Below are 44,769 nucleotides of genomic sequence, written 5' to 3'. Positions count from 1 at the left end.
CCGGTTGGCGATAGACGAGCCAACCTGAACTGGCAGCAAAACACGACGCTTGGTGCCCGTGCCCGGATTCTGTATCAGTTTTAGATAAGTAGAAAGTCGTCAGGCAGTAGATACGAACAATATCTACTGTCTGACGACTTTATATTTTCGGCTTACTTACTGGCTGCTACCCGCCAGATACGTCCGGCGGCATCGTCGGCCACCAGCATCGACCCGTCCGGTAAAACGGTTACCCCAACCGGGCGGCCATAAACGTCTTTGTTGTTACCAGCGATAAACCCTGTCAGGAAATCTTCAGGCTTACCGGGCTTTCCGTCCTGAAAAGGCACAAACAAAACTTTGTATCCCGCTTTTTGCTCGCGATTCCCAGAGCCGTGCTTGCCAACAAAATCGCCATTGTGGTATTTTTCCGGAAACGCTGTTTTATCGTAGAAAGCTAGTCCAAGCGAAGCCGTATGCGAGCCTAAAGGTACGTCGGGCACCACCGTCTTTTTGACCAGATCAGGTCGCTCTCCTTTACGTCGTGGGTCTTCGTTTGGACCAAAATATGCATAAGGCCAGCCATAAAAAGCACCAGCTTTCACGCTTGTCATATAGTCTGGAACAAGTTCATCTCCCAGTTCATCGCGTTCATTAACCGCCGTGTACAGCACTTTTGTGGTAGGTTGCCAGTCCATGCCTACGGGATTACGTAGTCCGCTGGCATAGATACGCTCGCCTGTTCCGTCCGGATTAATTTCCAGAATACCCGCTCTACGTTTCTCATTTTCGATACCATGCTCAGCAACATTACTACCCGATCCGACCGAAACGTAAATTTTCTTTCCGTCGGGACTTGCCAGCAAATTGCGCGTCCAGTGATTGTTGTAGCCTCCGGCGGGTAATTCCAGAATTTTCTTTCCAGGCGAGGTTATTTTCGTCTGGCCAGGCTTGTAATCATACATCATTATGCCGTCTGTATTAGCCACGTAGAAATGATCACCCAACACCAGCATCCCGAAAGGTTGGTTAAGCCCAGCCAGAAACGTTTCTTTCAAATCGGGTTTCCCATCCTTGTTGGTATCGCGTAACAGCGTCACCCGGTTCGCACTTGCTCCGGTACGTTCCGATTTATTTCGCCCTGTTACGGCATTGATGACCTTATCTTTAGGCTTATTACGTTCCGTATTGGATTCGGCAACCAGAATATCGCCACTAGGCGCTACGTATATCCAACGCGGACTTGCCATATCGCGGGCAAATTCGGTAACTGCAAAGCCAGCCGGTGCCTGAGGTGTTTTACCGGCAGGCCAGTTGAGCACGTTACTGAAATTCTTCGTCGATTTTGTCGCGTAGGGCGCGGGCAGATCAATTATTGTATCGGCCGTCGCTACTGTCTCTTCGCTCTGATTTGATTCTTTCTTCTGGCTGCAGGCCAGTAACGCTACCGACAACGTAACACTTGCCAGTAAAGAAGTGGTGGTTTTCATTGTTGAGTATGTTAGGTTTTCTCGTTTAGTACGCAGCAATCAGGCTATAATAATCCATTTACGCCTTCGTACAACACGTAACTACTCAACTCACTGTGCAATTATTTGGTTATGGTTTATCTTTCTTGGCCGATAGTTCTGTTCCCTGAATCGCCATTGTAAAACCCGTTACGGCTTTCGTCGCAGCATCCCGCACAAACGTAATAACGGAGCCATACGAACTGGTAGACTTGTAGGTATCCGCTTTATCCTGCCTGACCAGTTTATTTTTTCCTAAATCATCAGCCGAGCCGTATAATTCCCCTTTTTCAGTTGTAACGGTATATTTCTTGACGGGGCTATCACTATCAAAAGAATAGGAGCCCACATAGGCTTTCAACGCTGTCGAGTCAGTCGATGGTGCGGCCGTTTGCGCATTCGAGATGGTAGCCAGCATGAGCAGACTCATACCTAATAGTGATGTCAGGAACTGTTTCATGGATAAAAAAGAATTAGATAGATAGTCAGACACTTACAAGGTACGAGAAAATCTGGCATACGGAATAGGCCCTTTATAAAATATCTCACTGACAGCTTCCATCCCAAAACGTCGGTAGAAAGCAGCGGCATCCAATCGGGCATCGCACCAGAGCGACGTAGCCCCCAGGCGCCGGGCTTCGGCTATTACGTGATTCAGCAATTTTGTACCAATTCCCTGCCGCTGCAAATCAGGTCGAGCCGCAAACTTCCGGAATCGAGCCTCGACCGGACTGGCTTCTTTATCGTCAATAAATAAAGAGATCACGGCGACCAATTCTTCATCCCTAAAAGCGCCAAAATGGAATCCTTCATCATCGTTTTCAATCTTCACGTACTCGAAGGGTTTGTCGGGCCAAAGTACGCTGTGACGTAGCGGATACGTTTGCTCAGGCTTAATAGAACGTATTGAAACCATAACGATGGCAATTAAAACGGCAATTTTCCTAAATCTACGTTGCCACCTGTAACGATAATACCGATTTTTTGTCCGGCAAATTGATCTTTATTTTTCAGAATGGCCGCCAGTGGAACGGCTGAAGATGGCTCGATAATAAGTTTCATTCGCTCCCAGACCAGGCGCATAGCGGCCGTAATTTCCTCATCCGATACCGTCAGAATATCCGCTACGTGCTCACGAATAATCGCCAGTGTACGTTCACTCAGCGTAGTCATCAAACCGTCGGCAATGGTTTTGATGTACGGCGCTTTCTCAACGCAGCCACTGCGAAATGACAATATCGCATCGGCTGCCCCCTCCGGTTCAGCAGCAATAACGCGCGTTTCGGGCGATAGATAATGCGTCGTTAAAGACGTACCACTCAGCAGACCTCCCCCACCAACGGGGGCCATAATTGTATCGAATGGGCGGGGCGTTCCGGCATCTTCGATTAGTTCGATTGTGGCTGTCGCCTGTCCGGCGATAACGCGTTCATCGTCAAAGGGGTGCACCAGCACGGCACCCGTACGCGCTATTACATCCCGAACACCCTGCTCACGCGCTTCCAGCGTTGGTTCGCACTCGATTACTTCGGCGCCGTAACCCAAAACTGCCTCTTTTTTTACCTGTGGCGCTGTTCGCGGCATCACAATGTACGCTGGCAAACCTACCTGCCGGGCCGCAAACGCTACGGCCTGTGCGTGATTACCGGACGAGTGTGTCGTAATGGCTTTTCCTTCCTGATTAGCCGCGACCTGTAATATCGCATTCAGGCCACCCCGCGCTTTGAAAGCGCCAATTTTCTGGAAGTTTTCGCACTTAAAAAACAGCTCAGCGCCAGTGCGGTCATTGATGGTTTGGTTTGTCAGGACGGGCGTCCGATGAATGTAGGGCCGGATACGGTTATGGGCTTCCTGAATACTATCGAGAGAAATCATTGGCTACGTAATGGTCGAATGGTGGCAAATTACGAAGAAAAGCCCTTCTGCGTCGATCCCCGAATGACAAGATGAGTCGGCAGGACGACGGTTTTGGGGGCTATATCGACTTCGCGTTCGGCTGTAAGCTGTTCAACCAGTAGCCGAGCCGCTTGCTGCCCAATTTCATGTACTGGCTGCGCTACAGTAGTTAAGCCGGGTTCGATAAATGCAGACAGCGGATCATTGCTGAATCCGACAATCGCTACGTCGTCAGGAACCCGTAATCCACGCCCTTTAATAACCGTCAGGGCTTCTATGGCCGTGGGATCATTAATGGCGAACAGGGCGTCGGGTGGCTGCGGTAAGTTCAGCAGATGGTTTACGTAAATATTAGCCTTCTCCAGCGTCAGATCGTACGAAATGATTAAATCGGGTTCAACAGGCAGACCATGCTTCATCAACGCATCCCGATAGCCATTGAGTCGGTTTCGGCTGTTGGGCAACGTATTGGGACCTGCCAGATGAGCAATCCGCCGGCGACCGGTTTGGATCAGGTGTTCGACGGCTTCGAACGCGCCGGCATAATCATCGACAACCACTTTCGGTACGTCCATATCTTCGCATACGCGATTGAAAAAAACGACCGGAATCCCCTGCCGCTGAAACTGCCGGAAATGATCGAAGTTGCGCGTTTCCTTTGTGTGGGATACAATCAGTCCATCGACCCGGCTGGCGAGCAACGCCCGTGCATTCGTCACCTCTGTTTCGTACGACTCATTTGAGTGGCAGATCACTACATTATAACCCGCTTCGGCCAGCGCTTCCTGCACGCCAATAATCACTTTAGGAAAGAAATACGAAATAAACTCAGGCACCATAATGCCGATGGTATGCGTCTGATTGGTCAGCAGCGAAATCGCCACCTGGTTACGCTGATAGTTCAACTGCTCAGCTAATTCGAGGACTTTTCGCCGGGTATCCGCATTAACATGCGGGTGTCCTGTCAACGCCCTCGATACCGTCGCGTTCGACAAATTGAGCTGTTTGGCGATATCGATAATTGTTGTTTGGTGCGATCGCATAATTTGTATTTTTCCTATAATAATCCAGTAAGACTCAGAAAACAATTGTAAATGTTGCAGAAAATTGGAAACGTTTCCAATAAATCCGGGAAACGTTTACAATAAAATAAATAAAAAAAAACTTTGCCAAAGCGGATCGATAAGCTAGTTTAAGTCATACAATGTGATTTACCTTAATTTTCCAATGCAAACGAATCAATCTTGATACAAACGACTCTTTATCACGTACTCGAACAAGCAAAAGCCTAAAATTGAACTATTCCTTTAAATCCTTTTTATGAAAAAAATCTTACAACTGCTTATGTTCACACCGCTGCTCTTTTTGCTGGCGGGAGCAGACGTAGTGGCCCAAACGAACACTATTACTGGTCGGGTTACTGGCTCCGACGGTGTTCCGCTACCAGGGGTTAGCGTTGTCCTCAAAAACACGCAGCGCGGTACAACTACCAATGCAGAAGGGCGATACACGTTACCTAACATACCAAAGGACGGCATCCTGACGGTCTCGTATATTGGATACGTAACGCAGGAACTGCCAATCGGCAACCGAACTTCCTTTGACGTTATTCTGCAATCAGACGATCGGTCGCTAAATGAAGTCGTTGTCGTCGGTTACGGTACGCAGCGGAAGGTTGAAACGACGGGCGCTATTGCTTCCGTAAAATCGACGGAACTCGTTCAAACGCCTGTGGCTAACGTAGCACAGGGGTTACAGGCGCGCGTATCGGGTGTGCAGGTCAATCAGAATACAGGAGCGCCAGGCGGTAGAATCAGCGTACGCATTCGGGGAACCAATTCGATCAACGGTAACTCGGAGCCGCTGTACGTCGTCGATGGGATTCAGATTTCGAACGGAACCAACAACAGCAGTGAAATTAACAGCGTCAGTCCGCTGTCGACCATCAACCCGAATGATATAGAATCGGTGGAGATTCTGAAAGATGCGTCGGCTTCGGCCATTTACGGTTCACGGGCAGCCAATGGCGTGGTGCTGATTACGACCAAGCGAGGTAAAACGGGCGCTACCCGCGTTACCCTCGACAGTTATTACGGGGTGCAGAACGTGAATAAAAAACTGGATGTGCTCAATGCGGCTGAGTTTGCCCAGGTAGAAAACGAAACCTTTAAAAATAACTATTATGCCAATCCGGCGTCGCTCGGCGAAGGAACGAACTGGCAGAACATTATTTTCCGACAGGCACCGATTCAAAGCCATCAGCTGTCGATCAATGGAGGCTCCGAAAAAACACAGCTGTCGCTTTCGGGCAACTATTTCAATCAGGACGGAATTATCATCAATTCGAATTTCAAACGCTATTCGTTTCGTTTGAACGTTGATCACCGGATTAGTAATCGTGTGAAGGTCGGTACCAGTATTTTAGGCAGCTACGTTATCAATTCGGGCGTTACCACCGGCTCACAAACCATAGGCGATGCGGCTGTCGTGAACGCAACAGTTCTGGGAGCAGCCCTTGGCGCACCGCCTACTTTGCAACCTTACCGGGAAGACGGCACAATTTTTCCGTTTGGCGAGCAGGCCAATGGTCAATACCGGGAAGTAATCAATCCGCTGAACTATACGGCAATTCTGAATCAGACCGCTATCCGTCGAACACTGGCGAATGTGTATGGCGAAATTAACCTGCTGAAAGGACTAACATACCGGGCTTCGTTCAACGTGGATATGCAGGGAACGCTCCGCGATACATATTCGCCCCGTTCCATTGTCAACAAGTCGGATTTGAACGACAATTCGGGGTCTGGATCAAAAACCAACACCAACAATCTGGCGCTGCTACACGAAAGTATTCTGACCTATGGCACTACGTTCGCCAAAAATCACTCGCTGAAAGTAACGGGCGTATTTGCCACACAATCTGAGAATTACAACCAAAATCAACTCACTGCGACGGGCTTTCCGAACGATGCTACGCAGAACGAGGCTCTGCAATTGGCGCTGACCCGAAACGTTAGCAGCAACCGCACTTCACAACGACTCGATTCTTATCTCGGACGTATCAACTACGGTTTCAAGGACCGGTATTTTCTGGATCTGACGGCGCGTGTCGATGGCTCAAGTCGCTTCGGAGCCAACCATAAATACGGCGTATTTCCGGCTGTGTCAGCGGGCTGGCGGATTATCGAGGAGCCATTTGCGAAATCGCTCACCTGGCTTTCTGATCTGAAATTACGCGCCAGCTACGGGATTACGGGTAATGCGGGCGGTATCGATCCGTATCAATCCCTGGCGACGGTTTCGGCCCCAAATCCGGGGAGTGATTACAACATCAATCATACGTATGTGATCGGCATTAATCCATCGGGTATTGCCAATCCTGATCTGCGCTGGGAACGTTCGGCCCAAACCAACCTGGGACTCGACATTGGCTTCCTCAATAACCGGATCAGCTTTATTGTCGATGTGTACCAAAAAACGACCAAAGACCTACTCTACGTGAAAACGTTGCCGCTGAGTTCCGGCTACAGCACCATCACGGGCAATTTCGCGTCGCTCGAAAACAAAGGGCTTGAACTGGCCACCAACGCCAGGATTCTGGACGGCGCGCTGAAATGGAACGTGTCGGCCAACGCTACGTTCAACCGGAACAAATTGCTTGATCTGGACGGTGGCACCACGCGGGAACGCTTTGTAACCGCTTATTCCGTTCTACAGGTTGGAAGTCCGCTCGGTTTGTTTAAAACGTATGTTTTTGACGGTATCAACCAAACCGGCGAAACGATTTTGCCCGGCTATGGCGGTACGTTAGGTGGGCAGAAGGTGAAAGATCTTAACGGCGATGGCACTATTTCGGCGGCCGATCAAATCATCACCGGCAATCCCAATCCGAATTTCATTTACGGTTTCTCGACCAATCTATCGTTCAAAAACTTCGACTTCAGCGCGTTTTTGTCGGGCTCACAAGGCAACGATATTTACAACGCCAGCCGCCTTTCGTTTACCATGCCGTTGGGGCAACGTAACATGCTGAAAGGAGTCGTCAACCGCTGGACCCCCACGAATCCGAACAACGAATTTCCGGCTCCGGCGCAGGGCGGCCGTATGCCGGTGAGTAACTACGTAGTGGAAGATGGGTCGTACCTGCGCTGCAAGAACGTAACGCTGGGCTACACGCTGCCGCGCATCAAAGGCATTCAGAACATTCGGGTGTACATGAGCGCCAATAATCTGTTTACGCTGACCAGCTACAGCGGCTTCGACCCGGAAGTAAACACCTACGCCGGTTCGAACACGCAGATTGGCATCGATAACCTGGTTTACCCACAAGCGAAGTCATTTTTAGGTGGTTTACAGATCACGCTCTAAACTCATGAAAAAACTCTTTATTCCTATACTCGCAGCGCTCTGCCTGGCTGGCTGCAAACTGGACGAAACGATCTATTCGTCCATCTATACCGAAGCGTTTTACAAAACGGCGGCCGATGCCGAAAAAGGGCTGATTGCGGCTTACGATCCCCTGGCTGATATGTACAGCGGTCCGGCTATGACGTTAGTACCTGACTTTAGCGATGATCAGACGTATCCGCGTGGCGTTGTTGGCCGTAATACGCTGACACTCTTTTCGTACGACGTCAATTATACGGTTCAGAAAAGCAATTCCCGGACCAACGAATCGCCCCAGCAAATTTGGGCATCGAGTTATGAAGGCATCGAACGATCGAACTGGATCATTGCGAAAGTGCCCGCAGCCAACATGGACGAAACGCGCAAGAAGCAAATCCTTGGAGAAGCTTATTTTTTACGTGCCTTTTATGAATGGGCGTTGGCGAAAAACTTTGGCGATGTACCCATCAAAACCACGCCGAGTTATTCGGAAGCCGATGCCGTAGTTGGAAAAAGCACCAAAGCTGACGTTTATAAGCAGATTTACGCTGATTTAGATCAGGCCTTTGCGGCTGGGCTTCCGTCATATCCGGCTGTTGACAAAGGTCGTCCGTCGAAAGAGGTGGTGAATGCGCTGTATGCTAAAGCGGCTTTGTATAACGAAGACTGGGCCAAAGCGCTTGAAAAAGCGCAGGCGGTTATTTCGTCCGGCAAATACTCACTCATGCCCGATGTACGTAACGTCTATAAGTACGATCAGGAGGATGCCGCGCGAATTGAGAACATGTGGGCCTATGAAGTTGACCCAATCGCCCCTAGTCGTTCACATCAATTAGTTGGCTTGTGTGGCCCGGCTGGTAGTGCTGGTGCTGAATACGGAAGAACTACGTTCGGGTCGATGTTTGCCTATATGTCGTTTTTTAAGTCGTTCAATCCCGTCGATAAACGGCGTCAGTTGCTCGATACGACCTACGTTGATCGGAGCGGTAAGGTTGTCCCGCAACGGAGCATTACCCCTATTACGACCGAGGGCGTATTGATCAAAAAATACCAGGACCCGAACACAACGATTGGTATGATTTCCAACATTCCCATTTTTCGACTGGCTGATGTGTACCTGATTGCTGCCGAAGCCGAAGCCCGGCTAAACGGTGCTACGTCAACAGCCTACAGTTACATTAACGTAGTGCGTAAACGAGCCGGACTGCCTGATTTACAGACCGGCCTGAGCAAAGACGCTTTCATCGACGCCGTGATTCAGGAGCGTGCGTGGGAATTCTTTGCTGAAGGGGATCGCTGGTACGATCTCACCCGCACGGGTAAATTCCTGACTGTGATTCCGAAAGCCGTCAACAGCGTGTATCCAACACGTAGCGTAACGGCCAAAAACAAGTATTTTCCGATTCCGCAGGACGAACTGAATGCCAACCTGAAACTGGAGCAGAATCCAGACTGGAAATAACGCTGATGCACGATCTTAACTATTTCTTTTCAATGGCTTATTCCAAGACGGTTGCAGTTTTGTTGTCAGGTTGGTTGATGGTATTGACTGCGAAGGCACAATCGAACCAGACAATCTCACTCGCAAATGAACGTATTAAAGTCATCTGGAACAGTACGTCCAAAGGCTGGTCGATCAGTCAGGTATCCGTGCGCAAAGGCAATCAATGGGTGAACGTAGCGACACCTTCCGGCGAAAACACGTTGCTGTACAGTGCTGACAAACCTTCCACAAAACCCGATACTACGTTCAAATCGATTACAGGCGAGGAATTTCCCGGACCGAAGTATCACTATCAGGAGTCGCAGTGGGCCGAGAGTACGAACCCAGTTTCGTTGAATAAGGCGGGCCAGGCTATGTACTTTTTCCCAAAAGAAGGCAAGCTGACGGGTAAAAATAGTCTTGTCTTTCGGCAGGAAACGGACGTAGCAACGATCCAGACGGATTGGACGTTCGACCCAAAATTTACGTCCGACATCCTGGTCAAGCAGACTATTACGCCGAAGAAAGAAGGCTATTTCTCGTTAGCCAGTCCAACCTTAGCTACCCTGACCGAGAATAATCTGGCCTGGGCTACCATACCGGGTTATTTTCAGGGGAATCGATTTCAGAAAAATTTCGCACTGGCGTACGCCTATGGACACGGCATCCCGACACTGCCCGCCGTATATCGTGAACGTTGCGCCAGTACGTTGTGTCCGATGCTGACGGCTAAAAATGGCGTTACGTTCGCCGTCATTCCGGAACCGGGACTGGCCCGCGATCCGTGGGCAACCGACAAAATCACCCAGACGAACTGGAACATCGGGCTGTCGCACATGAACCGTAAAGCGCAGCTTTCGCCGACGCTGTATTATCCAATACTGGGCGAACCCAAATCGGCCCTGAAGGTTGGCGAAACGCTTAGCTACACGTTCCGATACAGTTTAATTGATGGCGACTGGTTTAAAGCGCTGAACCATGCCGTTTATGATGTGTACCGGTTTAAGGAAACACTGGCGCTACGTCAAAGCAAACAATCGCTGACCAACCGCATTGAGAAAATGCACCGGTACCTGACCGATCCGAAAACATCGATGTGGAACATTGAAGAGTTTGAGGGTAAAAAAATTGGAGCGCAGTCGTATCTGGGGGGCGTAGTGGGCTCGAACAAAGACGCAATGAAAAACTCCGATTACGGGGCAATGTGGATGCTGGCGAAGGCCACGAACGATCCGGCGCTTACCCAGAACGTACTGCCCTACGCCCTGAATTTCAAACTGGCGCAGCAGGAAACCGCCGACAACTTTTTCGAGGGCGCCGTTGAAGGGCAATACTATCTGGCCAAATCCAAGAAATTCGTGGAGGAGTGGGGCACAGTTGTCGAACCGATTGGACTAACGTATTACACGATGCTCGACATTGGCAACATGCTGTTGTTTGAGCCAGACAATGCCGAACTGAAAGAACGACTACGCCTGGGAGCTGATCGGCTACTAACCTGGCAGAAACCCGATGGCCGTTGGGCTGTAGCCTATGATCGTCAGTCTGAGCAGGAAGTTTTTAAAGACATTCAGGATGTTCGACCGACGTTCTATGGCCTGATCGTAGCGTACCGTCTGCTGAAAGACCCCAAATACTTAGCTGCGGCCCGGAAAGGTGCCGACTGGTTTCTGAAGAACGCTATTGAAACGGGAAGCTTTCTGGGCGTGTGTGGCGATGCTCGTTACGCCCCCGATTTTGCAACGGGACAATCGGCGCAGGCGCTGCTGGACTTGTACGATCTGACGCGTGATGTACGCTATCGAGAGGCCGCCATTACAGCCGCCAAAATCTACACGACGTCCATTTACACCCACCCAATTGCTAACCAGTCTGTGAAAACAGTTAATGGTGCTCAGCGTCAGGATTGGGAAATCAGTCAGACGGGTCTGAGCTTTGAGCATGGCGGTATTTTTGGTTCGGCTAACCGGGCGGGCCCAATTCAGTTGTGTAGTCACGCGGGTCTGTTCATTCGGATGTATGGCCTGACGAAAGAGCCGATTTTTGCGGATATGGCCCGCGCAGGCGCTATCGGGCGCGACGCCTTTGTCGATCCGAAAACGAGCGTAGCATCGTACTACTGGAACGCCATGAACCGGGGCGCTGGCCCGTATCCGCACCATGCCTGGTGGCAAATTGGCTGGCTAACTGATTATCTACTGGCCGAAGCCGAACTGCGATCAGGCGGAAAAGTGTCTTTTCCACGCGGGTTTGTTACGCCCAAAGTCGGGCCGCACCAAACGTACGGGTTTGCGCCGGGAACGGTCAATGGAGAGAAAGCGAATCTGGTTATCAATGAGAACATAGTACAACTCGACAATCCGTCTATCGACTACGTACTGGCAAAAGCAGTGCAGGGCGAAAAACTGTTCGTGATTTTGCTGAATAACCGTGATCAGAAAAGCGATTTTCAGATAACCATTAAAGGGCAAAAGACGCAGACAAAGCAATTGCCTGCTTTCGGAATGGAAGTGATTACGGTTGATGATGGGCTAGAAAAGTCAAAGATGGAACGCTGATTATTACGATCGGCGTAAATTATAAAAACTAGCATTCTATGTTCCTCATAACCCACAAAACCAAACAGAATTGAATACGACCATTGATACTGCCGTCATCGTCATTTTCTCCGCCTTTGTGCTGGGAATTGGTCTGCTCTTCGCCCGGACGGGACGGAACCTGAAATCATTTTTTGCGGGTGGCGAAGCTGTCCCCTGGTTTATCGGTGGTCTGTCGTTGTTCATGAGTTTTTTCTCAGCCGGTACGTTCGTAGCCTGGGGCAGTATCGCCTACAAACATGGCTGGGTAGCTATAACCATTCAGTGGACTATGTGCATTGGTGCCCTGGTTACTGGTCTTTTTCTGGCGCCACGCTGGAAACAAACGGGTGCGCTAACAGCTGCCGAATTTATTCGTGAACGATTGGGCGTTACGGTCCAGAAGGCCTTCATTTTCATTTTTACGCTGGTTTCGCTGTTCATTAAAGGCTCGGTGCTCTATCCGGTTGCCAAGCTAGTCAGTTCGTCGCTAAACCTGCCGCTAGTGCCGTGTACCATTGGCTTAGGAATCTTCATGATTGCGTATACGGCCGTGGGTGGACTTTGGGCCGTAATGGTCACCGATATTCTACAGTTTGTGGTGCTATCGGCAGCCGTGTTTATTCTACTGCCGCTGTCGTTGGATAAAGTGGGCGGATTCAGCAGTTTCACCCAACGCGTACCGGACGACTTTTTCAATCTGCTCAATGGTGAATACACCTTCGGATTCATCGCGGCATTTGTCATTTATCACATCTGTTACATCGGTGGCAATTGGACGTTCGTGCAGCGCTACACCAGTGTCGATAGCCCCAAATCGGCCCGTAACGTAGCGTTTTTGTTTGCCGGGTTATATCTCATCAGTCCGGTCATCTGGATGATGCCGCCAATGATTTACAAAGCCATTAACCCCAGCTTAACCGGGCTTGATACCGAAAACGCCTACCTCATGATTTGCAAACTCGTTTTGCCACCGGGTTTGCTGGGGCTAATGCTGACAGGTATGTATTTCTCTACCTCGGCCAGTGCCAACACGGCGTTGAACGTAGTGTCAGCGGTGTTCACGAATGACATCTACAAAGGACTAATCAATCCGACAGCGTCGGATAAGCAGTTGATTCGCGTAGCGCGGGGTTCGTCCTGGGTGTTCGGCTTAGGCATGATCGGTATTGCGTTGCTGGTTCCGGCCGCAGGTGGTATTGTTGAGGTTGTGCTGAGTATCTCGTCAATTTCCGGTGGACCGCTCTTAGCACCTGCGCTCTGGGCTTTATTTTCCAAACGACTGACCAGCCGCGCAACACTCTGGATAACGGGTATTAGCCTGACCGTTAATCTGTTTTTCAAGGTCTTATCGCCCCTATTGCTGGATTTTAAACTTACCCGTGGTGCCGAAACCATTATTGGTGTCGGCTTGCCCCTGCTGTTATTGCTGGGTTATGAACTGTGGTCTAGATCGAAAAAAATGGAGGCCAAAGAATATGACCAATACGTAGCGGCCCGTCAGAAAAAGCGGGAAGAAGCGCAGGCCGAATCCGCCGAAGAATTGCGGGAAGTGCGTAAGCAGAATCGGTTTGGCCTACAGGTCATTGCCGGATCGCTGGCTTTTACGGCCCTGATGCTCTTTGGGCTGGGCCTACTGGCCGACCTAGGCGGGGGAATTACCGCAGGCATTGGCGTAGTCATTTTACTGGCAGCGCTGATTCCCTGGCGAGCCGCTCAGCGGGTTGAGCTATCCCTGCCGAACCCAGTCGAGAAATTCGTCAATTCGAATAACTGATAATCGAGGAAAATCAATGTCACGAAGAGCAGAAAAATGGCGGTCTTCAGAAACCAGATGGTCGACATTTGCCACTAATGCGCAGTCTACGTACTTGTTATCATCCGGATCGCTGTGTATGAGAGCCCACTCAAAATATATAGGTTGTAGTGTACAATTTTCGAGCGATAAGAGAAGCTTGATAACGTTATCAGCAACCAAAGGAGACGTTTTTTCGGCCAATTTTTCGTGGTATTCTGCTAAAATAGCGTTACTCAGGATTAGCTCAAATTTACCTGTTTTTAGCGCGTCAAAGATCGGTCGGTATTTCGACGTAACAGGAAGCGAAATAAGCACTACATTAATATCCAGTACAACTCTCATTGTGCTGAATGACTGCGTAGATGCTCATTTTTCCAGCCCTCAATCGTCTGCTCATTCCAGCCCTTCTCCTGACTCAATTGATTCATTTCGATGTCAATTTTCCGGGCGAAGTAATCAGCCAGCAGAAGCCGAATCTCTTTTAACTCCTCTTCCGAGACCGTATACGGATACAACTTCAGCAGTTCCATCTGAAGGTTGCTCAGTTTTGTGGCGCTTGTTTGCGAAGTTGACATGGGGTCAGTCTTTTTTACAAATATAAAATAAAGTACACCGCTTTCACGAGCATCCTCTAACTCTATGACCCTCATCCGAAACCTTCTAACACTGTTTTTCATCGGCTGGCTAAGCTCGACAACCTTTGCCCAGTATACCATTCGCGATCCTAAAGCTATTCCGCTGCATGGGGAATGGGCATTTATGATGGACCCGATGGACGCGGGCGAAACCAACAAATGGTACCGGGAAGATATGCCGCTGAATCGCCTGGACAAAGTAATTGTTCCGCACTGTTTTTCGGTCGATCCGCGTTACCAGTTCTACACGGGTACGGTCTGGTACCTACGGACTTTCCCCTGGAAAACGAACGCTGGCAAACGGGTACTGCTTCATTTCGATGCGTCTTACTACGTAACGTCGGTCTGGCTGAATGGCCAGAAAGTGGGGACGCACGAAGGTGGTTATACTCCCTTTCATTTTGACGTAACACCTTACCTCAAGCCAGGACAGGCCGATAACACCCTTGCCGTTTCGGTTAATAACAATACGTGGAAAGTCAGAACTATTCCAGGCGCAAAAGACAACGGTCAGCCCAACGATCCCTTTCCGGGATGGATTAATTACGGCGGTTTGATACGTCCGGTTTATCTGACTGTTGAGCCGGAGGTTTATGTAGAGAACGTAAAAATTGACGCCCTACCCGACCGGAACGCCGGACCGATGGCCAAAGGCACTGCTACTTTAAAAATCAAAACCCGTCTACGTAACGCTAGTGGGCAGGCTCTGACGCCGAAATTAGCTTTTCGGATTATGCAGAGTGGCAGACCTGTTCCCTTAACCTGGAAGCAGACAGCACGTAGCGTTGGGGCCGGTCAAACGGACGTAGTAGAAGCAGAAGCGTTGATGAAAGCAGCTGACGTAAAACTCTGGAGCGTCGATCAGCCAGTGCTGTACGATGCTCAGGTGATTGCGGCTACGGATACCGTTCAAACGCATTTTGGCATTCGGAAAGTGGAGGTACGTAACGCGCAACTGCTGCTGAATGGCCAGCCCATTAAGGTAGCCGGGGGCAATCGGGTAGTCGATCATCCGGGTTTGGGATCGCTGGAGCCGGACTGGCTGGTGGAGAAAGACATGCGATTAATGAAGGAAGCGGGCATGGAATTTCACCGACTGACGCATTACACACCCTCCGAAACCATCTACGACTGGGCCGACCGTAACGGCATGCTCATTATTTCGGAAGCGGGAAACTGGCAGTTGACACCGAGAGAAATGGACAACGATACCATTCGCGCGAAGTTTCGGCAGCAATTCCGCGAAATGGCCGAACGCGACTGGAATCATCCCTGTATTATCGCTTACAGCGTCGGAAATGAATATTTATCTGAACAGCCCGCCGGGCAACGCTGGACCAAAGACATGATTGCCTACGCCCGCGAACTCGACCCCACGCGCCTGTACACCTTTGCATCGATGCGGTTGAATATTCTGCCCAAAAAGCCTGAAGACGAAGCCAGTCAATATTGCGATTTTGTTTCGACCAATACGTATGGCAACCATGCTAACGTACTGAAACACATCCACGCGCTCTATCCTGACAAACCGATTTTTATCAGTGAATACGGCACGCGGGCCGATGGCAAAGATGGCGAAGCGGGTCAGGTTAGTCACATCGAAAAATTCCTCGCCGATATTCGCCAGTTGCCGTACGTAGTGGGCGCGTCGTGGTGGTCGTTCAACGATTACCTGAGTCGTCACGTCGGCACAAATCCTGACGGTACGCGCCCCTGGGGACTAGTTCGTTCGGATCGTTCAAAACGACCGTTATACAAAACGCATCAGACCGGTATGGCTCCCCTCACGATCGAGAAAATCAGTTGGGAGCCGGGGCAGGAAGGTGTGCACTCGTTAAAACTCCGCATAACGGCCCGAAACGATTTTCCGGCTTACACGCTGAAAAACTACGTAGTAAAAACCGCTACGTCTACCGTCCCAATTCCTGAACTGCAACCGGGTCAGCAGGCGGAATTGGTAATTCCAGTACGTGGTTTCGATAAAACTTTATCGGTTGACATCATCAAACCCACGGGCTATTCAATTCTTTCACAAACTTTTGATTTAACCAATGATACGCGAACAAGCAGCCGATAAACGAACGCTTAAAACCATTCGCCACGATGCCGATCTGATTGTTGTCGGTGGGGGCTTGTCGGGTGTTTGCTGTGCCATTACAGCAGCTCGTGCGGGTATCCGCGTCATTCTGGTTCAGGATCGGCCGGTGCTGGGTGGCAATTCCTCTTCCGAAGTTCGGCTGTGGGTGCTGGGCGCTACGTCGCACATGGGCAACAACAACCGATGGGCGCGCGAAGGTGGGGTAATTGACGAATTACTGCTCGAAAACTTATACCGGAATCCGGAGGGGAATCCGCTGATTCTCGATACAATTCTGCTGGAAAAAGTAGTGCTTGAATCCAACATTACGTTGCTGCTGAACACCGCCGTTTACGAGGTTGAGAAATTAGGGTCCGATACGATCAGCGGGCTAAAAGCCTTTTGCAGCCAGAATAGTACGGTTTACGACTTAGTGGCTCCGTTGTTCTGCGACGCTTCGGGCGACGGCATTGTTGGCTTTCAATCGGGGGCCGCTTTTCGGATGGGTGCGGAGAGTCAGGAAGAGTTTAGCGAGAAATTCGCCCCAACCGCCGAATATGGTGAACTGCTGGGTCATTCGCTGTATTTCTATACAAAAGATACGGGTCGGCCCGTACGGTTTGTGCCGCCAGCTTATGCCCTGGATGACATCACCAAAATTCCGCGTTACCGGCGGTTCAACGCGCAGGAGTACGGTTGCCAGCTTTGGTGGATTGAATACGGCGGTCGGCTGGATACGGTTCACGATACGGAAGCCATCAAATGGGAACTCTGGAAGGTCGTCTACGGCGTCTGGAATTACATCAAAAACTCCGGCCAGTTCCCCGAAGCCGAAACCATGACGCTGGAGTGGGTCGGACAGATTCCGGGCAAGCGCGAGAGCCGCCGGTTTGAGGGAGACTATATGTTGCGGCAACAGGACATCGTTGAGCAGCGTACCCATCCCGATGCTGTAGCCTTCGGCGGCTGGAGCATTGATTTGCACCCTGCCGATGGTATTTTTTCGGAAAAACCGGGTTGCAACCAATGGCATAGTAAAGGCATTTATCAGATTCCGTATCGGTGCCTGTATAGCCACAACATCTCGAATCTGTTTCTGGCCGGACGTATCATCAGTGCTTCACACGTAGCGTTCGGGTCGTCTCGCGTAATGGCTACGGGCGCCCACGTAGCACAGGCAGTCGGCATGGCCGCTACGTTATGCACACAAGAAAATCTGCTACCACGCGATCTGACTGAGCCTGAGCGCATCCAACGGCTGCAACAGGAATTATTAAAAACCGGGCAGCACATTCCGGGCCTTCATTTAGCTGACAATCAGGATTTAGTTCAGAAAGCACAACTGACCGCTTCCAGCGAATTTATTCTGACAGAACTACCGCCCGATGGCCCTTTGCTTAAATTATCACAATCGGCCGCACAGATGCTTCCGCTATCGACTGGCTCTATTCCCCAGTTAACCGCTTTCGTCATGGCTGATCGCGATACAACCCTGACAGTTGAATTGCGACGTAGCAGCAAGCCGTTTAATCACACACCCGACGTAACGCTCGAAACAAAAGAAATACTTCTCAAAAAAGGCAAACAGGAAGTTACACTGGCATTTGAAAGCAGTCTGGAAGAGCCTCAGTACGTTTTTGTTACGTTCCTTAAAAATGAGCACATTCAGTTGCAGTATAGCCAATTACGGGTAACGGGCGTGTTATCCGTATTCAACAAGATCAATCCAGCGGTATCGAATTATGGTAAGCAGGAACCTACGGAAGATATCGGCGTAGATACGTTCGAATTCTGGTGTCCCGAGCGACGTCCTGCTGGTCAGAATATTGCGTTACGTATCGCGCCCGGCATCCAACTGTTTCAGGCCGAAAATATACGTAACGGTATTCAGCGGCCAATGTATCAGCCCAACGCCTGGGTTGCCGAGCGTAACGATTCCAATCCAACCCTGACATTAACCTGGCCAGACAAACAGCGGATCAGTCAGGTCATTTTGTCGTTCGATACGGACTTTGATCACCCCCTCGAATCGGTTATTATGATTCACCCGGAAACGGTTTCGCCCTTTTGTGCCTATGAATTTATTCTCTGTAACGATCAGCAGGAACGTATTGCACACCAAACCGACAATCATCAGACACGTAGCACGATTCGGTTTCCCGAACCCATCGAGACAAACAGTTTGACGATTCACGTAAAACCACAGCCCGGTCAGGCACCAGCCGCACTAATGGAAGTACGTTGTTATGGCGAATAGCCAGGACAAGTTGCCTGAACGCACTGCATGAGTATTTTCGACGGACAGGTCTGCTTTTGGGAAATGGAAAGCGGTGTTTTGCCGCGTAACCTTACCGTCAATCCTATTTCGTTATGACTTCTAACCGTCGTTCATTTTTAAAACAAGCTGCTGGGTCGCTGGCGGGCATGGCCACTCTTCCGGCTGCGTTTGCCGAAACAGCTCCTCAAAAAATGTGGTTTGATATTTCGCTGGCCGAGTGGTCGCTGCACAAAGCCCTGTTTGCCAAGAAAATTACTAATCTAGACTTCCCGAGCGTTGCTCGTAAAGAGTTCGATATCAGTATCGTAGAATACGTTAACCAGTTTTTCAAAGACAAAGCGCAGGACAAAACGTACCTCAACGATCTGCTGACGCGCTGCAAAGACAATGGCATTACCAATCACCTGATTATGATTGATGGCGAAGGAGATATGGCTTCGCCAGACGCCAGTAAGCGCGCTCAGGCCATTGAGAACCACCACAAATGGGTAGAGTGCGCGAAATACCTGGGCTGCAAAACGATACGTGTCAACGCGGCTGGACAAGGTACGGAGCAAGAAATGGCCAAGGCCGCTGTTGAAAGCCTGAGCAAGCTGGGTGAGTTCGCTAAAACCATGAATATCAACATCACAGTTGAGAATCACGGGGGTTATTCATCCAACGGTAAATGGCTGTCCGGAGTGATGAAGCAAGTCAACATGAAAAACGTTGGTACGTTGCCCGATTTTGGTAATTTCTGCATTAAACGTGGCGAAAATCACAGCTGCCTGGAAGAATATGACCGCTATCAGGGTGTTAAGGAATTGATGCCCTACGTGAAGGGTGGTGTCTCAACCAAATTTCACGATTTCGATGCGAATGGAAATTGTGTTGAGACTGATTACAATCGTATGCTAAAAATTGTGAAAGAAAGCGGTTTCAAGGGCATAGCCGGTATTGAATACGAAGGCAGTACGCTGGACGAGTACGACGGGATCCGCAAATCAAAAGCGCTGCTGGAACGCGTCGCCCCGACCATCTAAATTAAACCACTACGTTGCCTGTTTTATCAGCCTGACTACTCCTAGTCAGGCTATTTTATTGACCCCATACCGCCGTCTACACTTATTACCTGTCCTGTAATCCAGCTAGCCTGATCGGAGAGCAGATAAGCCGCCATGCTGGCTATATCGTCCGGCGCTCCTATACGGTTTAGCGGATGGCGTTTAGCCCCTGAATCGCGCTTTTCTTCACTACTGAGCAGATTTTGCGCCAGGGGTGTATCGGTCAGAGAAGGAGCAATGGCATTTACCCGAATGTTGATCGGCGCAAATTCGGCCGCCAGCGACCTGGTCAAACCTTCTACCGCTGACTTGGCTACCGACACTGACGAATGAAGGCCCATTCCTAATTTGGCGGCAACAGTGCTGAACAGAACAATGCTGCTTCCTTTCGCCATCTTCAAAGCCAGATAAGCCGCATGAATAGCTCCAACCGCCCCCAATACGTTGACGTCCAGATCAGCACGGTATTCATCAGTAGTTAGCCGGTGAAAAGGTTTCAGGTTGATAGTACCGGGACAGTATACCAGGCCATGTAATACGTCGGGGAGCTGAGTGAACGCATCGGCAGCCGGAGTTTTCACTACGTCCCAGTTCATGTGCGTAGATGAGATTCCTTCTGGTTCCCGTCGGCCTGCCGTAAAGAGATTAGCTCCCTGTGCATGAAGCTGTTTGGCGAGTGCGTAGCCGATACCCGAATTGCCGCCGATAATCAGAATGTTTTTGCCTTCCATACGTAGAGAAATAAAAAGTTGTAGGGTCACACCAGCGAGAAGGAATGGCTAATCAGCCGCCCTACTTCAGTGTGACCCTACAACTGCTTGTTCTCTTATATGGTTACGCTTGACTGAGTAACGTAGCGTAATAATTCCTGACGAGTGGCTTCTTCGTCAAATTTGCCACTGTATGATGAGGTAATGGTCGAACTATTCAGGTCACGGACACCTCTTGTTGATACACATAAGTGCTTGGCATCGACGATAACCGCTACGTCATCTGTTTCCAGAACGCGCTTTAATTCGTCAGCAATCTGTACGGTTAGCCGCTCCTGAACCTGTGGGCGCTTGCAGAAATATTCGACAATCCGGTTCAGCTTCGACAAACCAATTACTTTACCGCTCGAAATGTACGCTACGTGCGCTTTCCCAATGATGGGTACAAAATGGTGTTCGCAATACGTCTGAACGGTGATGTCTTTCTCAACCAACATTTCGTTGTAGCGAAACTTGTTCTCAAATAACGTTGGCTCAGGCTTATTGGCAGGATTCAGACCACTGAACACTTCCTTTACATACATCTTTGCTACGCGACGGGGCGACCCTTTCAGGCTATCGTCGGTCAGATCCAGCCCCAGAATGTTCATGATTTCCCGGAAATGCTCTTCGATCAGGTCAATCTTGAAATCATCGTCAAGCGCAAACGCATCGGGCCGCATCGGCGTATCGATTGAGGTTGCACCGTGCGCATCGCCCATTTCATCGATTAATTCGTCCGAACAATGACAATCTACCGAGTGACCGTTCTTATGGTCATTCGCATGCGTCTGCCCATTAAGCGGAACACTGTTAGACGGGGTATTCGACGAAGTTCCGTTCAGTTTCATACAATCTGATTTTAAGATCTAAGCCTTCGCTTAGCTGGTTACGCAAAATGTTGTAGATAACAATGGCAATATTTTCGGCCGACGGGTTCAGATCAGCAAATTCCTCCGTATCAAGATTAAGATTCTTATGATCAAATCGATCCGTTACGTGCTCCTTGATGATATCCCCCAGCAGCTTCATGTCTATAACATAACCCGTTTCGGGATCAATCGGCCCGGTAACCTGCACTATCAGGTCGTAATTATGACCGTGGAAATGCGGATTGTTGCATTTGCCGTACACGCGGGCGTTTTTTTCGTCCGACCAGTTGGGGTTATTCAGGCGATGAGCCGCATTGAAATGTTCCTTTCGAAACACAGCAACCCGTGGCGCATCGACTCGGGTACTATCCATAAATAGCAAATCGAAAATAGGGTTCGATCAACCTGTCGTTACAAAGTTTGTGTACAACACAGGCAGATGACGGAACGTGTAGCTACTACGCTCCTCAGCGTGAGTCATTCCCCCTTATAACTCGGATTAAGCCCGTTTCGTTCAACATTTTCTTGGCAAAGGGCGTGGGGCATAGAGCGCGGGGTAGCGGGGATGGCAGAGGTTGTGTGTTGATATGTAGTGCCCAACCCTACTGTCCGCGCTCCATGCCCCACGCCCTCTGCCTTTAGGCTAGATTTGTTCCACATTCAGCGCAGAACTTTTGGCCGGGTTTCGCTTTTGTACCGCAGTTAGTACAGAATTTCTCTACGTTCTGCGTCGATGGGTTGGGCGTTCCGCAGGTGGGGCAGAATTTATCCGTTGCGTTTAATTTTCCGGAACAGGTCACGCAAGTGGCGACGGCAGTACGATTGGTGAAATCGATATGGCTTGTGTAATCGATCTGGCGGGTTTTCTGACTGATTTGTTCCGACGTAGCAAGAGCCTGCTGGGCGGCTAGCTCTTCCCGTTCGTTGGGGGCGCAGCTTTCGCAAAGGCCCGCACTGGCATTCCAGCATACATCCGGACACACCCACTGGCCGCAACGTGTACACTGATGAAAATGCTTTTTGCCTTCCTGAACGGCTTTTTCCAGAGCCTCATCATGCGCTTTTCCGCCAATGGCCCGCTGCATATGACGCGTGGCATTACCAGCCTCGTAAAAAATGCCACCGAAAATACTGCCGGCTACGTTCAGCAGTTCGCCAGCAACGCCCAGGTTATTCCGCTGGAAGGGCGACATATACCCGTTTCCGCATTTATCGCATCGAAAAGTAAATTGAAATCCCTTGTCGGTAGAGAGGTCGTCGTAGTTACGGACAAACTGAATCATAATGAGCTTCTCAACTTTATTTTTTGATTCTGGACTAAAAATAAGAAAGAATATGTTCGCTTCGGAAAGGTTTGTATCCACCGTACTTACTTTTATCCAATTTATGAAACGTTCTAAAACCACCATGATTCTTACACTTTTGATTTTAGGATTAGCCGCTGCTGTTTACATTTTTTTGCAGCAGAGCGTTTTCGGCAGCAACCCGACCGCTACACGACTTGAACGCATTTTACGTTCTCCTCACTACCAGAACGGCGCTTTCCAGAATCTGGAACAAACAGCTGTTATGCGGCAAGATGCCTCCTATCGGGATATGTTCAACGACTTTTTCAATAAGCCGAAAGACAATGTTCCTCCCAGACCCCTACCCTCCGTACGTACGGATTTGAAAACCCTGGCGGATGATAAACCTACGATTGTGTGGTTTGGACATTCATCCTATCTGATCAAATCTAAAGGCGTTACCATTCTTGTCGATCCGGTTTTTAGCGGGTATGCTTCTCCGGTGGCCGTCTGGGGAAAAGCCTATGAGGGTTCCAATGTATATAGCGTTGAGGATATGCCAGAGATCGATATGCTGGTCCTCTCCCACGATCATTACGACCACCTGGATTATAAAACTATTTCGCAACTGATTCCCAAAGTAAAAAAATTCTATACAGCGCTGGGTGTTGGTGCCCATCTCGAACGCTGGGGCGCCCGGGCCGATCAGATTGTTGAACTTGATTGGTGGGAAGGCCAGAACGTATCGCCCGACATCTCGCTGACGGCCGTTCCGGCCCGCCATTTTTCGGGACGTAGTCTATCTCGCGGGAAAACACTCTGGGCGGCTTTTGCGCTAAAACTACACGGCTATTCGCTGTTTTTGGGGGGCGATTCGGGGTACGGAAAACATTTCCAGGCGATTGGCGACAAATACGGTCCGTTTGATCTGGCCATTCTTGAATGCGGCCAGTACGGAAAAGACTGGCCCAATATCCATATGATGCCCGAAGAAATTCCCACAGCCGCTCATGAGTTGAAAGCACAAACCGTTCTTCCTGTTCACTGGGCCAAATTCTCTCTGGCATACCACGCCTGGAATGAACCTATCCAGCGATTAATGAAAGTAGCTACAGAAAAAGGCCTTAACGTAACAACCCCAAAAATTGGTGAGCCCCTGATTATCTCTTCTTCCTACCCAAAAAATTCCTGGTGGAATTTATAAATTTTTAAAAATGTAAATATTTTGCTTATCTTTATCATAAATTAGTAAACATATCGCACCATAATGCCAAAAAAGATAAAATTATTATCATATAAATATAGTACTAAGTACAGTAATGCAAAGGTATTCTCGTCGCCAATTTATCCGCACAGCGGTATTAACTGGAACGGCTACGGCGGTTACTTCGAATTCGCTTTTTCCAACTATTTTAACGAACCTAACACCAACAAAGCCGAAAATCAGACTTGGTTTTGTTGGTGTTGGCGAACGGGGGCGTCGTCATCTCCAGCAGGCACTCCTCCACAATGACGTTGATATAACTGCGATTTGTGACCCTTCTTCTGATGCTCTGAACATCACCAGCAAACTGATTAAAAACGCGGGGCGAAAATTGCCTGCTGCCTACGGGAAAGGCGATGAAGATTTCCTAAACCTGCTCAAAGATGACAGCATTGATGGTGTCGTCATTGCCACACCCTGGAAATGGCACATACCAGTGGCTTTAGCGAGTATGGAAGCCCATAAATACGTTGGCCTGGAAGTTTCAGCCCGAACAACGCTCCAGGAGTCCTGGGATTTGGTCGATACGTTCGAGAAGACGGGGGCTCCCTGTATGATGCTGGAAAACGCCTGTTACCAACGTAACGTATTGGCCATTCTCAATATGATTCGCCGAGGATTTTTTGGGGTGATAACTTACGCACATTGCGGCTACCAGCATTACCAGGCGAACAACAGCGCTGGTCAATTGCCGCATTCGGATGGCTATCCTGGAGTGCTGTACCCAACGCATGGAATTGGACCAATGGCTCACTGGCTCAATATTAACCGGGGTAATCGGTTCACGCACCTTAGCAGCCTAATCACCAAAAGCCGAGGATTGCAGCGGGACGTATTGACAAATGGGGCAAATGCCCAGATTAATTATAAACTCAGCGACGTTATTACCACTACGTTGAAATGCGCTAATGGAGAAAGCCTTGTCATTCTTCATGATACAAGTTCTCCGAGACCTTATTCACCTGGCTTCCAGATACAGGGAAAGCAAGGCTCCTGGCTCGGTGCTCACGATATGATTCGCCGGGAGAGCAGCCACCTCAGATCAGACGCTTACGAGCCGTTTTCTGCCTATCAGGAAAAATATGATCATTCGCTCTGGAAGCAGTCACTAAACGTAGAGCACAATAATACTGACTATCTGGTGTTTCGGGCCTTTGTCGAATCGATTAGAGCCAAGACTGCCCCTCCCATTGATGTGTACGATGCCGCCGTCTGGAGTGCAATCAGCCTGCTCGCGGAAGAAAGCATTGCAAGTGGTAGTACGTCTGTCGAAATTCCAGATTTTACCCGAGGTAGATGGAAGACAAATACGCCAATTTTTGGCCTTACAGACATGGTTTGTTGAATAATGTGAACTCAACAATGGAAAATGAGCGTAGAAAAGTGTAGTTTGGCAATTCCATTCTCTATAATTTTCCAGTACAATTCTTCATTCTACATTTTTACTTAACGAATGACGCCTACCGCTCCTCCTAAAACTCAGAATTACACCGGGCCATTGCTCATTATTGGAGCCCTTTTCTTTATTTTCGGCTTCGTTACGTGGGTAAACAGTGTTTTGATCGCTTTCTTCAAACAGGCGTTTAATCTCAGCACTGTCGGCTCTAATCTGGTAGCCTTCGCTTTTTTTATTTCCTACACGCTGATGGCGATTCCTTCATCGGCCGTATTGAAACGAACCGGCTTTAAGAACGGCATGTCGCTGGGCTTGCTCGTTATGGCAGTAGGCACACTCATTTTTGTCCCGGCGGCCAAAGTGGTTTCCTATCCTTTGTTTCTGGTAGGTTTGTTTCTGATCGGTATTGGCCTGACAGTGCTTCAAACAGCCTCCAATCCATACGCGACCATTCTTGGCCCTCGCGAGAGTGCCGCCCAGCGAATCAGTTTTCTGGGTATTGCTAATAAGTTGGCAGGTATTATTAGCCAGTTTATTTTCGGTGGTTTGTTATTAACCGGTGCCAATGCGGTTAGCGGTGCTGCCTCACTGGAAAAAGTGGTAACGCCTTACCTGATTTTAACAGCTGTGCTGGTCGTACTGGCGGCACTTATACGTTACTCAAACTTACCGGAAGTGTCGGAAGAGCAGGACGATACTACGTCGGATGTTTCGTCTCACACCAGCGTCTGGCAATTTCCTAACCTGGTGCTGGGCGTTCTGGCGCTGTTCTGCTACGTAGGCGCGGAAGTAATCGCGGGGGATACCATTATCAACTACGGCATGTCGCTGGGTTTTCATAATGATGAAGCCAAATACTTCACGACGTATACGCTTTATGGGTTGCTGGCAGGCTATGTACTTGGCATTGTGCTGATTCCTCGTTACGTCTCGCAGCACACAGCGTTACGTTTCGGAGCGGCTTATGGCTTGGTTCTTACCGTAGCAACGCTGCTTACAAGTGGTTTCACATCGGTATTGTGCGTTGCGCTATTAGGTTTTGGTTTAGCACCAATCTGGCCTGCTATGTGGCCGCTGGCTCTCAACCGGCTTGGCCCTTTTACTAAAATTGGGTCAGCACTACTTATTATGGGAATTTCAGGAGGTGCTTTACTGCCTTTACTACACGGCTATTTAACTGACGTGGTTAGCCCTAAAATGGCGTATGCGCTGCTGCTGCCGCTCTTTGGCTTTATTCTGTACTACGCTACAATTGGGTATAAACGTACTAGCTGGTAGTGTGTTCCTACATTATTAAGCACAGAGTCCCGGAGTTTATAAACTCCGGGACTCTGTGCTTAATGACATTGCCCGACACTTGGCTTATTGTGTATTAGCCGCTCGCTGGGCAGGCAACCAGGACGTAAGAACGGTGATGATCACAACCAAAACAACCGTCAGTGTAATATCGCCTGCCTGAAGCCGCACCGGGTAAGCGTCTATGATTGAGCTGACCATACCCATGCCAACCAGACCGTAGCGCTCCTGCAATACGCATAACGTAACGCCCAGAATCAGGCCCGTAAAAGCACCTATCAACGCTATTAGGGCTCCCTCTGTCAGAAAAATTCGCCGAACCATCCCTTTTGTTGCTCCCAACGCAAACAGGATTCGGATATCGGTTTTTTTCTCAATCACTAACATCGACAAGGTAAAGAAAATGTTGATGGAAGCGGCCAGAATAATAAAGGCGAGTGTAATGGCTACCAGCAATTTCTCAACGTAGATGGCCCGGTAAAGATCGACGTTTAAATCGTCGCGGGTCTGTACCAGTACGTTATCCCCTGCCGCAGCCTGCAATGCCTTTTTCACTACGTTCTCATTCACGCCCCGATTGAGTTGAATTTCCAGGCTCGTCACTTCGCCGGGCTTGTAACCGAACAATTCCCGCGCTACGTCCAAGGGTGCCAATACGAAATTATCGTAGCGAGATTCAATGAAAAACACACCAGAAACCGTCAACGAAGCCCGATTGAAGGCGTTCGGATTCAGAACACTGAACGTTTGCCCGCTCTGAGGATACATGATTTCGAGGGGCGTCAGAATATCAACCAGCGAAATACTCAGGTCGTTACGTATTCCTTCGGCCACAATGGCGTAGTTGACCCCTTCCCGACGTAACAGCAGCTTTCCTTCCAGTAAGGCGGAGTCGAGTTGCTGACGTTGTAGATAATTGTCGTCTACGCCTTTAAGTTTTACAACCGTTGTGGCATTCGCATAACGGGCCAGGGCATTATCCTGCGCAACGGGCGTTAGCAGATGAACACCGGGAGTCTGGCGCAACCGAGTGAGTAATTCGGCGGTGGCTATAAATCGCTTGCCCTGTTTCGGCAAAACGGTCATATCAGCCTCAAACGTCTTGAAAATCTGTCGGTTCAATTCTTCCATTCCATTAAAAACCGACAGCACGACAACAAGAGCCATTGTTCCGACCCCCACACCGAGCATCGACAGAATAGACAGCCAGCTGATAAAGCTGCGTTTCTTACGAGAAAAAAAATACCGACGTGCAATCCAGGCAGGAAGGTTCATGTTTTAATGAGTGATTGAGTGAATTATTGCTCCGGCAAACCGGCTAATCACTCATCATTGTCATCCTCGGGTGCTGGTGGAATATCCAGACCAGCGAAGAGTTTATCCATTTTATCGGCGTATTCGGCTGTATCGTCCAGAAAGAAACTCAAATCAGGAACGATACGAAGCTGATGCCGAACCCGGTCGCCGAGATGCTGCCGGATGATCTTTCCTTTTTCCTGTATCGTTTCCAGCAACAGGTCTTTATTTTTCGTAGCCAGAAAACTCAAATAAACCCGTGCTACGCTTAAATCTGGCGAAACGCGCACGTTGGTGACGGTAATGAACGCCCCGTTAAATAAATGCGGCACTTCCCGCTGAAAGATCTCGCTTAAGTCTTTCTGTAACTGCCGGGCAACTTTCTGCTGTCGTTTCGATTCCATACAACGTCAAACTTAGATACTCCATTGAACGTAAGAATAACCGAATAGTTTATAGCCATTCGTTATTCTTAAAACGTACATAATCTGCAAATATCCACCCATTTTTCCGTTCTGCCGAAATTGACTGTAATTTTGCGGCAATTGTCGATACGTTCTATTCGCTTTGCTACGCTTTTTCCAATCATACTTCCCCTATCAATACGTGGCGCTGCTGGGTCTGCTTGTGCTGATTCGGGTACCGCTGCTGCTGCATCCGTTTCCGCTGCTGATTCCTGAACTGAACTGGATGATTGTCGGCGAACGAATTAGTCAGGGCAATTTGCTTTACCGGGACATCTGGGACAGCGTTAGTCCCTTATCGGCATTGGCTTACTGGGGAATCGATAGTGTTTTTGGCCGCTCGCCAATCGCCTTACATGGAGCGGCTACGCTTGTCTCTGTGTTTCAGATCGTTTACTTCAACCGGCTAACCAACATCCGGGACGTTTACCCCGACCGGACTTTCTGGCCGGGTTTGTTTTACATGCTGTTCATGCATCTCTCGTTCGACTGTCTGACGCTCTCTCCCGTACTGATGTCGACGAGTTGGTTGCTGCTCGCATTTGGTACGCTTATTCGTCAAATGGACCGGCGGGGCGCTACCGACGAAGTATTTGAAGTTGGTTTTTACATCGGTATTGCCGCTTTGTTTTATCTACCATCCGCTTTATTTATCGTCTGGGCCACATTATCCCTGCTATTCTACACAGGCGCTACCTTTCGGCAATGTTCATTATCGGTGTTCGGTTTTCTCTTTCCTATTGCCACTACCGTCCTCTTTTATTACCTATACGATAGCCTGGACGATTTCAACCGGAATCTGCTCGCGTCGGTGTTTCGGGTCCGGCAATATTCATTATCTGACTTTCAGTCGTTGTTTGCCTCGCTGCTGATTCCGTTAGGTTTGGCAGTTTTAGGTTTCCTGAGTCTGTTTAACCGCAAAGGGGGTTACGTTAACTTTCAGCAGCGAGTACAGCAGATTATGATGATCTGGTTCGTCATAGCTGTTCTGACGATTGGTCTGATGCCATTTCTGGCCCCGATGGCTTTTCTGAGCTTTGTACCGCCAATGGCTTACTTTACATACTATTACTTCGAGAATATTCGCAAAGTCTGGCTGGCAGAAACCAGCTTTTCAATAGCTTTTGCGCTGATGTTGCTCCTGTTTTATCAGGGTGCGCTGGGGCTGATTCCGGGTGCAGAGTTAGGTCGTTTGAGCAGTTTACAGGTTCGTTCTTCTCCACTACCCGACAATATCCGCGACCAACACGTACTGATTATCGGTGAAGATTTGAGCGCTTATCGGCAAAATCGCCTGGCAACGCCCTATCTAAACTGGGATCTGGCAAAGTATGATCTCAAAAATTTAGATAGTTATCAGTCTGTGATCAACGTCTTTGATCACTTTCGGCAAGACCCCCCTGATTATATTATTGACCGCGAAAACGTAGTTCAGAAGTTGTTTCAACGCGCTCCAGCTATAGCGGCTCAGTACGAGAAAACGGCGATTGCGGACGTGTACAAGCGAAAAAATTAGTCAATAGTCGCAAGTCATCGGTCTTGTGTAACGTATCTTGCCCTAACAACTGACGCTTATAGCCTGTTTTTATGCCTGCCTCCTTTACGAACAAGCGAACCAATCTTTATATTTTTCTGAGCGCTATATTTCTAACCAATACGCTCATTGCCGAAATAATTGGGGTTAAAATCTTTTCCGTCGAAACGTTACTGGGCACAAAACCCGCTCAGATTCATTTATTCGGCGATTTCGTGTTAGATTTTAACCTCACGGCCGGGGCTGTCATCTGGCCGTTTGTATTTGTTACGTCCGACATTATTAATGAATATTTCGGTAAAACAGGAGTTCGACGTATTTCCTTTCTGACTGCCGGATTCATTGGTTACAGTTTTCTGGTTATCTACGCGGTTACGAACCTTCCGCCGGCTCAATTCTGGCTTGATGTTAATGCGAAGGACGTAGCGGGAAATCCAATCAATATCAACAATGCTTTTCAGATGATTTTCCGGCAGGGATTAGGCATCATCATCGGCTCATTGACAGCGTTTTTGATTGGTCAGATTCTGGACGTATATGTATTTCACTCGCTACGTAGAATAACCGGTAGTCAAAAAATATGGCTACGGGCTACGGGCTCCACACTGGTATCCCAGCTGGTCGATAGTTTCGTTGTGCTGACAATCGCTTTTTACGTTTTCGGAAACTGGTCGCTTACGCAGGTGTTAGCTGTGGGCATCATTAACTACATCTACAAAGCCACATCAGCTATCTTACTGACGCCCCTGCTCTATGTAGCCCATTACGGAATTGACCGTTATTTAGGCAAAGAACATGCTGAAGAGTTAGCCAATGAGTCGGCAATGAACTCGTTTATGTAGCACAACCATTTATTAATCAATACGTTCCGCCAATCCTTCGCCTATTTAGCGTATGATTGCTATCAACGATAGGTAATTGGTTCGGGCGCTGGGTCAATCCGGTTGTATCGGTTAATGATCGCATAAACGCTACCAATGCTTTCTGTTCCACAACGGTTAAATTAAGCGGATCATCGGCCAGTGTCTGTTCCTCAAGCTGAATACCAATACCGCGTCCGCCACCCCGGTTGTAAAAATCAACCACCTCCTCTAAGGTTTTGTAGACACCATTGTGCATATACGGTGCTGTCAGTGCTACGTTACGTACCGTTGGTGTTTTGAACGCAAACCGATAACGATCCTTTTTATACGTATTAAATCGCCCAGGATCCTCATCAAGTCGGGCATTACGTACTTTGCGCTGACGAGGTACACCAATGATTTCACTTTCCACTTTCTGATAATGCGGGGGAACAAAGCCGTTATAAATCGGGAAGAAATGACACGTAGCACAACGGGCTTTCCCTAAAAAAAGATTATAACCCAACAGTTCATCAGCCGATAGTGCTACGTCATCACCACGCAGATACCGGTCTGGGCGAGCGCTCAAACCCGTCAGGCTCCGAATGTACGAAGCCAGCGCATTCCGAATATTGGCAGCGGTTAACCCGGCGGGAAAAGCCTCGGCGAACATTTTTTTATACTGGCTACTGCCCGACAGTTTCTGCACGACCTCCTCGGGCGATGTGTGCATTTCGTGAGTATTATTCAGCACATCATGGACCTGATCTTCAAGGTAAAATACTCGCGAGTCGTAAAATTGTACGTTCTGTAAACCGGCATTAATCAGCGTAGGCGCATTACGTATTACGGGCTTTCGCCCACTGAACGCCCGGCTTTTGACCCGGCCGTCGGAGAAAGCCCGCTCCGGCTGATGGCAGGACGCGCAACTCCGGGCATTATTGCCCGACAGAAGCGGATCAAAAAACAGGACTTTTCCCAAAGCGACCTTCTGAGGAGTGCTGACAAACTGACCAAAATTGATTAGATACCCTGCCCGAAACGCGCCTGAATCCGATAAGGTAGCTACCATTGGCGACAGGAAACGGCCGGTGGTTGATGCCGAAATAGTCAGTGCTTGACGCGCTTGCTGGATCGATCGGCAAAGCGGATAAAGCCGTTCCCGAATAAACATGACCCGATCGAAGCTATTAAAATCAGAAGCTTGTTCGAGACTCCGGATAGTCTCCGACCAACGTTTCGCCAGTTGAGTAGCGATGGATTTGGGCAGTTTTTCAGTGTAAGGTTGAAACGTTTGCTGAAGAGAACGTAACGTAACAACCGCTTCCGATAAACCTGTTAGCGTTTCGGGGGCATCATAGCCCGTAATCCCCCAGGTTAGCAATCGAAACAACTCCTGTCGGATGGCTTCCATAACAGATGTATCCGTCAGTTGATCAATAGGAATACCCTGTTCCAGCCGCGACGAGTACGACATCAATGCGTTAAGTTCACGCAGAAGATTAGCCTTCCGGGTTGTATCGTGCGTCGGAAACAGATACGGCTCCACAACCTGTAGCCCGGTAGGATAAATCAGCAGTTGCCCCGGCTCATTTTCTTCAACTTCGATTATTGGTGGCCCGTTGACGTGACTCGCCAGAAATGGCTGAAAATATTCCAGCAACCATTCAATTCGCTTGTAATCCTGCCGGCTACGTTTGAAAGTCTCCTGTAGCGAATCAACGGGTGCGTTTACCTGTACATAGTGCGCCAGTTGCTCCACCTGCTGGTGAAATCGGTTTTTATCGGTTATAAACTGGGCATAAATCCGCTTTCCTTCAGATGGAGTTTCCTGAGGTAAGAAGGCCATTACGGCTATCACTACAAAAAACAGTCCCAATAACCGGTACATGAAATCACTACAGCTTTTTAGTTAGTTGGGCGACGTAACGCGACGAATATTATCTAGCAATACGGCCGTAGCAATCCCTACATTCAACGATTCTGCACCACCGTAACGAGGAATTGTCACTCGTTGTGTTACGTATTTTGCGACCTCAGCCCGAATTCCATTCGATTCATTTCCCATCACCAAATAACCTGATTTTCTGAAAGGTAACGTGTGCACATCGCCCCCGTTTAAAAAGGCACCGTACACAGCTATTTGATTTTCTGGCGGAGCCGCTACGTTGTCAGACTGTACCTGTTTTAATACCTCCACTACGTCGCCATACCACCAACTTACTCGTGTAAATGATCCTTTGCTGGCCGATATCACTTTAGGATTATAGATATCGGCGGTTGTTTCGGAGCAAAGAATTTTGGGTACGCCATACCAATCGGCAATGCGCAGAATGGTTCCTAAGTTGCCAGGATCGCGGATTTCGTCTAAAATTAAAGCAATCTCGGCCAGTTCAGCCAATAGCGGGCGGTTCTCCTTCGTTCTGACAACAGCCAGTGCGGCATTGTTGCTTTCGAGCGTACCCGCTCGTTCGAGGTCAGCAACCGATGCAATTTCGACGGGTGTTCGTTGGCGATCTATCAACGGAGCGTTTTCTTTGTAAAACGCTTCGGTTGCTACGACCAATTCCGTCTGAAAATCCGATTGGAGTACTTCCTGTACGCTCTTGGCCCCTTCAACCAGAAAAGCGCCATGTTGCTGACGGTATTTTTTCTGATGGAGCGACTGAATATATTTAAGTTGATTTTTGGAAAGCATGAAAAAAAAGTATGATGTCAAATATATGATGTATGATTGGCTACAACGCCATACATCATACGTCACACATCATATATCGGCACTGTTGCTGCTGTTGCTACTAACTTCGCTCTCCGGCTGTTTGAGTTCAAAGGAATATTTGCTGACCTCCCAAACGATACGTGGCAATCGCACAATTTCCAGCGAAAATCTTGAAAGTCTGATTCCTCAAAAACCGAACCGGCGGATTCTGGGTCTGCCCATTACTCCCCCGCTCTGGTTTTATCAGCTAGGTCTGCGTCGGTATAATCGGGAGGCTGCATTACGTGACCTACAGGACAAAACTAACGAATTTGAACAGCAAAGTCAGCAATTGGCCAACGACCCACAGGCGCTTAAGCGCCTGAACCGGCGTTACGCCCGGCAGTTGAAACGGCTACGTCTGAAAGCTGAAGAAGGAAACTGGCTGATGCGTAGCCTGGGCGAGCCGCCCTCCTATTTTGCGGAAGCCGATGTGAAGGCCAACGTCGTGAAAATGCAGAAATACCTGTCGGACAAAGGCTTTTTCAACGCGAAAACGAGCTACACACTCGATACGCTTCGCCGACGTCAAATTCGGGTCAATTACCTGATTAAGGAAAATGAAGGCTTTTATCTGCGAAACATAACGTATCAGATCGCCGACCCACAGGTTGATTCAATCGTTCGGCAATCGTTCGATAAATCCCAGCTTCACGTAGGCGATCGGTTCGATTTCGACAACATGGCGGGCGAACGGCTCCGCATCGAATCTCTGCTACGTGATCAGGGCTATTATTCCTTTTCCCGTCAATACGTCCGGGCCACTGATGTAGACACCATTCGTCGTGGCAATGACCGCCGTTTCTATCAGGGCCTTGAACCCGGTGATTCTACCCGACGTAACGTTGACGTAGCCATTCAGATTGTGAATCCACCCGGCCTATCGGCTCACCCAATTTATCATATTGGCGAGGTGGAAATGCAGATTAATTCCGGAACTGACACGCCCGACGGAACCTCACCGTTCGTTGCCACGGCCGATCGTGACACGGTTAGTCGTAATGGGATTACGTATTTGCTGGGTGGCCGTGATATTTCCTTACGACTACTGAACTCGAAAATCCTCTTTCGACCAAACCAGCTATACAGCCAGAGTAATTATCGCGATACACAACGGCAGCTTTTTTTACTGAATCAGTTCAAGTTTGTGAACATCAACTTTATTGACACGACCAACCGCCGGCTGCATACGCTGATTACAGCTACCCCACTAGACAAATACGAAGCCACTGCCGAAGGTGGGGTTACGGGTTTGCTCTATCAGGGACAGGGCTATCCGGGTGGTTTTGGCAGCCTGGTTTTTCGGGTGAGGAACATGTTCGGCGGCCTGGAAACCTTCGAAACGTCGGTTCGCTATGGCCTGGAGGCACAAACAGGTTTCGTGCCCGATCCAGCGAAGCCTGACCAGGCAGTTTATACGTCTCAGGAGCTAGGAATCAGCAGTTCGCTTATCTTTCCCCAGATTTTATTCCCTGGCCGTATCCGGTTTCGCTTCAATCGCTCCGCCCCCCGCACACAGATCAGCCTGAGCTTCAACAATACGTTCCGCCCTGATTTCCAGCGATCGCTCCTTCGGGCAACAATGGCCTACAACTGGCAAACAACTGCATCCAAACAATTCAGTTTTCTGATCGCTGATATTAACCTGATTAACGCAGGCGACGGTACTAACTCAACCATTACCAGGGCGTTCAGAGAGCAGTTAGAAACCCTGACGCAACAGGGAAGTACAGTTTATCTGAACTTTTTCCGCAGGTCTCTTAGCTCCAGCTTCAGTTTTGCCTATACCTATAACACGAACATACCGGGTCAGAACCGCCGGGCTAGTTTCCTTCGCACCGTTCTTGAATCAGGCGGAACGACTCTCAACTTTGTTTCAAACAAAAAAGTCGACGAATGGAGTCAGGAAAATGGAGGTATAGGTTTACAACTTTATAAGTTCCTAAGGTCTAATGTCGATTACCGCTACTATATCCCTATCCGAAACAAAACAGCACTAGCCTTTCGGGTGAATACAGGAATAGCCTATGGTTATGGGCCGGGCGGGGCCGTACCGTATGAGAAATTTTTCTTTGCGGGCGGTAGTAACAGCGTTCGGGCCTGGCTACCCAGGCGGTTAGGACCAGGGGCGGCTTTCCCATACCAGGCGGGGAACCCTAACCAACCGAATATGAATACCGAAACAGGGCAATTTATTTATTTATTCGAGCAGCCCGGCAACGTACTGATTGAAGGCTCGGCTGAATTACGCGGCCGGTTGTTTCATCTTGGCGCCGACGTAAATGGAGCTATTTTTGTGGATGCCGGTAATGTCTGGACGCTCAGCAATAACTCGAACCGACCGGGCTCTGCCTTTCAATTCGGTACGTTCATTCCGCAAATTGCGGTTGGTACCGGCGTTGGCCTGCGTTTTGACTTCTCGTTTTTTGTCATTCGTTTTGATGGCGGCATCAAAGTCTGGGACCCCGCCCGCCGATATCCCGACCCTAACGGTCCTGATGGTATTACTGACAAACGGTTTATCCTGCCGGAATTCTCACTCAGCAGGCTGTCAAAAGGTGCAAACCCTCTGGTCATCAATTTTGGAATTGGCTACCCATTCTAATACGTAGTATAAAGGGCTTAACAGAATTTAACGCCTATTTCCTGCCAAAATGACAGCTTTATCGAGGCTTTCTTTGTAATTTTGTAAAAAGAATTCGATAGTTACCAGTCAACGTCGATAGCAACCCATGACTATCGACTGACAATTATTGACCGATTATGACGCTCATCCCCGAACTAACCATACTACAACCGGCTGACAAAGAGCAAATTGATTTACCGCGTACTTCTGAAGAAGAACTAGCGGTAGGTAAGAAACGGCTCTATATTGAAAGCTATGGTTGCCAAATGAACTTCGCTGATAGCGAGATTGTCGCAGCCGTTATGCGTAACGCAGGCTTCGCCACAACCTCATCAGCCGAAGATGCAGACCTTATCTTTCTGAATACCTGTGCCATTCGCGATAATGCCGAACAAAAGGTCCGGCATCGGCTAAAGCATCTCACCGGCCTGAAACGCCAGAAACCTGAACTGCTGGTTGGTATGCTTGGCTGCATGGCCGAACGCCTGAAAACCAAGTTGCTGGAAGAAGAAAAGGTAGTTGATATCGTAGCGGGGCCTGATGCGTACCGGGATATTCCAAAGCTGGTTGAAGAAGCCGAATCAGGACAGAAAGCCGTAAACGTCTTCCTGTCACGCGAAGAAACCTATGCCGACATTTCGCCTATTCGGTTGAATTCCAACGGCGTAACGGCTTTTGTTTCCATTATGCGAGGCTGCGACAATATGTGCAGCTTCTGCGTTGTGCCCTTCACGCGTGGTCGCGAGCGTAGCCGTGATCCCTTTAGCATTGTCCGCGAAGCACAAGATCTTTTCGATAGGGGTTACCGCGAAGTGACACTGCTGGGGCAAAATGTGGATTCGTATAAATGGCAGGGAGCAGAGGGCTTCGGGCAGAGGGCCGAAGACGATGCAGTATTTATGCCCTCTGCCCAAACCTCTCTGCCCACTACCACCTTTGCCAACCTGCTTGAAATGGTGGCGCGTATTCACCCAGACTTGCGCGTGCGGTTTTCAACCTCGCACCCAAAAGACATTACGGATGATGTGCTCCATACGATGGCTCGCTACGACAACATCTGCAAGTATATCCATTTGCCTGCCCAGAGCGGTAATAGCCGGGTTCTGAAGCTAATGAACCGAACCTACGACCGGCCCTGGTATATTGGTAAAATAGACCGGATCCGCGAGATCCTGGGCGACGATTGTGGTATCTCGACCGATATGATTTCGGGGTTTTGCACCGAAACAGAAGAAGAGCATCAGGAATCGTTGTCGCTCATGAATTACGTTCGCTACGATTATGCTTATATGTTTGCTTACTCGGAGCGCCCCGGTACGCTGGCCGCTAAAAAATATGCGGATGACATTCCGGAAGATATCAAAAAGCGACGCCTGAATGAAATCATCGCGAAGCAGTTAGAACATTCCGCCGAGCGTAACCAGCGTCATATCGGACAAGTGCAGCGCGTACTCATTGAAGGTTTCTCCAAACGTTCCGACGATTTTCTGTGTGGACGTAATGACCAGAACAAAATGGTTGTTTTTCCCAGAGGTAATTATCAGAAAGGCCAGTACGTCAATGTGTTAGTAACCGAATGCACATCGGCTACCCTACGGGGAGAAGTTGTTAATACGTAGTGGAGAGCGAGTAATGTATTAAGAGTCTGAAAGACATTTTCCTGTACATTATTCATTATCCATTCGAGGCTGCCTATGCGGCTCATCATCCTTTAAATTTATGAATAATCAGGAAATACAGTCTGTTAAACAACGCTTCGGTATAATTGGAAACGCCCCTGCGCTCAACTACGCTATCAACGTAGCGATGCAGGTGGCCGCTACCGATTTGACCGTGCTGATTACAGGCGAAAGTGGGAGTGGGAAAGAATCGTTTTCCAAAATCATCCACAGCCTGAGCGCCCGAAAGCATGGACAATTTATTGCCATCAACTGCGGAGCGATTCCCGAAGGCACCATCGATTCAGAATTATTTGGCCATGAAAAAGGCTCATTTACGGGGGCTGTCGACTCACGTAAGGGCTATTTCGAGACAACCAACGGCGGCACTATTTTCTTGGACGAGATTGGTGAAATGCCCCTGGGTACGCAGGCCCGTCTGTTACGGGTGCTGGAAAACGGCGAATTTATTCGCGTTGGTTCGTCGAAAACTCAGAAAACCGATGTTCGCGTGGTGGCCGCTACAAATGTCAATCTGCTGGACGCGGTTGAAAAAGGTAAGTTTCGGGAAGATTTGTATTACCGGCTTAATACGGTTCCTATTTACGTACCGCCCCTTCGCGAGCGTGGCACCGACATTGAATTGCTTTTCCGAAAGTTCACAACTGACTTCGCTGAACGATACCGGATTAAGCCTCTACAACTTACGGAAGATGCCAAGCAGTTGCTCATGGATTTCTCGTTTCCGGGCAACATCCGGCAATTGAAAAACATCGCCGAACAGGTATCAATCCTTGAGTCGGAACAGAACAAACCCATTGATGCCAATACGCTGACCAGGTACTTACCGCAGACTCAGCAGCCCAACCGTACGTTGGCACTGTTTCCGCAGGCCAATGGCAGCGCAGAGAATTTTTCGGAGCGCGAGTTGCTTTATAAAGTGCTGTTTGATATGCGCCGGGACGTCAACGACCTGAAAAAACTGGTACGTGACGTATTAGGGAATGAACAGGATGGCCGGCAGATTTTGCACAATCATAAAGAATTATTCGACTCGATTACCAATGAAAACGACGGACGTAACGCATCCGATGTTGGTGTAACACGCTTTCTGCCAGCCACAAATGGAGCCGTTCGAACCGAAAGCCCTGGCCGGCCCACAACTCCCGCAGTATCCCCTTCCGAAACCTACGGCAGCCACCCGCCAGTTCAGATTTTCGACGATGTTGATGGCGACATCAATGACGTAACGGAGGTTGAAGACGTAACGCACGAAACAGAAGAAGACGATTCGCTTTCACTTGAACGCCAGGAGAAAGAAATGATTCTAAAAGCCCTTCGACGTAACAATAACAAGCGAAAATATGCGGCCCAGGCACTCGGTATCTCCGAGCGGACGTTATATCGGAAAATTAAACAGTATGAGATTGATGAAGAGTAAGGTATTAATGAGCCATGTAAACCATACAATCCCTACTAAATTGTTCCAGAGACACCTCGTCCTTGCGTTATTCATTGTTTGTTGTTCATTATGCCTCTCCTCCTGTGGAGTTTATTCATTTACGGGAACAACTTTATCCCCTGATATAAAGACTGTTACGGTCAATAATTTTGTATTAGCGACAGCCGGTGGCCCGGCCAATTTACCCCTGACGTTTAACGAAAAATTAAAAGAATACTACCAGCGCTACACAAACCTGAAAGTTGTTCCAGCCAATGGCGATATGGTGTTGGAGGGGAACATTACCGGTTATGATCTGATCCCCGTCGCTCCGAGTGCTCAGGATCAGGCGAGCGTCAACCGGTTGCAGATTACTGTACTGGCCCGGTTTTATAACAATAAAGATGAGAGCAAGAATTTTGAACAATCTTTCTCTTTTTACAAGGACTTCCCGCAAAATCAAACGCTTAGTCAGAATGAGAGCCGTTTAGTTCCTCAAATACTGGATCAGATTGTACTGGACATTTTCAATAAAACAGCTGCCGACTGGTAAATTGAACGATGAGGTTTGACAACTTTTTTTCATGTCTATCCTTCATCATTCGTTAATCATCCTTACTTTCGGGATATGCTTGCGCTCGATAAAGAAACATTCTCCTACTGGGTCACGCACCCTGAAGACCTAACCCCTACTGATCTTGTCCAATTGCAGGAAAGCGTGGCCATGTACCCTTACTGTCAGGCGTTGCACACCTTGATGGCCAAAGCGGCATCCGTGCATCAACGTAGTCAGACGATCCCGTATGTCCGCCAGGCAGCTGCCCACGCGCTTAGTCGAAATGCGCTACGTAAATTGATTGACAACGAGTTCCAGTGGTCCGAAAACCTGCTCACGAAATTAAATGAGCTATCGGCAAAGCACGTTTCCATTCCAGACGATTACCAGCAGGAAAGTTATGCGCTCTTCAAGGCCAAAGCCGGGTTAAGTCAGGGCTTTCCTAAGTTAGCGCTTCTGCAATGGACCAGTCAGATTGAACGTAACGAAAACGAGCAAGAACAAACCCCCGTTTTAGCGGATTCGGTATCACCGGAATTGAGCGTCGCTATAGTGGCTCCGGAAGATCCAGCTTTACAACAGGAAACCAGTTCGCAAAATGATCCTGTTCCGATCGAAGAAACAACGCCAGATGTACCGCTTCCCTCTCCAGAAGACATTGAACGGAAACGGCAATTTGATCTGATTGAAAGTTTTATTAAAAATGAGCCTCGTATTGCGCCGATAAAGGCCAAGCTAGATGAGCCCGTTGAGCAGGAAGATTTAAGCAAACGTAGCAGACCTGTTGGCGGAGGTTTTGCAACAGAGAGTTTCGCTAAAATTCTGGCCAGACAAGGAAAGATCGACAAAGCCATCGAAATCTATACACAACTGATGGTGAAAAATCCCGAAAAAAAGACGTACTTTGCGGCAAAAATCAGTGAATTACGGGGAGGTCCGAGTGAATCATAAACCACTTTTTTACTGATAACTGAACTTGATAAACGCACCGGCGTCCCGGTGACAACAGATTTCATGGTAACGGCACTTATTGTACTTATTTGTATTCTTACGGTTTTGCTAATCCTTATCGTTCTGATTCAGAACTCAAAAGGCGGAGGATTAGCTGGTGAGTTTGGTGGACTGGGCTCTAATCAACTGATGGGCGTAAAGAAAACCACCGATTTGCTAGAGCAGATCACCTGGGGCCTTGGCGTTGGCGTTATGGTTCTATCACTGGTCTCCTTCATTCTGGTTGACCGTAATCAGGCCGCAGGTATCAACAGCGCTAACGTTGAGCGAGCACAAACCCAGACTTTACCGGGTGCCGCTGCTCCAACCGCAACCCCGAATGCTGCGAATGGCGCTGCGCCAAGTCAGGCCGCTCCGGGAGCTGCTACGCCGGGTGCTTCTACCTCGGCACTGACACCTCAGAAATAAAATTCAGGTTTACAAGAATAAAAAGCCGCTTTCTCATCGAGAGCGGCTTTTTTGCTGCTACGTTCCACTTAAGCTACTGCCTGTGCCAGTAATTGCCGGGCAATAGGTAACCATGTTTCCTGAACAGGATAGGTTCGCTGACTCTCCAGCATATAAGTTGCCGGGTTGGGCAGGTGGCGATTCCGCCGGATTAGATCCAGTTTAATATTCTCGAACGTATTGGCCAGACTTCTGCGCGCTACTTCCAGAAAGCGAAGTTGCACTAACCGTCCTCCAGGCTCCTGTTCTGAATAGAGCGTAACACTGAAATAATAGACCTGCGTTTCGGACTGATTTCTGACATGGAGCAACAGATAGCCTTCTTCAGGACGTAATGGCATCAAACCAATCGGAGCCAGAGTGAGTGAGCTGGCGACATCTGCCCACCGCTGCTGACCCTCGGTTAACAGGGCCTGAAATCGTGGCAGAGCAAATTCCATAATGGCATCCATCTCGGCTAAAAAACCCGAGTCCGTTACCTCAGATTTGTATTCAATCCGGGGCGGAGGGCCGGTTACTCGGCTAATTCGCTTGGGGAAAGCGGCATTTAACGTACCTTTGCCCCTCGAAAAACGAACACCGGCATTGTAATGATCGCGCAGTTCAGGCAAATCAGGACAAAGTTTGTATTCTGTGAAATTTTGCTGAACCGCCTGCAAGTATGCCATCACGACATACTTTTGGTATTCAGCATCAATCCAATTTTGCGTAAACCAGTCAGGTTGTAATTTTTTCATAGACCGGAAAAATCCATTTTGACCGTATATGATTTAGTTAAACTAAGCATTTGTTAGCAAACTTCCAAATTCCGTTAAAGGGAAATGTTCAATCTACCGAATGAAAGCTAACTAAATCGGACAATGGCAGTGTGTCAGCTTACAAGCTGAAAATTTGACAGTTTTGTCGGGTTGGCACAAAAATTGGCGTCTTGCCAGCGTCGTATATTAATTACACTAATAGTAAAACCTTAATCAACTCATTATCATGGTAGCAGAAACGGAAAGCGTTAAAGTGAACGTGAAACCGCTGGCCGACCGGGTGCTGGTAGAAGCCGCTCCGGCAGAAGAAAAAACCTCGTTCGGGATTATTATTCCCGACACGGCAAAGGAAAAGCCCCAGCGTGGTACGGTCGTTGCCGTTGGCGCAGGTAAGAAAGATGAGCCGCTGACGGTTCAGGTGGGCGATACGGTATTGTATGGCAAGTATGCTGGTACAGAAATCACCGTTGATGGCAAAGAGTACCTAATCATGCGTGAATCGGACATTTTCGCAATCCTTTAATCGTTTAGTTTACAGTCTTCTGTTTACAGTTTTCAGTTATTTATAGAGCCACCTTCGTGCAACTGTAGACTGAAAACAGCAAACTTTTCAACTTAAAAAAATGGCTAAGAAAATATTTTTTGACACAGAAGCTCGCGAGCGCATTAAGAAGGGTGTTGATACCCTGGCCGACGCGGTGAAAGTAACCCTCGGACCTAAAGGCCGGAACGTAATTCTGGATAAAAAATTCGGCTCGCCTGCCATCACCAAAGACGGTGTGACGGTTGCCAAAGAAATTGAACTGAAAGACGCCATGGAAAACATGGGCGCTCAGTTGGTAAAAGAAGTAGCGTCGAAAACGGCTGATTCGGCTGGTGACGGTACCACGACAGCTACGGTTCTGGCTCAGGCCATCTACTCGATCGGTGCGAAGAACGTAGCAGCTGGTGCAAACCCAATGGATCTGAAACGCGGTATCGACAAAGCGGTTCAGGCTGTTGTGGCTAATCTGAGCGAGCAATCGCAAACGATTGGTGACGATTTCGGTAAAATCGAACAGGTTGCTACCATCTCGGCCAACCACGACGAAGAAATCGGTAAGATGATTGCCGAAGCCATGAAGAAAGTGGGTAAAGAAGGGGTTATTACGGTTGAAGAAGCTCGTGGTACCGAAACGGAAGTTAAAACCGTAGAAGGTATGCAGTTCGACCGCGGTTACCTGTCGCCTTACTTCGTGACGAACACCGAAAAAATGGAAGTTGAACTGGAGCGTCCGTTCATCCTGATTTCGGAAAAGAAAGTATCGTCGATGAAAGAATTGCTGCCTGTTCTGGAGCAAGTTGCTCAGACTGGCCGGCCGTTGCTGATCATCGCTGAAGATGTTGACGGTGAAGCGCTTGCTACGTTGGTTGTTAACAAAATCCGGGGTGCGCTGAAAGTTGCCGCCGTGAAGGCTCCAGGTTTTGGTGATCGTCGGAAAGCGATGCTGGAAGACATTGCTATCCTGACCGGTGGCCAGGTTATCAGCGAAGAGCGTGGTTTCAAACTCGAAAACGCTTCGATCGAATATCTAGGACAGGCTGAAAAAATCCTGATCGATAAAGACAACACGACGGTTGTTAATGGTGTTGGCGGAAAAGACGACATCACTGGCCGCGTTAACCAAATCAAAGCCCAAATCGAAAACACTACGTCAGATTACGACCGCGAGAAATTGCAGGAGCGTCTGGCGAAACTGTCGGGTGGTGTGGCTATCCTCTACATCGGTGCGGCTACCGAAGTAGAAATGAAAGAAAAGAAAGACCGTGTTGACGATGCGCTGCATGCAACCCGCGCTGCCGTTGAAGAAGGTATCGTAACGGGTGGCGGTATTGCACTGATCCGTACGATCTCGGCGCTGGACAGCATCAATACCAGCAACGAAGATGAGAAGACTGGTGTTAACATCATCCGTGTAGCACTCGAGTCTCCACTACGTACCATCGTTGCCAACGCTGGTGGCGAAGGATCGGTTATCGTAAACAAAGTGAAAGATGGTCAGGGTGGCTTCGGTTACAACGCGAAGAACGATACGTTCGAAGATCTGTTCAGCGCCGGTATCATTGACCCGAAAAAAGTAACCCGTCTGGCTCTGGAAAACGCAGCTTCTATCGCTGGTCTGTTGCTGACGACCGAATGTGTAATCGCTGATGAGCCAGAAGAAGCTCCAGCGGCTGGCGCTGGTCACGGCCATCCAGGCGGTATGGGCGGCATGATGTAAGATCACGCTTCTTAATACGTAACAAAAACGCCCTCGATCGAAAGATGGAGGGCGTTTTGTTTTTCTTCGTTGATTAGAGATCTTAACAGACTCTAACATTATTTTTATGAAGAAGTTTTTCTCAGCCGATAGCCTATTTCAGAGCAGCGGCTTAACGTTTATCCGAGTCTTTTTCGGCTTATTGTTAATGTACCATGGTTGGGAGGTATTCGAGCCTGACAAAATAAAAGAATACGCTACGTGGGATGCTTTAAAAACGTCGGCTTCACCACTGTTCATGGCTTATCTTGGCAAAGGATCTGAACTGGTAGCAGGCATTTTACTGACAGTCGGTTTACTCACGCGACTAGCTTGCCTGATTACCATCGGCACGATGCTCTACATTACGTTCTTTATTGGTCATGGCAAATTCTGGTACGAAGATCAGCACCCATTTATGTTTGTACTATTGGCATTGGTCTTCTTTTTTAACGGGCCGGGGAAATGGAGTGTTGATGCCTTATTGTGGAAACACAGTCAATAAGAGAGCTGCCTCCTGTTATCCCTTTCAGTTTTTAGAAATGCTCAACAGGGATAGGAAATTGGGTAGTGTCTC

At 48.8% G+C, this 44,769-nt stretch carries 37 protein-coding genes; 21 read left to right on the top strand and 16 right to left on the bottom strand.

Annotation, left to right across the window (positions count from 1 at the left end):
* Nucleotides 1–152: 152 nt before the first annotated feature.
* From ACOJS8_RS24545 to ACOJS8_RS24525, 5 genes are all read right to left on the bottom strand, one after another.
* Entirely contained in the window at nt 153–1,469 is a 1,317-nt protein-coding gene (locus ACOJS8_RS24545; protein WP_420151199.1) for a PQQ-dependent sugar dehydrogenase, read from the bottom strand.
* A gap of 109 nt (nt 1,470–1,578) precedes the next feature.
* Nucleotides 1,579–1,947, bottom strand: coding sequence for a DUF3471 domain-containing protein (locus ACOJS8_RS24540; protein ID WP_420151198.1), 369 nt, complete (start codon nt 1,945–1,947; stop codon nt 1,579–1,581).
* A gap of 33 nt (nt 1,948–1,980) precedes the next feature.
* Nucleotides 1,981–2,403 (bottom strand): GNAT family N-acetyltransferase, encoded by a 423-nt coding sequence (locus tag ACOJS8_RS24535; RefSeq protein WP_420151197.1) that lies wholly within the window; start codon nt 2,401–2,403, stop codon nt 1,981–1,983.
* 11 nt (nt 2,404–2,414) lie between these two features.
* The gene (locus tag ACOJS8_RS24530) at nt 2,415–3,362 is read right to left on the bottom strand and encodes a threonine ammonia-lyase (protein WP_420151196.1); all 948 of its coding nucleotides are present in this window, start codon (nt 3,360–3,362) and stop codon (nt 2,415–2,417) included.
* A 29-nt stretch (nt 3,363–3,391) separates the two neighbouring features.
* On the bottom strand, nt 3,392–4,426 hold the full coding sequence (locus ACOJS8_RS24525) for a LacI family DNA-binding transcriptional regulator (RefSeq protein ID WP_420151195.1): 1,035 nt from the start codon (nt 4,424–4,426) through the stop codon (nt 3,392–3,394).
* A gap of 277 nt (nt 4,427–4,703) precedes the next feature.
* Here ACOJS8_RS24525 and ACOJS8_RS24520 point away from each other — a divergent pair, with 277 nt between their 5' ends.
* The 4 genes from ACOJS8_RS24520 (at nt 4,704) to ACOJS8_RS24505 (ending at nt 13,605) form a co-directional block, all read left to right on the top strand.
* A complete protein-coding gene (locus tag ACOJS8_RS24520; protein WP_420151194.1) occupies nt 4,704–7,751 on the top strand; it encodes a SusC/RagA family TonB-linked outer membrane protein in 3,048 nt (1,015 codons plus the stop codon).
* A gap of 4 nt (nt 7,752–7,755) precedes the next feature.
* Entirely contained in the window at nt 7,756–9,231 is a 1,476-nt protein-coding gene (locus tag ACOJS8_RS24515; RefSeq protein WP_420151193.1) for a RagB/SusD family nutrient uptake outer membrane protein, read from the top strand.
* A 32-nt stretch (nt 9,232–9,263) separates the two neighbouring features.
* Complete coding sequence (locus ACOJS8_RS24510; RefSeq protein WP_420151192.1) at nt 9,264–11,810, top strand: glycerophosphoryl diester phosphodiesterase; 2,547 nt, start codon at nt 9,264–9,266, stop codon at nt 11,808–11,810.
* Between the two features lie 70 nt (nt 11,811–11,880).
* The gene (locus ACOJS8_RS24505) at nt 11,881–13,605 is read left to right on the top strand and encodes a sodium:solute symporter family protein (RefSeq protein WP_420151191.1); all 1,725 of its coding nucleotides are present in this window, start codon (nt 11,881–11,883) and stop codon (nt 13,603–13,605) included.
* On the opposite strand, the gene ACOJS8_RS24500 is transcribed toward ACOJS8_RS24505, so the two are convergent.
* Both ACOJS8_RS24500 and ACOJS8_RS24495 read right to left on the bottom strand, forming a co-directional pair.
* Nucleotides 13,558–13,968 (bottom strand): putative toxin-antitoxin system toxin component, PIN family, encoded by a 411-nt coding sequence (locus tag ACOJS8_RS24500; RefSeq protein WP_420151190.1) that lies wholly within the window; start codon nt 13,966–13,968, stop codon nt 13,558–13,560. The genes ACOJS8_RS24505 and ACOJS8_RS24500 overlap by 48 nt on opposite strands.
* Nucleotides 13,965–14,201, bottom strand: a complete 237-nt coding sequence (locus ACOJS8_RS24495) for a hypothetical protein (protein WP_420151189.1) — start codon at nt 14,199–14,201, stop codon at nt 13,965–13,967. Before ACOJS8_RS24495 ends, ACOJS8_RS24500 begins: the two co-directional genes overlap by 4 nt.
* A gap of 64 nt (nt 14,202–14,265) precedes the next feature.
* Here ACOJS8_RS24495 and ACOJS8_RS24490 point away from each other — a divergent pair, with 64 nt between their 5' ends.
* The 3 genes from ACOJS8_RS24490 (at nt 14,266) to ACOJS8_RS24480 (ending at nt 19,638) form a co-directional block, all read left to right on the top strand.
* Nucleotides 14,266–16,338 carry a glycoside hydrolase family 2 protein gene (locus ACOJS8_RS24490; RefSeq protein WP_420151188.1) on the top strand — a complete coding sequence of 691 codons (2,073 nt, stop codon included), beginning with the start codon at nt 14,266–14,268 and terminating at the stop codon, nt 16,336–16,338.
* The gene (locus ACOJS8_RS24485; protein WP_420151187.1) at nt 16,313–18,595 is read left to right on the top strand and encodes an FAD-dependent oxidoreductase; all 2,283 of its coding nucleotides are present in this window, start codon (nt 16,313–16,315) and stop codon (nt 18,593–18,595) included. Before ACOJS8_RS24490 ends, ACOJS8_RS24485 begins: the two co-directional genes overlap by 26 nt.
* A gap of 113 nt (nt 18,596–18,708) precedes the next feature.
* Nucleotides 18,709–19,638, top strand: coding sequence for a sugar phosphate isomerase/epimerase family protein (locus tag ACOJS8_RS24480; protein WP_420151186.1), 930 nt, complete (start codon nt 18,709–18,711; stop codon nt 19,636–19,638).
* 50 nt (nt 19,639–19,688) lie between these two features.
* On the opposite strand, the gene ACOJS8_RS24475 is transcribed toward ACOJS8_RS24480, so the two are convergent.
* The 4 genes from ACOJS8_RS24475 to ACOJS8_RS24460 all read right to left on the bottom strand — a co-directional run bounded on the left by ACOJS8_RS24475 (nt 19,689) and on the right by ACOJS8_RS24460 (nt 22,563).
* Complete coding sequence (locus ACOJS8_RS24475; RefSeq protein WP_420151201.1) at nt 19,689–20,390, bottom strand: SDR family NAD(P)-dependent oxidoreductase; 702 nt, start codon at nt 20,388–20,390, stop codon at nt 19,689–19,691.
* A gap of 95 nt (nt 20,391–20,485) precedes the next feature.
* Nucleotides 20,486–21,259, bottom strand: coding sequence for a GTP cyclohydrolase I FolE (gene folE, locus ACOJS8_RS24470; protein WP_420151185.1), 774 nt, complete (start codon nt 21,257–21,259; stop codon nt 20,486–20,488).
* Complete coding sequence (locus ACOJS8_RS24465; protein WP_420151184.1) at nt 21,222–21,653, bottom strand: 6-pyruvoyl trahydropterin synthase family protein; 432 nt, start codon at nt 21,651–21,653, stop codon at nt 21,222–21,224. Before ACOJS8_RS24465 ends, folE begins: the two co-directional genes overlap by 38 nt.
* 265 nt (nt 21,654–21,918) lie before the next feature.
* Nucleotides 21,919–22,563 carry a zinc ribbon domain-containing protein gene (locus tag ACOJS8_RS24460; RefSeq protein ID WP_420151183.1) on the bottom strand — a complete coding sequence of 215 codons (645 nt, stop codon included), beginning with the start codon at nt 22,561–22,563 and terminating at the stop codon, nt 21,919–21,921.
* A gap of 103 nt (nt 22,564–22,666) precedes the next feature.
* Here ACOJS8_RS24460 and ACOJS8_RS24455 point away from each other — a divergent pair, with 103 nt between their 5' ends.
* The 3 genes from ACOJS8_RS24455 (at nt 22,667) to ACOJS8_RS24445 (ending at nt 26,504) form a co-directional block, all read left to right on the top strand.
* Nucleotides 22,667–23,770, top strand: coding sequence for an MBL fold metallo-hydrolase (locus ACOJS8_RS24455; RefSeq protein WP_420151182.1), 1,104 nt, complete (start codon nt 22,667–22,669; stop codon nt 23,768–23,770).
* Nucleotides 23,771–23,885: 115 nt separating this feature from the next.
* Entirely contained in the window at nt 23,886–25,175 is a 1,290-nt protein-coding gene (locus tag ACOJS8_RS24450) for a Gfo/Idh/MocA family protein (RefSeq protein WP_420151181.1), read from the top strand.
* Between the two features lie 108 nt (nt 25,176–25,283).
* Nucleotides 25,284–26,504 carry a sugar MFS transporter gene (locus ACOJS8_RS24445; RefSeq protein ID WP_420151180.1) on the top strand — a complete coding sequence of 407 codons (1,221 nt, stop codon included), beginning with the start codon at nt 25,284–25,286 and terminating at the stop codon, nt 26,502–26,504.
* An 84-nt stretch (nt 26,505–26,588) separates the two neighbouring features.
* On the opposite strand, the gene ACOJS8_RS24440 is transcribed toward ACOJS8_RS24445, so the two are convergent.
* Together ACOJS8_RS24440 and rbfA are read right to left on the bottom strand one after the other, a co-directional pair.
* Nucleotides 26,589–27,797: an ABC transporter permease gene (locus ACOJS8_RS24440; protein ID WP_420151179.1), complete on the bottom strand. Its 1,209-nt coding sequence runs from the start codon at nt 27,795–27,797 to the stop codon at nt 26,589–26,591.
* A 47-nt stretch (nt 27,798–27,844) separates the two neighbouring features.
* Entirely contained in the window at nt 27,845–28,222 is a 378-nt protein-coding gene (rbfA, locus tag ACOJS8_RS24435; protein ID WP_420151178.1) for a 30S ribosome-binding factor RbfA, read from the bottom strand.
* 163 nt (nt 28,223–28,385) lie between these two features.
* Between rbfA and ACOJS8_RS24430 the strand changes: the two genes are divergently transcribed.
* Together ACOJS8_RS24430 and ACOJS8_RS24425 are read left to right on the top strand one after the other, a co-directional pair.
* Nucleotides 28,386–29,798: a hypothetical protein gene (locus ACOJS8_RS24430; protein WP_420151177.1), complete on the top strand. Its 1,413-nt coding sequence runs from the start codon at nt 28,386–28,388 to the stop codon at nt 29,796–29,798.
* A gap of 71 nt (nt 29,799–29,869) precedes the next feature.
* Nucleotides 29,870–30,658 (top strand): queuosine precursor transporter, encoded by a 789-nt coding sequence (locus ACOJS8_RS24425; RefSeq protein ID WP_420151176.1) that lies wholly within the window; start codon nt 29,870–29,872, stop codon nt 30,656–30,658.
* Nucleotides 30,659–30,674: 16 nt separating this feature from the next.
* Here ACOJS8_RS24425 and ACOJS8_RS24420 read toward each other — a convergent pair whose 3' ends face one another.
* Nucleotides 30,675–32,549 carry a cytochrome-c peroxidase gene (locus ACOJS8_RS24420; protein WP_420151175.1) on the bottom strand — a complete coding sequence of 625 codons (1,875 nt, stop codon included), beginning with the start codon at nt 32,547–32,549 and terminating at the stop codon, nt 30,675–30,677.
* Nucleotides 32,550–32,570: 21 nt separating this feature from the next.
* On the bottom strand, nt 32,571–33,356 hold the full coding sequence (locus ACOJS8_RS24415) for a TrmH family RNA methyltransferase (protein WP_420151174.1): 786 nt from the start codon (nt 33,354–33,356) through the stop codon (nt 32,571–32,573).
* 28 nt (nt 33,357–33,384) lie between these two features.
* Here ACOJS8_RS24415 and ACOJS8_RS24410 point away from each other — a divergent pair, with 28 nt between their 5' ends.
* The 6 genes from ACOJS8_RS24410 to secG all read left to right on the top strand — a co-directional run bounded on the left by ACOJS8_RS24410 (nt 33,385) and on the right by secG (nt 41,116).
* Nucleotides 33,385–36,021 (top strand): BamA/TamA family outer membrane protein, encoded by a 2,637-nt coding sequence (locus tag ACOJS8_RS24410; protein WP_420151200.1) that lies wholly within the window; start codon nt 33,385–33,387, stop codon nt 36,019–36,021.
* A gap of 158 nt (nt 36,022–36,179) precedes the next feature.
* Complete coding sequence (gene miaB / locus ACOJS8_RS24405; protein ID WP_420151173.1) at nt 36,180–37,661, top strand: tRNA (N6-isopentenyl adenosine(37)-C2)-methylthiotransferase MiaB; 1,482 nt, start codon at nt 36,180–36,182, stop codon at nt 37,659–37,661.
* A 100-nt stretch (nt 37,662–37,761) separates the two neighbouring features.
* Complete coding sequence (locus ACOJS8_RS24400; RefSeq protein WP_420151172.1) at nt 37,762–39,141, top strand: sigma-54 interaction domain-containing protein; 1,380 nt, start codon at nt 37,762–37,764, stop codon at nt 39,139–39,141.
* Nucleotides 39,142–39,181: 40 nt separating this feature from the next.
* Complete coding sequence (gene lptE, locus ACOJS8_RS24395; RefSeq protein WP_420151171.1) at nt 39,182–39,694, top strand: LPS assembly lipoprotein LptE; 513 nt, start codon at nt 39,182–39,184, stop codon at nt 39,692–39,694.
* A 75-nt stretch (nt 39,695–39,769) separates the two neighbouring features.
* Nucleotides 39,770–40,648, top strand: coding sequence for a hypothetical protein (locus ACOJS8_RS24390; RefSeq protein WP_420151170.1), 879 nt, complete (start codon nt 39,770–39,772; stop codon nt 40,646–40,648).
* 63 nt (nt 40,649–40,711) lie between these two features.
* Nucleotides 40,712–41,116 (top strand): preprotein translocase subunit SecG, encoded by a 405-nt coding sequence (gene secG / locus ACOJS8_RS24385; protein WP_420151169.1) that lies wholly within the window; start codon nt 40,712–40,714, stop codon nt 41,114–41,116.
* Between the two features lie 68 nt (nt 41,117–41,184).
* Here secG and ACOJS8_RS24380 read toward each other — a convergent pair whose 3' ends face one another.
* Nucleotides 41,185–41,892: a hypothetical protein gene (locus ACOJS8_RS24380; RefSeq protein WP_420151168.1), complete on the bottom strand. Its 708-nt coding sequence runs from the start codon at nt 41,890–41,892 to the stop codon at nt 41,185–41,187.
* Between the two features lie 247 nt (nt 41,893–42,139).
* On the opposite strand from ACOJS8_RS24380, the gene ACOJS8_RS24375 reads away from it, so the two are divergent.
* The 3 genes from ACOJS8_RS24375 to ACOJS8_RS24365 all read left to right on the top strand — a co-directional run bounded on the left by ACOJS8_RS24375 (nt 42,140) and on the right by ACOJS8_RS24365 (nt 44,697).
* Nucleotides 42,140–42,436 carry a co-chaperone GroES gene (locus tag ACOJS8_RS24375; RefSeq protein WP_012925587.1) on the top strand — a complete coding sequence of 99 codons (297 nt, stop codon included), beginning with the start codon at nt 42,140–42,142 and terminating at the stop codon, nt 42,434–42,436.
* 100 nt (nt 42,437–42,536) lie between these two features.
* Nucleotides 42,537–44,174: a chaperonin GroEL gene (groL, locus tag ACOJS8_RS24370; RefSeq protein WP_420151167.1), complete on the top strand. Its 1,638-nt coding sequence runs from the start codon at nt 42,537–42,539 to the stop codon at nt 44,172–44,174.
* 106 nt (nt 44,175–44,280) lie between these two features.
* Nucleotides 44,281–44,697, top strand: coding sequence for a DoxX family protein (locus tag ACOJS8_RS24365; RefSeq protein WP_420151166.1), 417 nt, complete (start codon nt 44,281–44,283; stop codon nt 44,695–44,697).
* Nucleotides 44,698–44,769 lie beyond the last annotated feature (72 nt).

This window comes from Spirosoma sp. (genome assembly GCF_048594605.1).
Classification (GTDB): Bacteria; Bacteroidota; Bacteroidia; order Cytophagales; family Spirosomataceae; genus Spirosoma.
This window is presented reverse-complemented; position numbering and strand designations above follow the sequence as displayed.

What these genes read in the sequence shown, in the direction of transcription:
- ACOJS8_RS24545 (WP_420151199.1), bottom strand. Translation starts at nt 1,469, where the DNA reads ATGAAAACCACCACTTCTTTACTGGCAAGTGTTACGTTGTCGGTAGCG.
- ACOJS8_RS24540 (WP_420151198.1), bottom strand. Translation starts at nt 1,947, where the DNA reads ATGAAACAGTTCCTGACATCACTATTAGGTATGAGTCTGCTCATGCTG.
- ACOJS8_RS24535 (WP_420151197.1), bottom strand. Translation starts at nt 2,403, where the DNA reads ATGGTTTCAATACGTTCTATTAAGCCTGAGCAAACGTATCCGCTACGT.
- ACOJS8_RS24530 (WP_420151196.1), bottom strand. Translation starts at nt 3,362, where the DNA reads ATGATTTCTCTCGATAGTATTCAGGAAGCCCATAACCGTATCCGGCCC.
- ACOJS8_RS24525 (WP_420151195.1), bottom strand. Translation starts at nt 4,426, where the DNA reads ATGCGATCGCACCAAACAACAATTATCGATATCGCCAAACAGCTCAAT.
- ACOJS8_RS24520 (WP_420151194.1), top strand. Translation starts at nt 4,704, where the DNA reads ATGAAAAAAATCTTACAACTGCTTATGTTCACACCGCTGCTCTTTTTG.
- ACOJS8_RS24515 (WP_420151193.1), top strand. Translation starts at nt 7,756, where the DNA reads ATGAAAAAACTCTTTATTCCTATACTCGCAGCGCTCTGCCTGGCTGGC.
- ACOJS8_RS24510 (WP_420151192.1), top strand. Translation starts at nt 9,264, where the DNA reads ATGGCTTATTCCAAGACGGTTGCAGTTTTGTTGTCAGGTTGGTTGATG.
- ACOJS8_RS24500 (WP_420151190.1), bottom strand. Translation starts at nt 13,968, where the DNA reads ATGAGAGTTGTACTGGATATTAATGTAGTGCTTATTTCGCTTCCTGTT.
- ACOJS8_RS24495 (WP_420151189.1), bottom strand. Translation starts at nt 14,201, where the DNA reads ATGTCAACTTCGCAAACAAGCGCCACAAAACTGAGCAACCTTCAGATG.
- ACOJS8_RS24490 (WP_420151188.1), top strand. Translation starts at nt 14,266, where the DNA reads ATGACCCTCATCCGAAACCTTCTAACACTGTTTTTCATCGGCTGGCTA.
- ACOJS8_RS24485 (WP_420151187.1), top strand. Translation starts at nt 16,313, where the DNA reads ATGATACGCGAACAAGCAGCCGATAAACGAACGCTTAAAACCATTCGC.
- ACOJS8_RS24480 (WP_420151186.1), top strand. Translation starts at nt 18,709, where the DNA reads ATGACTTCTAACCGTCGTTCATTTTTAAAACAAGCTGCTGGGTCGCTG.
- ACOJS8_RS24475 (WP_420151201.1), bottom strand. Translation starts at nt 20,390, where the DNA reads ATGGAAGGCAAAAACATTCTGATTATCGGCGGCAATTCGGGTATCGGC.
- folE (WP_420151185.1), bottom strand. Translation starts at nt 21,259, where the DNA reads ATGAAACTGAACGGAACTTCGTCGAATACCCCGTCTAACAGTGTTCCG.
- ACOJS8_RS24465 (WP_420151184.1), bottom strand. Translation starts at nt 21,653, where the DNA reads ATGGATAGTACCCGAGTCGATGCGCCACGGGTTGCTGTGTTTCGAAAG.
- ACOJS8_RS24460 (WP_420151183.1), bottom strand. Translation starts at nt 22,563, where the DNA reads ATGATTCAGTTTGTCCGTAACTACGACGACCTCTCTACCGACAAGGGA.
- ACOJS8_RS24455 (WP_420151182.1), top strand. Translation starts at nt 22,667, where the DNA reads ATGAAACGTTCTAAAACCACCATGATTCTTACACTTTTGATTTTAGGA.
- ACOJS8_RS24450 (WP_420151181.1), top strand. Translation starts at nt 23,886, where the DNA reads ATGCAAAGGTATTCTCGTCGCCAATTTATCCGCACAGCGGTATTAACT.
- ACOJS8_RS24445 (WP_420151180.1), top strand. Translation starts at nt 25,284, where the DNA reads ATGACGCCTACCGCTCCTCCTAAAACTCAGAATTACACCGGGCCATTG.
- ACOJS8_RS24440 (WP_420151179.1), bottom strand. Translation starts at nt 27,797, where the DNA reads ATGAACCTTCCTGCCTGGATTGCACGTCGGTATTTTTTTTCTCGTAAG.
- rbfA (WP_420151178.1), bottom strand. Translation starts at nt 28,222, where the DNA reads ATGGAATCGAAACGACAGCAGAAAGTTGCCCGGCAGTTACAGAAAGAC.
- ACOJS8_RS24425 (WP_420151176.1), top strand. Translation starts at nt 29,870, where the DNA reads ATGCCTGCCTCCTTTACGAACAAGCGAACCAATCTTTATATTTTTCTG.
- ACOJS8_RS24420 (WP_420151175.1), bottom strand. Translation starts at nt 32,549, where the DNA reads ATGTACCGGTTATTGGGACTGTTTTTTGTAGTGATAGCCGTAATGGCC.
- ACOJS8_RS24415 (WP_420151174.1), bottom strand. Translation starts at nt 33,356, where the DNA reads ATGCTTTCCAAAAATCAACTTAAATATATTCAGTCGCTCCATCAGAAA.
- ACOJS8_RS24410 (WP_420151200.1), top strand. Translation starts at nt 33,385, where the DNA reads ATGTATGATTGGCTACAACGCCATACATCATACGTCACACATCATATA.
- miaB (WP_420151173.1), top strand. Translation starts at nt 36,180, where the DNA reads ATGACGCTCATCCCCGAACTAACCATACTACAACCGGCTGACAAAGAG.
- ACOJS8_RS24400 (WP_420151172.1), top strand. Translation starts at nt 37,762, where the DNA reads ATGAATAATCAGGAAATACAGTCTGTTAAACAACGCTTCGGTATAATT.
- ACOJS8_RS24390 (WP_420151170.1), top strand. Translation starts at nt 39,770, where the DNA reads ATGCTTGCGCTCGATAAAGAAACATTCTCCTACTGGGTCACGCACCCT.
- secG (WP_420151169.1), top strand. Translation starts at nt 40,712, where the DNA reads ATGGTAACGGCACTTATTGTACTTATTTGTATTCTTACGGTTTTGCTA.
- ACOJS8_RS24380 (WP_420151168.1), bottom strand. Translation starts at nt 41,892, where the DNA reads ATGAAAAAATTACAACCTGACTGGTTTACGCAAAATTGGATTGATGCT.
- ACOJS8_RS24375 (WP_012925587.1), top strand. Translation starts at nt 42,140, where the DNA reads ATGGTAGCAGAAACGGAAAGCGTTAAAGTGAACGTGAAACCGCTGGCC.
- groL (WP_420151167.1), top strand. Translation starts at nt 42,537, where the DNA reads ATGGCTAAGAAAATATTTTTTGACACAGAAGCTCGCGAGCGCATTAAG.
- ACOJS8_RS24365 (WP_420151166.1), top strand. Translation starts at nt 44,281, where the DNA reads ATGAAGAAGTTTTTCTCAGCCGATAGCCTATTTCAGAGCAGCGGCTTA.